This is a genomic window from Tardiphaga sp. OK245 (assembly GCF_900108575.1).
Classification (GTDB): domain Bacteria; phylum Pseudomonadota; class Alphaproteobacteria; order Rhizobiales; family Xanthobacteraceae; genus Tardiphaga; species Tardiphaga robiniae.
The window spans coordinates 1-57,671 of the sequence record NZ_FNWZ01000004.1 but is presented as its reverse complement, the minus strand read 5'-3'; the positions used below and the strand labels follow the sequence as shown (position 1 = coordinate 57,671).

Genomic DNA, 57,671 nt, shown 5'->3' with positions numbered 1-57,671 from the left:
TGGCGGTGGTTCGCGTCTTGTCCCAGGTCAGGATCATTGGCGTGATGCCGGCGGTCGCGAAATCGAGACCGCCGGAAATCAGTGCTTCGTTCATCGATGCGGCGCCCGAGAGCCGCAGCCATTCGATCTTCGGCGGCGTGATGCCAAGTGCCTTGGCCTCGTCCTCGATCAAACCTCGTTCGCTCGCGACGATGAGCGGGAGATAGGCGATCCCGAATTGCTGCGCGATACGGAGTTGGGCCGTCTCGGCGCGAACGCCTTGCATAGTCGCCGCGACAAAGCCCAATGCGAGCGCGCCGACGTGCAGAAATTTTGCTGTCTTCATGGTGTGTTTCTTCAATGCCGGCTCGTGCGAGCCAAGTGTCGCGGTTTCAACAATTCGCAATTACACTTCAGGAAATCAGCAAAATGGTCCAGCGTGCAGATGCGATGGCACCATGTTCGGAAGAAGCCTGCTGGCACGACGGTGAATGTAGGAGAGTTTTTCTCGGAATTGCTTGTCCGAGAGAACGTCGTTGACCTGTCGGTCAGCAGTTTCAGGGCAGGGTTGCTGATTGGGGGGCTCTCCCAAGCGAGACGTCTGGAAATTTCAGCACCCACGCGCTGCCTCCGGATGCCGATCGACTTCCTGACGGCATCCCTGAATGGTCGCAGCGCTCAATCAAACAGTCACGCTTTCGCCATGCGCGTCATTGCTGCTGCGACTTCCAGTCGCGCTTGATCTTCTTGGCGAGCGACCATTTGTGGACTTCGGTCGGGCCGTCATAGATGCGGAACGCGCGGATTTCCCGGAAGGCCTGTTCGACGATGGTTTCGCCTGACACACCGGTGCCGCCCATCACTTGCACGCAACGGTCGGCGATCCGCATCAGCGCTTCCGATACGGCGACCTTGGCCATCGAGCTTTCGGCCGTGCCGAGCGAGCCGGTGTCGAGCACGTCGGCGCACCAGTCGATCATCAATTCCGACTGTTTGATGTCGATCAGGTTTTCCGCCAGCATGAAGCCGACGCCTTCATGATCGATCAGGGCCTTTCCGAATGCATGGCGGCGACAGGCATAGTCGGTTGCGATCTCGTTGGCGCGGATCGCAAGACCCAGCCAACGCATGCAATGCGACAGGCGCGCGGGGCTAAGGCGGATTTGCGCGTATTTGAAACCGTCGCCTGACGCGCCAAGCATCTGGTCTGCAGGCACACGCAGGTTATCGATCTCGATCTCCGCATGGCCGCCGGGCATCGAATTGTCGATCGTATCCAGCACACGCAGGGTGCGGATCGCAGGATCGGGCAGGTCGACGAGAAACATGCAGGCGCCATCCTCGGACTTCGCCATGACGATCCCGACCTTGGCGCCTTCCGCGCCGGTGATGAACTTCTTCCGCCCGTTGATGACCCAGTGATTGCCATCGAGTTTGCAGGTGGTCTGCATCATCGACGGATCGGAGCCAGCGCCGCCTTCGTCTGCCGGCTCGGTCATGAAGAATGCCGAACGTGCTTTGCCCGACACCAGCGGTTCCAGAAAACGCGTCTTCTGTTCGGCTGTGCCGACCTTGCCGAGCAGGTACATATTGCCCTCATCGGGCGCCATCGTGTTGCAGGCAAGCGGACCCAGCGGCGAAAGACCGGATTTGATCAGGGCCTTTGCCGTTTCGCGCTGCGTCAGATGCGACCCATCCGCAAGAATGTGCGGGGTCAAAACGCCGGCCTTGCGGGCCTTGTCGCGCAGCTCTTGCACCAGTTCGTCGCTCGGGCCGTGAGCACCTGTCCGCGGATCTTTCTCATAGGGGATGACTTCGGCGCGAATGAAGGTCTCGATCCTGGCGGCAATGGCGTCGGCGCGATCAGTCATGGAAGCAGATACTCCGGTCGCCCCCTTGGGCGAAGTCCTGGGGCAGGATTGAGGCAGGCGGGGCCGATCACGGTACGGGTGGTGGCCGGCGACGAGGTGAGGGATAGCATTAACACGACCAGTATGCCTGATCGTATCGAACTCGGCTACGAGGCATCGATCACCCTGAAGAGGGTCGTGGCGTCACTGACCCTCGCATAGCGTGCTGATTGGCCGAATCTTGATCGGCTGGTCTTGACCGGTGGAAAACCGCTATTTCGGCGCGGGTTCGGCGGCATCGAGATTGATGCTCGGGAAACGCCGCTTCAGGTCCCGCTTCAGCGATCTGAAATGCTCGATATTGTTTTCGAGCGTCCGCAGCCGTGCTTCGCCGATGCGAATCTCGTCATCCGATTTCTGCAGGAGTTCCGCCCGTGGGTCCGACTGGCTGTTGACGTCCTCGATCTCGTTACCGCCGACAATTGCGGCGATGGAGATGACGTCTTCCAGCCGACGCTTCAGGCCGTCATGCTCGTATTCTGCGCTGCGCAGGCCGGAGTCGATGGTCGCCGCAATGGCAAGAACCAGCCGTTCATCGGTGATGCGATCGCGTTCCGGGGAGCGCGTCCGGAATGTCTCGGACGAGGAGCGAAAGATGCGCTTCAGCATGGCGGCATTTCCCTCTGGCTCAGGTGAGACCCTTGATCTTCTTACACGATGTTGCAGAGCCTGACGACATCTGCACAATGCCCGATGTCGATTTCGTTAGCACGAGCTCCTTGGCGGAGATGAAGCGTAGCGTGGCTCTGGGGTTGGCGTCGCAGAATCGCGACAGCGTCGCCGCGGTGGCGGCCACCGTGTCCTGTTTCGGAATCACCGCGATGCCCCCATCCTTCAGGATGTAGACATCTTTGACGTTCGGCATCGTCGCCGTCGCGGTGCAGACCTTGAACAGGCCTTCATAGGCCTGTGGCGGCATGGTGAGATCGCCTGCAAGGCCGCCGAGCAGATATTCCCGGCTCTTGTTGCAATTGTCGGCATGCGCGGTGCTTGCGGTGAGCACGAGCAATGTGACGATGGCAGCGAGCTGTTTCATGCCGATGCCCTCAGCTCCGATCCCGTCTGCAAGGCATCCTCCGACGGTGATGGCCGTTTCAAACCATAGGTTTCTGCGGCGCAGCGTTCCCACGACAGATCACGCGCATGTGCGGCGGCGCCAGCGCCGAGGCGCGCCCGCAGCTCATCGTCCTCGGCCAATTGCCGGATCACATGGGTGATCATGTCGACGCGGGGAGCGACCAGAAGGCCAGACTGGCCGGCGAGCACCGCATCGGGCACACCTCCGATATTGCTTGCGACGCTCGGCAGACCCGTGGCACCGGCCTCGAGATAGACGAGACCGAAGCCTTCGACGCGGCCGGATGAATCCGGCACACCGGTCAGGCAAAAGAAGTCCGCCGCACCGTAGATGTCGCGAATTTCCTCATTCGATAGCGCGCCGAGCAGCCTGACGTCGCAGTCGGACGCCGCGATCATGCCGCGAAGCTCATCGACATAGTCAGCCTCTCCCTGCGGACCGATGACCAGCCAGGTGACGCGCTGACGTAATTCGTCAGGAAGCTGCGCGAGTGCGGCGAGTGTGAGGTGGTGTCCCTTGCGCCGCGTGAGCCGCGCCACAGTGACCATGACGATCCGGTCGGGCGCAATGTCATAGATCGCACGCGTGGCAGCGCGGTCGCTACGCCGGCCCGACCAGAAATCGGAGACGCCAAGGCGAATGGCATGGATGCGGCGTTCGTCGATCGTGAATCTTTTGCGAAACAGCTCGCGTGTGAAGTTGCTATTGGCAGCGACCTCGGTGCGCGGCCCGAACACGCCACTGAAGCGGATCGCCAGTCGCTTCAGTGGCGTCTGAGTCTCATTGATCTCTGTACCGTGCACGGTCATCAGCATTCGGGCCGGCGTGCGGCCGCGCGCGAGTGCGACCGGAATGAAGAAGGGCCAGTCGGCGGCATGCACCACATCGAACGGGGCCGTACCGATCCGGCTGCGCGCCAGCATGATCTTGGCAGGCAGATCACGCGCCGAATGCAATCCGCCGCTGAAGCGGTGGATTGCGAAGGGCATGGCGCGATCGTCGGCTGACATATCCTGTGCGTAATCGGGAGCGACCAGCGTCACCCGCGCGCCGAGCTGCGTTGCGGCCAATGCGATCTCATGGGCGTAGGTGCCTATCCCGCCGCGTGCGGGAGCATATTCGCTCGATAGCAACAGGATATTCACAAATAACCTCAGTGTGCCGCGGAGGGCGTCATCGTCATGTTGCGCGCATTCTGGATGTCCTGGTGATAGGTAAAGACGCGCGCCAGCTGTGTTGCTGGTGTGAAATTATCGATCGCGCTGGCAACCTGCACCGGGTTGATTTCGCCTGTGCCGATCGCATTGCGGGTATCGAGGAAACGTTGGGCTAGGTTCTCGATCATCTCGTCGCGGGATGAGCTGCGGGAAATGAGATAGCCGCTCTCGCCATCATGAATTACTGACTCCAGTTGCGGCAGGTGCACGGCGACGACCGGGCGGCCGACCGCAAGCGTCTCGAGCACGCAGCGCGGCATGCCCTCGAACTCGGACGTCAGGATGCCTGCATGGGCATTGGCCAATGTTGCGGCCATGCCGACAGCGTCCTTGAAGCCGTGCCGGATCGTGATGTCTTCGATCGCGGCGAATTCGGCAAAGCGATGCGGATCGCTGGTCCCGATATAATGGAATTCGAGATGGCCATGCAGCCGCTCGCGCAGGCGGGCGATGGTGCTGAACATCAACGGCGGATCCTTGAACTCGTCAAGGCGTCCCGCGAAGATGATTCGGAACGGCTCGGTCATCGCCGGAAATGGTTGTGGCTTGAAGATGTCGGTGTTGACCCAGGTCCACAGCGTATCGATCTTGCCGCTCTGGCCGGGATAGGTCTTTTGCAGCCGTTCGGTGATGAACGGATTCACGCACAGAAATTTTGCGCTGGTCGTGACCGCGAAGCGCTCGCCTGCATTGTGCACGAACGAATATTTGCGCAGCAGCGAGTCCATCTGCAACTTCGGCGCGCCCTCGCCATGCAGCATCTGGATGAACGGACGGCGCAGCAGCGTCGGCAGCCAGGAGAATTCGACACGGCGGAGATCGATGGTGCAGTCGCGCTCGCGGATCAGCCGCGACACCGGGCCGAAGTGGCGGAGCAGTGCCATGAAGAACTGCCCGGTCAGCGACGAGCGGATGGTGCGCGCGGCCTCGCGGGCCTGCTGGTCGGAATAGTGCAGAATGGGGAGGAAGTCGAAGTCGCGTCCGCGGAAGGTCAGGCGTCGCACTTCGCCGAGCTTGAGGTCGCCGATCGAATCCACGCCAACGAACAGGATGTCCGTGTCTGTGGGATGGAACGTGATGAAGTCGCGGATATAGGTCTCCAGCCCGCCAACCTTCTGGCCGCGCGGATCGAACGGGTGGATGAGGCAGATCTGATAGCGGCGCTTGGCCGGGGCGGAATTTCGGGCGCGAAGCCCCAGAGTGAGTGTCGAGGTCATGCGGCTTTCCTCATGCGGGCATTCAGGATTTGTGGAAGCGTGCCGGCAATCAAACGTGGCACGGCGGCCGCGCAGCGAGCGTAACGAGGCGCAAGGCGGCGTGGATCTTTCAACATGCGCCAGACCCATTCGAGGCCGGCGCGCTGGGTGAACATCGGTGCGCGAACCTGTGTGCCCGCGATAAAATCGAGCGCCGCGCCGATGCACAGGCAGGCAGTGCCGTCGAGCTCATCGATACAACGCGAGGCGAACAATTCCTGTCGCGGTGCGCCGAGCGCGAGGAAGCACAACTTTGCACCGGATGCACGGATCTGTGCAATCGCTGCATCGGCCTCGGTCGAGTAAGCATCGAAACCACGACCAGGCGCGAAAGTGCCAGCGATCTGCAAGCCCTCATATCTCCTGCGCAATTCGGTCGCGGTCTTTTCGAGCGTCGGCGTATCCGAGCCGAACAGAAAGATCGGAAGGCCTCTCTTGCCGGCGGCTTCGCACAAGGGAGCCACGAGATCGGCGCCGGTTGTTCGCGTAATTGGTGTGCCCAAAAGATGGCTTAGGACCACAATCGGAAAACCATCAGCGGTTACAAAGCGTGCGCGACGATAGGCGGCGCGAAAATCAGGCTTTTGTTGCAGTTGGACAACATGATCGAGGTTGAGCGTACATACACTGAAGTTCTCGCCATGTTCGACGGCATCGACGATCGACGAAACGGCTTCATTGAGTGATGAAATATTGACGGTGACACCATCAACGGTGAGATTTCGGGCGTGTGGCGCCTGCGTCTGCAACATGTCGTTCCCCTGATGACGATGTGGCCGAGTTACGCTTGAACGAAGTGCACACTTGCTTGCTATCGATGCAGCGAAGAAAAGTGAGTCGAAAATCATCCCCTCGACGTGATGGACATCAAAACGAACTATTGCGACGCAACGATGGCGATGCTGTCGCGCAATATGGAAAAGATAGCAGTCACGATTTTGAATCGATGGAGAGTGGATATGTTCGAATGTTCAAGGAGAAAGTCGCTCGCAGTCATCGCCGGTGCGACAGTCGCTATGCAACAACATGCACTCGGCGCGACTCAAATGCAGAGCCTTGGTACAATTGCGGCAAAAAATGGTTTGATGTTTGGCGCGGCTGCAGGGCCGGTGATCGACAAGGATGTTGGATATCGTGAGCTTTACACAACACAGACGAAAATTATAACGACGGATATCGCTCTGAAAATGGGCACGCTTGCGCCGATGGCGGGTCCGAAGCGATTCGAGAGCGCCGATCGATTGCACCAATTTTGTGCGAGCAATCGCATTCCCATGCGCGGTCATTGTCTGATCTGGAACGAATGGGTGCCGCAATGGATCAAGTCGATGAGCAATCCCGAACGGCAGGCCTTCTTCGATAGTTATATTGATGAGGTGGTCGGTCGTTATGCGGGCCAGTTGCAGTCATGGGACATCGTCAACGAGCCGTTCTGGCCCGGCCATAAGGCCCCTGGCGGCTATCGTCTCGGACCGTGGTACGATGCGTTTGGAACCGATTATATCAAGCGTGCCTTCACGCGCGCCGGTGCGGTGGATAAGAAGACCAAGTTTGTGCTCAATGAGGCACAGGCGGAACGCGATGACGATGTCGGTCTCGCGGTGCGCGCGGGATTGTTGCGTCTGGTCGATGAATTGCAGCATGCCGGCGTCCGGCTCGATGTCGTCGGCCTGCAGGGCCACTTGCAGCCGCGCTATCCGCATGATCCCCAGCGGTTTCTGGAATTCGTCCACGCGCTCGCCGAACGCAAGGTCGACATTTATATCACCGAGTTCGATGTTCGTGACGACACGTTCCCGGATGATGTGGCCACGCGCGACAAGATGATCGCGGAGACCGGCGGGAAATTCCTCGAAACGGTGCTGCAAGTTCCGGCGGTCAAGGCCGTGATCGCGTGGCAGCTGTCCGATCACTATTCATTCTATACGGACGCCGCGAGAAAGAAGAATCCTCTCGCAGAACGACTGCCACGGCCGCTGCCGTTCGATGAGAACATGCAGAAAAAGCCGCTGTGGTACGCAATGGCCCGAGCGCTGGAGACCGCCAAACGGTCGTGACGATTTCACAACATTAGAGCTCCGAGAGTTGCGGCTGCCGGCGCAGCATCCGAAGCAACGTCGGCCCGTAAAGGATGGCAAGGACCAACACGTAGATCGCCGCGCCTGCGGCGACATGTGCTGCCAGCAGGACATGGTTGGGCGCTTCGGGCAGTTGCGTCAGCAGTGCCGCCATGGCCCCGGTTGCGAGGACGATGCGGGCGAGATGCGCCCAGGGCAGGGTCAGGCCGAATTTCGAAAAACCGATGATGAAACTGACCAGCGCTGCGGCAATGGCGGACAGCACTGTCGCGCCGGCCGCACCGACGAGTCCCCAATAGTGGATACAGATGAAGCTCGCCACGATCGTCACCAGCGCGTCGATGCTGGAGACCACGATCATCAGTTGTGTCTTGCTGTGCAGGAGAAACACCTGATCGCCGAAATGGGCACGGATGTTGCGGATCGAACCGGCCAGGGCCGAGAGAGGCAGAATTGCCAGCGTCACCTGTTGAAACGGCGTAGCGATCAGCAGGTGCACGATCTCGGCCCGTAGCAGGAAGATGCCCGCAATGCTTGGCGCGAGAATGCCGATGAGCAGTGCACTGTTGTCGGCGAGCTGGCGCATCGCAGCCTTGCTGCCGCCTTGCTCCATGCTCTTGACCGCCAGCGGAAACGCCGCGGCCGTCACCAGCATCGCAGCCACTGCCGCGGCGCGCTGGCCCAGACCATAACCAACGGCAAAGAGACCGGCGGCGGCGACGCCGAGCATGTCGTTGACGATGAAGCGCGAGGCATTGAGACCGACCCAGCCCAGCGCACCGCCGATGATCAGCGGAATGCCGTAGCTCACCGCATGGCGAATGATCTCGCGGTCGATCGGCCACAGGCGGTGGCTGTAGCCGATGTGGGGCAGGACGACCAAAGCGGCAAAGAGCTGCGCGGCGGCATAGCCCAGCAGCGGCCATTCCGGCGATGGGCCGATCAGCTTGATGAGTATCAGGCCAAGAATGAAGCCGATCGACGGCCCGACGATCTGCTGGATCGAATAGACGCCGATCTGGTGCCGGACCCGGGCGCGTTCAGCGATATAGAGATTGAGCGAGCGGCTGATGACATAAGCGACGGTAGCGCCGAGCAGCGCCGGGTTGGTGTCAGTCGCAATCACCGTATAGAGCACACCGATCACGGCGGCGCTCTGCAGCACCAGCGAAACAAGAATGACGACATTCTCGGTGCGATAGAAGCGTTCGGCCTGTTCGCCATCCTGATAGCGACCGAAGAAGCGCAGCGCATATTGCGACCACCAGGCCAGGAATGCGATCTGCAGCAGTTCGTGCGTCGCCGTGATCAGCGTGATCACACCCAGCGTATGCTCGTTGACCACATGGGTCCACACGATCATCGCGACCAGCTGGAACATTGGTCCGACGATCTGAGCGGGAAGATAAAGGATCGTGCGCTTCAGCAGCATGGTCAGGCTCCGAGCCAGCGGGCCGCGCGCGGGGGCGCCCATCGTTGCACGGCGAGCAGTGCGATAAGGCTCAGGGCGACAGTGATCGCATACATCAGAAATGTCCCCGCAACCGGGCCGAACTGGCGCAGTCCGCCATGATCGCGCAAGGCCATGACAATGAAAATATGCCAGAGATAGATGAAGTAGCTGCCGGATCCGAGCATGGCCAGGATCGGCGCGCGGACGCCGAGTGCGAGCAACAGGACGCAGAGCGCCGCCGCATAGCCGAAGAACGCCATCGAATCATAATCGGCGGCGTCGCCGATCTTGAGCAGTCTCGCTGCCACATAGATCACATAGGCCAGCAGTGCCGCCGCGGTCAGCGTCAGGCGCATCCGTGGAAGGGCCAGCCGCGCCGTCGATCCGGCGACCAGCATTCCCAGCGCCACGAAGCTGAACCAGAACGGGATATCACGCATGCGCACTTCCTCGATCAGCCCTTCGGACAGCCCGCGCTGTATCAGCAGGGGATCGACATAGCTGCCGATAATCAGTCCGAAGACGAGGGCGAGCATCAGGACGAGGCGCAGTCGCTCATTGGCTTGGGTCGGCACACGATGGGCAAACCATAGGGTGAGCCAGAGCATGAGCGTACAGCCGAGATAAACGAAGACATAATAATACACGAACACGTAAGCGAGCACGAAGCGGGCAGCCGTTGTCGTTGGGCGGTGATCCATCGCCGGGTTCTGCAGCGCCATGTAGAGATAGGCCGCAGCGAAAGCGATCGCATAGGGGATCAATGCGGCCATGACGCGCTTGCCGAGTGGAACGCGGCCCGACAGCGCGGTCAGATAGCCGGATGCGAACAGGAAGATCGGCACACAGGGGCGCAGAGCCGCATCGAGCATGGTCTTCCACGAAGCATCGAGCGGTTGCTGCAGCGAATGGATGCCGATCACCATCAGAATGGCGAGGCCGCGCATGCTGTCGATGGCCACATCCCGGCTGGCTGTCCTCGTTTGAGCCAGCGGCCGCGCCGCCCCGGACATTGTCTGCGTTGCATCCACCATCAGGTCACGTCTGCCTTGGCACCGTCGCCGCGGCAATTCGCGTGCTGAAATGGCGATCATAAGCCTCATTGAGAGCGCGTCGCATGGGCGTCTCGAAATAGCGCAGGGACAGAATACTGGCGGCCGCAAGAACGGCGATGGCCAGCGGCACCAGGGCGAGCTTGCCGCCGGGAATGACGGGGGCAAGGAAGCGTGCCGCCAGCGTGAGGACGACGGTCGCGACCGGAATATGCAGCATGTAGGAGGAATAGGTCAGCGACGACCAGCGCTCAAAGCCAAGGCGCGAGAACAGGGTGGTCTGGCCGGAGAGGTCGTGATTAATGGCGAGCACCGCGATGAGATAGATTACTGCCAGTGCTGCCATGATCGGAAGCTGCGCGCCGAAGATCAGGAACAGGACGAGGGCCGTGGTCAGCAGGCCCGGTATCGCTGGAAGCCGGGCAATCCGGTCGCGAAACAGCCAGCAGGCAATGCCGAGATTGAAGGCAGGCAAGGCGCGAAAGGCGCCCCCCTTGTTGATCCAGTCAGGCCAGGGCTCGGTGCCCATGGCAATGGCATAGATGCTGTTGGCCAGCAGCGGCAGCACGACCAGTGCGATGATCACCGTCCTGTTCCGCGCGATCGTCAGCACCATCAGCGGAAACAGCACGTAGCAGAAGAACTCGGCCGACAGCGACCAGCTCGGAAAATTGAAGGTCAGCCGGTCGCCATCGATGGCGTGCAGCAGCAGGAACTGCGCCGGCAGGTCCGAGAACGGATAACGTGCCGGGTTGTCGGTCTTGGCGATGCCCGCATGAAGCGCCAGTGCGATCACGATATAGAAAGCCAGCGTTGCCAGATGCAGTGGATAGATCCGCGCGAGGCGCCGCCACAGGAAGCGACCGACCGCGGCGGGTGAGCCGACTTTCGCCAGATACTGGCTGGCAATGACGAAGCCGGAGATAACGAAGAACAGATCGACGAACAGATTGAAGTGCCAGGTGTGGTCCACCATGAAGCGACCGATTGGTAGTTCCTTGATGTAATCCGAATAATGCAGGATCACGACGGCGCTGGCCGCAACGATGCGCAGCCCGTCCAGATGTCGTGTGCTGGTGTCGATATCCTGCAAGAAGCAATATCCCCTGTTGAACGGACCAAGCGTGGCCCCGATCCGGCATGGACGCTGGCGCCACGATCCTAATGCGCGACGTTGGGCTTCGCCGCCGAACGACTGCCGGCCAGCTGCCCGCCGGCGAGTTCGGCGATCAGGTCGATGACGATGTCGTGGTCGCTCGCTGCCAGCGCGTTCCAGCGCGCGAGGTTCTCGGTCGCTGCCGCAACATACTGCCTGCGCCACAGCGAAGCTGCGATAGCCCCGCCGATCTGCGACGCCGCGGTGCCGTGGTCCGACGGATCGATGAAGATGCCGGATGTGCCCAGTACTTCATGGAAGACGGGCGCATTCGGCGCCACGATCGGCAGGCCGGCATATTGGGCTTCGAGCAGTGGCAAGCCGAGACCTTCATCATGCGAGGTGCACAGGAAAATATCGGCCTCATTGAGAATGCGTGCCACGTTTTCGGACGACTGATAGCCATGCAAGGTCACACACGACATGCGTTCCAGCGTCTTCCAGTCATCGCCCCAGCCCTTGCGGCCAACGATGTCGAGGGTGGCGCCGGGAAAACCGTGCTGGCGCAATTCACGTACGATATTGGCCGCGGCGATGAAGTTCTTGCGTGGCTCCACGGTGCCGAGGGCCACGACGCGCAACGGCGACGTCTCGGGCTCGCGCTCGGCGCGCTCAGAGGATTCCAGCTTGAACACGTTGCGCACTGGTGGGCGATACAGCGTGATCTCGGCATCCGGGCGACAATGTTCGGCGAGCTTGCGCTGGGTGTCGCGCGAATTGGTCAGGAAACGCGGATAGTTCTTGAGCGCGATCTTGAAAGGCGTCGCCATATAGAGTCGTGCGCGAGCATTGAGATCGGCCTGTCGCGTCAGCAGGAAGTCGTCGTGCATATAGGGCAGCACGCGTGAGGAAAACATCCGCAGCAGCGGGCTCGGCGGAAAGCCGGGGCACAGCAGGAACGACGAGGGAGACGCCAGGCGCATTGGCAGACCGAAAGTCTGCGTCGCCACCATCTGGCCGGTGCCGCGCGAGGTGATGGGAACGACATCGAGCGGCGCCAGCGCCTGCTGCGAAAACAGCTCCAGTGTGATCCGTTCGAGCCCGGTCACATGGCGTCCGAGATGGGTGTGATCGACATAGATAGTCATGCAAACTCCTGATCCCGGGGGACGGCGCGGACATGCGGGGCGGCCATCGGCGGCCGCTGATGGACATAGCGGGGCGGCGCCACGGCCGGCGCGCGTTCGCGCGGCAACAGCAGCGCGATGAGTAGAACGAGCTGCGCCAGCTGGATGTTCTTCGACGAGAAGCTCACCGAGCTTGCAGCAATCATCAGGATCAGCAGCAAGATGGCGAAGGCTGCGCGGTCCGACCGGCGCAGCAGTTCGATGAAGAAGCAGGTCAGGCCCAGCGTGATCAGGATGGTGTGGATCAGACCAAATTGCACGATGCAGGACACCCAGAAGTTCTCAATGCCATAATTCAAACCGAGCTGCGACTGCAGCGCGTTCACGCGAACCGGATTGGGTCCGAGGATCAGTTCGCTCCACTGGAAATGATTGAGCATGTCGAAGGTCGCAAAGCGAGCCAGGGCGCTGCCTTTATCCGATGAGAAGCGCAGCAGCATCTTGTCGAAGATGCCGAGATAGAGCGCAGCAAACACGACGCCTGCCGCCGCAAAAAGAAAGCAGATTGCGCCGACAGCGAACAGCAGCGGCACGCGCTTGCCGCGGATCAGCCGGATCGTCTCAAGCAGACCGAGGCAAGCCAACACGAACAATACTGTCATCAGCGCGGTACGGCCGCCGAAGGCCATCAGTGAGCCCAGACTGAAGGCGATCAGTGGCACGCGGATCATGATCGGCGGGCAGATGGCCGGTCGCAGCACCAGCGCCATGATATAGGCGCCGACAATGCCCGAGGCCGTCAGCGGATGGCCGAGGAGCGCAGCCGAGCGCCATTCACCGACCACCAGCACGCTGCCGAGCGTCAGCGGAATGATGCGATGGCCGGAGAAATATTCGTAATAGCCAATCAGGATGTTGAGCAGCAGTGTCGCATGGATGGCCCAGACCAGCGGCCGTCGTTGCGCCGGCGTCAGCCGCCAGATCAGCAGGCACAGCAGCACCGGCAGCAGGAACGTGTCGATGATGACCGTGAACGGGCGTTCCAGCACGAACATCTGGATCAGCAGGACGAACCAGCAGAACAGGTGCACCAGCAAAAGCTTGGCGTCCGTGAAGGCACGGTTGATCTCACCGATCGGGTCACCGTCGCGCATCAGCAGCAAAAGCGTCGCGATGAATGTCGCATAGGTGCCGGGATGCAATTTCTCAAGAAAATTGCCGCCGGGTGTCAGATAGTGAATCTTGAGATTAGTCAGAACGCCGCCGGACAGTGTGAAAATCGCGACGATGGCGCCCAGCAGCACACTGACGATCATTAAATTAATGAGTTGGGCAGTGTTAACGATCTGCCGTCGTTGCGGAACGCGTGCACGCGAGCCCGCCGCGGCGAGGGCGCCGTTGCGATGCAGCCTGAGCGGCGCGGTCCGGGCCAATGTCAACGCGCAGCTCCCGCACTGGCGGCGGCGACGCCATAGGGTTTCAGATAGGCCGAGCTGCGGTAGTAGTCATAGAAGCGGATCTTGCTGAGATCGACCTGGGTCAGCACGGTGCCGAGAATGCGATCATGCACCGGCGCCAGCAGCTCCATCGTGTGGGCGACGACCTCGCGCGGTGTCTGATTCCAGGCCATGGCCAGCAAAATTCGGTCGGCGAGTTCGGCCAGCGCGCGGCCGTCGACCAGCGGAATCAGCGGCGGCGAGTCGATGATGATCAGTTCATAATGCGACTTCAGGCGGTCGAGGATTTCGACGATCTGCTCGGAGAACATCAGCTCGGTGATGGCATCGACGTCCTTGATAGCGGGGGAAGGCAGGATCGAGAGGCCGGTGCTGCGATCGAGCAGGATGGCGCGCTCCAGCGTCACTTCGCCAGTTGCCACCTGCAGGAGGCCGGCATCGGCATTGGGGCTGACGGCGCGGGTCAGGCCGGGATTGCGCAGATCGCCGTCGATCAGCAGCGTCTTGATGCCCAGCGTGGCAAAGGACAGTGCGAGATTGCCGGCGAAGGTCGTCTTGCCTTCACTTTCGAGGCCCGACGTTACCAGCACGACCTTGACCGTGTCGATCTTGCGCGCGCGCTGGATCGCCAGACGAACGGCGCGGATCGCTTCGGCGAAGAATGTGCCGGGCTCCTCGATGGCATAGCGCATCAGCGGAGGCTGCAATGCAGCCGGCAGCAGCCGCATGGTGCGTGGATCGTAATTGCCGAGTTCGGTGCGGCCGCGTTTGGCACGCCCGGCGAGTTCGCGACTGCTGATCGAGGGTAGAGCGGCCAGCGCGGGAACGCCCGATATCTCTTCGGCCTGTTCCAACGTCTTGATCCGCCCGTCGAGATAGTCGGTCAGGAATGCCAGCACCGTGCCGCCGCCGAGGCCGAGCAGGATGGCAAAGCCTAGAATAAGCATGGTCTTCGGCGCGGAAGGCTTGAGCGGGATGCTGGCAAAGCTGACGATGCGGGAGTCCGGCATCTCCAGGCTTTCCTGCGCCGTCGTCTCCTTCGAGCGCGCCAGATATGACTCATAGAGCGTGCGGTTGGCCTCGGCCTCGCGCTGCAGCTCGTGCAGCCGGACCACGGCCTGACCGGACGTGCTGGAGACGCCCTGCAGCTTGTCGAAGCTGTCCTGCAGCGACGCCTCGCGCGATTTCGCAACGTCATAATCATGCGCCGTGCCCTGCACGATGCGCGCTATTTCCTCGTTGATCAGCCGCTGCGTGTCCTTGAGCTGCGCCCGCACATTGGCGACCTGCGGATGCCGCGGACCATATTTGCTGGTCAGGTCGGCTTCGTTCTTGGCGATATCGGCATATTGCGCGCGCAGCTTGGTCACCATCTCCGAGGAGACGGCGGCATTGAGCCCGCCGGCATCGCCGCCGGTTTTCGCCAATTGTTGCACCTGATCGAACTTGGCACGCGCTTCGGCGGTCTGCACCCGGGCAGCAATCAGCTTGCTGTTGAGATCGGTGATCTGCTGGTCGTTGACCGTCACGCCCTGCGAGACCGCGAGGTTATTGGCGGAACGATAGTCCGCGACGGCCTGTTCGGAGGTGACGACGCGGTTCTTCAGCGCATCTATCTGGCCGCCGAGCCATTTGGCTGCGATGCGCGTCGCATCGAATTTGGCGCGGACCTGTTCCTCGAAATAGGCGTCAGCCACCGCATTGGCGATGGTCGCGGCTTTCTGCGGCGATTCCGAGCTGACGGCGATATCGACCAGGAATGTCGTGCCTTGTCGTGTCACCTTCATGCGGCGCTGGAGCAGATATATAGAGTATGCACGCGCGGCGTCTTCGGGGCTCACGCCATCGACCGGGCTGCTGCTGCGGAACAGATTGCGGATCGGATCGAGCAGGCCGGGCTTTGGCATGAACTCGAGATCCTGCGTCAGCTTCAACTTGTCGACCACGCGCTGCAGGATCGAGAGCGACTGGATCAGCAGCGTCTGGCTCTCGATGGTCGCATCGTCCGTGCCGAAATTGGTCAGCACCGATTGATTGGTTTCGACCACATTGGCGCGCCGGGGATCGACCAGTACGGTGGAGTTCGCAGTATAGAGTGTGGTCGCCGTCGCCACATAAGCGAGGGCGATACCACCGAGCACGGCGGCGGGCAGCACGACCGCGCGCCAGCGCCGGCGCAGGATGCGCGCCATTTCCCGGAGATCGACGGTCGGCGCCTGCCAACCGGCAACGGCGGTCGGAACCGGTTCCGGTGCCGCCGGATAAGGCTGATCAAAATTGCGCTGTAACATTGAGCCCTACCTGATGTTTGTCGTAACTGAAGGTGGGTATATCGCTGTCGCGCGATGTGTAGCGGTGATAGGCCGAGATCGCGCTGAAGCGGTTCATCAAATACTTCACGCTGGCATTGGTCGTGGTCACGCGGTCCTTGCGGGCCTGGCCGAAGAAGCGATCGATCTCATAGGCGCCCGCCAGCGACAGGATGACGTTGCGACGCAGCTCGTAGTCGACACCGACCTGCACGGCATTGGCCAGCACGCCGGTCGAGCTGGTATCGGATGTCTGCGTGACCAGCTGTTCGGCCTTGACGTGGATGTCCATCAATCGCGTCGGGCTCCATGTGAGCTTGGCGCGATAGGACGGTCCGTCGACGGTGCCGATCAGAGGATTGTCAAAGCGCTGCTCGACATAGCCGCCGCCGAATTCGCCGCGGAGCAGATTGCCGAAACCGACGGTCAAGCCCGACAACGCGCGATAGCCGGTGGAGTCCAGCGTCTGGCCGGGCACGCCGCGGATGTTGCGCTGGTTGCCTTCGACGCCGCCGAACCAGCCGAGCACAGGCGAGAACGCATAATCGACGCGGCCGTGAAGCGCATAGATCTGGCCGTCGCGGCTGCTCTGGTCGATCAGACTGCCATCCTGCGCGCGCGCCGTGCCGTAATCGTACGAGTCGACGCGTGCGCCGATCGATGTCGCCAGCCGGTTGAATTCCTTGCGGACGGTCAGGTCGCCGGACATCAGATTATAAGGCGTCGGTGTCACGGCATTGGAAGGCGAGCTCAGCGAACCCACACCCTCATTGAGATGCGCGATCTGGAAACTGCCCAGCACGACCATGTCGTTGGCGATATCGATCCAGCCGGCGCCCTTCAGGCTCACATCGGTCTGGTCGAGGCTCGAATTTTCATTATAGGCCGTGGTTCGTGAATTGAGCTTGATGTCGATGCCGTGTCGCTCCCACAGCGTGTGCGCACGCAGGCTGGGTTCGATCACCGCTGCGACGTCGCCGCGCTTCTGAGTGTTCGAGGCAAACACATTGCTGTCATAGAGCGCGCCCGTCATCAGCGACGGGTTGAACATCCAGGATCCCTGGCGGATGCCGACGGGTTCATAACCAGGTTGCTGTCGCTTTTTTACTGGCATGTCCTCTGGCGCTATTGCTTCGCGGTTATCCCGGTCGACCAGATCGGGCAGCGCGGACGGTTCGAAAATCCGTTGCGCATTCCAGGGTGGCGCGAGCTCGTCGCTGGTTGCCGGGATCGCCTGAGCATTGGCGGGTGATGCAATACCAAGCAGAATCGCCGTGACCGGCCATGGCGCGATACGGAGAGCGCGGCGCGTGACGGGAATCGGCCGCAGCCCCTCCGGTCCTTCGCCGATCGCATCCGATCCTGCTGATACAAACGTACATTTCATCACTCATCCCTTGCGAAGGACATGCATTCCTCCGCTATCGAATTGTCGTCGAGACTTGATTGCCGCTTAGAAATTCATCCCGGCGCTTACAAACTCAGCAAGCCCGTGATGAATGTCGCGCCCCCACTAGCGCACTCAACACTCGTCTGATGAAACGCCCTTCTCTTTGCTGCCCACAATGCGAAGTACGAAGTAAAGTTCGTCGCACTGCACAAGAATACGCACCGCAAAAAGTCGAGACTATGGCGACGCGCGACATGAAGGCGCGCATCGGTCACTACACATCAGACAAAATCAAAAATGATGAGTTCAGAAGTATCGTTCTGGGACACGCACATTGTCGCCGGGAAATACCAGGACTGGCGAATCGAGCGCATAGATCTCTTCGACCGTTGAGCCCGATCGCCGCAAATACACTTTGTTCTCATTGGCGCGATAGGTGAATCCACCGGCTGTTGCGACGGCGTCCATCACGGTCAGGCCCATGCGATAAGGGTATTCGCCGCTCTTCTTCACTTCGCCAAGGATATAGAAGGGGCGATACAGTGCGATTTCCACATTCACGCGTGGGTCTCGCACGATTCCCTTGGCCAACGCGGAGGAGATGCCCTTCTCTAATTGCCGTGTGGTCAGGCCTGCGGCCTTCACGTGGCCCGCAAGGGGAATCGATACAAATCCGTTGCTGTCGACTTCATATTCACCGGTGATATCAGCTTCGCCATAGACCTTCAGACGGATCCGGTCAGTTGGTCCAAGAAGATAGGTGCCTGACGGCGAAGCCGCAGAAACCCGCTGGTCCTGCGCGAGCGCGATCGACGGAGCGACGCCAGCAAGGAAAAATGAAAGCACCGGTACTATCAAAATGCCGGCGCATCGGTTCGTTCGCAACATGGTAGACCCCCAACACAACATCAATGTGATCATCTGCATCAATTCGATGACAATTGATGCAGACGACAATTGCGCGAGAGTGTCCGGCAAAAAACGGCGAAAGAATGTGGCGTACTCAGAGAGTGCGCAGATTGCGTACTAATGTCTTCTTAGAGAACCAGAATCTCTGTGCCTTCGATGGCAATGCACGTGAGGATGCCGCTGCGCCACGCACCTGTGTCAATATTCACACGGTTATCTCTAATATCTGCATGGGGAACCGGTGTGTGTCCGTGCACCACATAGACGCCATGATCGCGCTTGGAATCCAGAAACTCGTCCCTGATCCACATCAGATCATGCGGATCTTGAGACGAGAGCGGTACATTGGGACGAATGCCCGCGTGAACGAACAGAAAGTCGCCGCATCTGATATTGTTCCGCAGGCAACGCAAGAAAGCGTCATGCGCCGGAGGGAATGCGGCGCGAAAGGCGTTCTGTACATCGCGCGCCGTTGCCGTGCGCGATGGAGAAACGCCATAGGATGCGAGAGTCTGAAGTCCGCCCAGTTGGCGCCAGTGCTCAAGCACGCTGGCATCCTCCAGGAAGTCTTCCATGATGGCTTCGTGATTGCCGCGTAGGCAGATTGCATGGTTGTGCACCATGCGGACTGCCAGCAAATCGATCACACCTTTCGAATCCGCGCCACGATCGATGTAATCGCCGATATAGACTTCCGCCGCATAGGTGATCGGGCGACGTCGGATGTCCTCATCGATGCGCGCGATGGTTTCCTGCAGCAGGTCGGCGCGTCCGTGAATGTCACCGATGGCATAGATGCGCGTATCGGGCGGCAGTGCCGCCTTGTTCGAATCTGACCTGGAGAGGGAGCGCGGCATTTCGCGCAAGCTACGATCAGGGAACCGTCGCGGTCAAATTCAATCGGCCGCGCAACGCTTTGGGACTCATAAAGCTTTGGGGATAGCGAAGAGCTCAGAAGAAAATGATGCGAACGGCGACGATCACAGCGACCCAGACGGCCGCATTGATAAGAAGAAGTCTGTTTCGCAGTTTGCGGCCAGATACGTTACGCACATCGTTGGCAGAACTATCCACAGGGCTGGAGATAGTGGCCTTATCCACGGCAATCGCGCGCGGGGGAAATGAAATGTCCCCTGTAGTCATCTGAGGTGTTCGTCGAGCGACCATGGCGATGCCGAAATATCTGGCGGAGTGAGTAGTCTCAGTGCGCAACATAATGGGCGCGCTTTAGTATCGAGTGAAAAATCAAGCTCGAATCGATTGCCGCTTGGTGGCGATTTGTTAATTGCGAAGATCATGCACCCGATCTCGCAGCGACGCGATGCAATTCATCGATCTGCGTCGTGTAATTATTTTGCATGGCTGCTGTGAGCGTGATGCAGCGCAATAGACGGACAAAACGATCTAAGCGCTTCCGTGCACAACGAATTTTGCGCGCCGCACAATTATATCAATATTGCGACTGCGTAATGTTACACGCCAATACCGTTTTGCCGCCCTAATTCGTTCGCACAGTTAAGAAATCTTCAGTGATGAAGGTTCTTGCTGATCGACGAAGATGGTTTCGCAATTGCGAATGTTCGTCGAAGGGAAGGGTTCTGAATTCGCATGCCTGCCACATAGGCATGTTTCTGTTCGATTATCGCGCACCAAAGTTCCAGCAGGGAGCGAGAGCATGGCCTCTACAGTTTCAGTTGGTTTTGATCGCAACAAGGTGACACCGCTCTGGAAGGAGCGGCAGTTCATTTCTGTGCGGCCGGTCGAGTTTGCCGGCCACGGGTCGTATCGCAACAGCGCCTATCGCAGCCGCCGGACAAACCAGGTTGCCCGGTGCGAGCCGTCGGAGTCGATTGCCAAGCGATTGTTCGACATTGCGGCCGCAGGCTCGGCCCTGCTGTTTCTCGCGCCACTGCTGATCACGATCGCAATCATCATCAAGGCGACCTCGCCGGGGCCGGTGTTCTTCACCCAGTATCGCTATGGCTACCGCAACCGGTTCTTCAAGATCTACAAGTTCCGCTCAATGCGCACCGATGCCGGCGACAAGCGCGGCATTCAGCAGACGGTCGAAGGCGACGCCCGGGTGACGCGGATTGGCAAGCTGCTGCGCAAGACCAGCCTCGACGAAATTCCGCAGCTGATCAACGTGCTCAAGGGCGATATGTCTCTGGTTGGGCCGCGGCCCCATGTCCCGGGCATGCTGGCCGCCAACGTGCTCTATGAAGATCTTGTGCCGTATTACTTTACGCGTCACAGCGCACGGCCCGGCATCACCGGTCTGGCCCAGGTGAGCGGCTGCCGCGGCAGCACTGTCGAGGCGCCCCGGGCGATCTCGCGCATCGATTACGACCTCGAATATATCGAGAAATGGTCGATGCGTATGGACATCATGATCATCGTGCAGACGGTCCGGCGCGAATTCCTCTCCGGTAATGCCTTCTGATGCCCACGACCGATTGAGCGGCGGCATCGATCACACCACACATTGCAGACATTGCGCTGGCGGGCCTCCGTCCGGCGCCCGGCATTGTTTTGCCTTGAAACCAGCCTCGAACGAAGGGTGACAGCCATGACGGCGACGCAACGGACCAAGCAGCTTCTGAAAGACGCTTTCCCGTCGATGTATCTGCGCTGGCGCTTCCTGAAGCGTCCCAAATCGGCGGAGCGTGAACTGGCCTATCTCGACAAGATCGTGCCGCAGGGTGCCGTCACGGTGGATGTCGGCGCCAATTGCGGTCTCTATACCCAGCAACTGGCGCGACTGTCCGGTCAGGTCCATGCGTTCGAGCCATCGCATGAGATGGCCGATCTGCTTCGGCGCACCTCCGCGTCCAATGTCCGCATCCATGAAGTGGCTCTTTCGGATCATGAAGGCGATGCCGAGCTCTACACACCGCAAGGCGAGGATGGCCTGGTTTACGGGAGGGCATCGCTCGAGCAGCAGTATGAGCCGTCGGTAAAGCAACTGATCACGACGCATGTTCCATTGGCGCGTCTCGATGGTGTCGTGCGCGAGGACGTGTCCTTCGTGAAGGTGGACGTCGAGGGGCACGAGTTGAGCGTCTTGCATGGAGCCGTCGGCCTGATCGACCGGTGCCAGCCGGTCTTCCTTGTCGAGGCAGAGGATCGCCACCGTGCCGAGGCGACGCGCTCGGTGTTCGATTTCTTTCGCGACAAATCCTATCGCGGCTTTTTCCTCCAGGACGACGAGGTGATCTCCATCGATCATTTCAACGCTGGGGAAATGCAGGACGCCGATGCGCTGTTGCCCAATGGTGGCCGTAAACCCGGGCAAGCTTACGTCAACAACTTCTTTTTCTTTCCGCAGCATCTCGACGGCGAGTTGATCCTCAACAGCTGAGGCGCATGCGGAATTCTCGGGGGATGTCCGGGTCGTTCTGACCGCGGACTGTTTACAAGACAGGACATGCAATGCGAATTGCCATGATTGGCGCTGGCTATGTGGGGCTCGTGTCGGGGGCGTGCTTTTCGGACTTCGGCCATCACGTCACCTGCGTCGATACGGATCAGGGAAAGATCGATGCGCTGAACAACGGTGAGATTCCGATCCATGAGCCTGGTCTCGATGCGCTGGTCGCGAGCAATGCCAAGCAGGGACGTCTCAAATTCGTTACCGATGTCACATCTGCTGTCGGTGCGGCCGAGGTGGTGTTCATCGCCGTCGGCACGCCATCGCGGCGTGGTGACGGTCATGCGGACCTGTCCTATGTCTATGCAGCGGCGCGCGAGATCGCGAAGGCCATCAAGAAGTTCACCGTGGTGGTCAACAAGTCGACGGTGCCGGTCGGTTCCGGCGACGAGGTCGAGCGCATCATTCGCGAGGAGAACCCGGAGGCGGAATTCGCCGTGGTCTCGAATCCGGAGTTCCTGCGCGAAGGCGCGGCTATCAGAGACTTCAAACATCCCGACCGTATCGTCATCGGTTCCAGCGACCAGCGTGCCAAGGACGTGATGGCCGAAGTCTACCGGCCGCTGCATCTTAACTCGTCGCCGATCATGTATACGGATCGCCGCACGGCCGAACTGACCAAATACGCCGCCAATTCATTCCTGGCCACGAAAGTCGCCTTCATCAACGAGATCGCCGATCTCGCCGAGAAGGTCGGTGCCAATGTGCAGGAAGTCGCGCGGGGCATCGGCCTCGACAACCGGATCGGCCTGAAATTCCTGCACGCCGGACCGGGCTATGGCGGCTCGTGTTTTCCGAAGGACACGCTGGCACTGATCAAGACGGGCCAGGATTACGAAGCGCCGCTGCGCATCGTCGAGACCGTGGTTGCCGTCAACGACCAGCGCAAGCGCGCGATGGCACGCAAGGTGGCGCATGCCTTCGGCGGCAATCTGCGCGGCAAGTCCATCGCCATTCTCGGTGTGACCTTCAAGCCGAATACCGACGACATGCGCGACGCGCCGTCGATCCCGTTGATCACGGCGCTGCAGGATATGGGCGCCGAGGTGCGGGTCTATGATCCCGTGGGCATGGAGCAGGCGAAGAAGGTGTTCGAAAATGTCACCTTTTGCGAGGGGCCCTATGAATGCGCCCGCGGGTGTCACGCCATGGTCATCGTCACCGAATGGGAGCAGTTCCGCGCGCTCGATCTGAAGGAGATGGCGGCGATCATGGCCTGTCCGGTGATCATCGATCTCCGCAACATCTATTCGCCGGATGAAGTGACGCGGAACGGATTTCTCTATAGCGGCGTCGGGCGGCCGCAAGCAGTGGCTTACTAGCTCGCGCATCTGCGCAGATAAGGGGAGGCGCGCAGTGTCTTACTGCGTCGCTTCCTCCGTCGTGCCGGGCGCAGTCGCATGCTCGCTTCGCGGCGTCGTGGAGGCGTCGTTATAGCTTTCAGTCTGGTAGATCGATTCCAGGTCGCTGCCGCCGAGATACCAGCTTCCAAGGAAATATGTGGCGCCGATGATGGCTGCGGCCATCACGAGGCCGCGGCCGACGGAGAAGACGATATCGGCCTTCGTGACTTTATGCGGAGCGATCTTGTCCATGAAGGCGTCCCTATGGGGCATGCCGCTATCCTGCAACGGCGTGGTCCAGTTGGTGCTCAGGAATTCGAGCGCAAGCAACAGCGCAATCAATCCCGGACAGTGTAGCGTTATCGACCTGACATGTCTGCTGGAAATGCCGAGATCGTCGCGTAGCAGAGAACCCATTGAATAAGCGAATAATGCGGCGCTCAGACCGCAGATCGCAGAATCACATCACTTTCGGCATCCGCCCCATCCGCGAACATCGCCAATGCGGCTCATTTGTTCAACCGTCACAATTGCAACAATTCAACCCCGAATGTCGGAATACCGAACACAGGCGCGTGAGCACGAGCTTTCTCCCGTGGAACCTGAGGATGACGACAGAGTGACGATGCGTTGCTGGAGTACCGAGGTTATGATCGCACTATGAGACAAACTACATTTATACTGGCACTTGCCGCCGTGATCGCGTCCCCGATCTATGCGAACGAAATTGATCAGATGGCGAACAATCTGGAAACAAGCTGTTCGAACCACTTTCGCAAGCGGCCGAACAAACCTTCGAGCGATTCCAAAAAGTTCTGCAGCTGTTTTGCCGGAACCTTCACATCGACCATCTCGCTGCGGGAACTCGATGCCGCAAATGGGGTGGTAACATCGGAAATTCAGGAACAATTCGAACGCGCTGCGGAGTTCTGCGGCCGCGATGTTGCGCCGTCCGTCGCGCAAGCGGGCAGGGCATGGATCATGGAATCCAACTGACCGACGAATCCCGGCGATCATTGTCGGCTGTTACCCTGACTCACTGTCGCCTCATTTGACCGCAAGTCTTTGCTCGTCGGCAAAGTGGGACACATCTTGCGCCGGCATTTGGGGACTGCTCATTGACTGACTCTCGTTTCAAGGCGCAAGTGGCGTCTCGCATGCCTATGCTCCGATTCAAGGAGTCGAAGCTCAGGCAGAAAGTCGGTTCCGCCCTTGAGGCGGTTTCGATCGCATGCGCCCATGTTCTTGCTATCGCGGCCCTGGTGATCATCGGCGGTCTTGTCATCTATGTGAGATAATCGTCGTGCGTACTATTCTACTTGGACTGTTCCTGACGGCCGTCGCCCAGCCGTGTTTCGCGCAAAAATTTCTCTCCTTCGAACCTTTGATGATGGATCCGTATGCGACCGTGTTCGTCGACAACGGTTCGTGTTCGGCGGGCAAGGTGCTGAAGGTGCAAGGTGCGCCGAACAACCAGCGTCGCAAGAAGAGCTGTGTGCCGATCAGCGACGTTCGCGGCGCCGGCGCCGTCAGAGGCAAATAGCCAAGACCAGAGCAACGGCGCTTACGCCGTCGCCTGCTGTATCGTCGGTCGGCCCACGCCATAGGCGTTGACGGCGCCCGGCGCATCGATGCCGCGCATATGCGATGGATGTGGCTTCCGTGGCATCCATGCCCAAATGGGCAGCAAAGGCAGAAAATACGGGCTTAATTCGTCGAAAATGCCCGCATCCGCGCGGACGCCCTGACAAGCGGGAACAGCATTGCTATGGTCGCGCGTACCGGCCGCGACGTGCCGGGTTCCGAATCGAGATGGATCAGTTCAGGTGACATTTGAGCCTTCCGCGCGTCCGGGTGCAATGCAGGGCGGACTCGCGGCATCGTATATAAATATGACGGATGATGAGGCCGTCGATCTCGCCCGCGAGCGTTTTAGCATCGAAGGCCGTCCCACGCGCTTTGCCACCGAGAAGGACGACACCTTCCGAATCGCGCCGGCAAGCGGGCCGCGCTTTATCCTGAAGGTTGCGAACCCCATCGAGGACATTCCCGAGATTGATCTGCAGGTGCAGGTGCTCGATCACGTCGCGGCGCGTGCGCCCGATCTGCCGGTGCCGCGCGTCATTCCCAACGACAAGGGCGAGCGGCATTTCAATTATCTGGATCGTGCCGGCCAGCGCCGGCAGGTGCGGATGATGTCCTATCTCGAAGGCCAGCCTCTCAGCGAGGTGCCGTCCACGGCGTCGGGTCGGGCCGAGATCGGCAAATTGCTGGCGCGGCTCCGCCTCGCGCTGGCCGATTTCAGCCATCCGTCGGATTCAAGGGTTGTCGCATGGGACGTCAAGAACCTGCTGACGCTGCGCGATCTGCTGGCGGAAATCACCGATGCCGCACAGCGCCGCAAGGTCGAGGCTGCACTGGAGCGCTTCGCCGCCATCGAAACCCGACTCAAGCAGTGCCGCATGCAGGTGCTGCATAATGATTTTACCCGCTCCAATGTCGTCGTCGATGCGTCGCTGCCGGGTTTTGTCAGCGGCATCATCGATTTCGGCGACACGGTCCGCACCGCGATCGCCATCGATGCATCGACGGCGATGCTCAATCAGTTGCCCGTCGCGATGGACGGCGATGTCTTTGCCGATGGCCGCGATCTGCTGAAAGGCTATCTCTCCATCGCCGATCTGACGGCGGAAGAACTGAGCCTCATTCCGCATCTGATCTTCTCGCGTCTGGCGACGCGCCTGCTGCTGTCCACGGCCATGGCCAACCGGGTGCCGTCCGTCGCCGCCTATGTTCTGCGCAACAATGAGCAGACCTGGGTGCAGATGGACTGGTTCATCGCCCGCTCGATGGACGAGATCTCCGATCAGTTGATGGACTTCGCCAGATAATCTCCGCCACATCCGACCCTGCTTCCAGAGGAAACAACAACATGACCGCAGTCACCAGCGCCCCGCGCGGCAAGATGGTCAACGGCTTCGACCCCGCCACGGCAACCGGCCTCACTGAGGAGAGCCGCGAGCTCGTGAAGCGCCGCAGCGATCTGCTCGGTCCAGCCTACCGGCTGTTCTACAGCAACCCGGTCGAGGTCGCGCGCGCCAAGGGCGTGCTGCTCTATGATTCAGAGGGCAACGAATATCTCGACGCCTACAACAACGTGGTGTCGGTCGGTCACTGCCACCCGCGCGTGGTCGATGCGATCACGCAGCAGGCGCAGACCATCTGCACCCATACGCGTTACATCCAGAAGGGTATTCTCGATTACGCCGAAGACCTGCTCGGCACATTCGACGGGCCCAAGCGTCATGCGATGTTCACCTGCACCGGCTCGGAAGCCAATGATCTCGCCGTTCGCATGGCCAAGCATCACACCGGCAATCTGGGCATCATCATCACCGAAGAGGCCTATCACGGCAATTCGGAGCTGACCGCGGGCTTCTCGCCGTCGCTCGGGCCGTATTCGCCGCTCGGCACTTTCGTGCGTCGCGTGCCCGCACCGGATTCCTATCGCATTGCGCCGGAGAAGATCGGTGCCTGGATGGCGGAGAAAGTGTCCGAGCAGATCGTCGACCTGCAGCGCCGCGGTGCCGGCGTTGCCGCCTTTATTGCGGATTCGATGTTCTCGTCCGATGGCATCTTCTCGCATCCGACCGACGTGCTGAAGCCGGTGATCGATGTCGTGCACAAGGCTGGCGGCGTGTTCATCGCCGATGAAGTGCAGTCCGGTTTCGGCCGCAGCGGCGAGAAACTGTGGGGCTATCAGCGCCACGGCATCACGCCTGATATCATCACCATGGGCAAGCCGATGGGCAATGGCTACCCCGTTGCTGCTGCTGTGATGCTGCCGGAGATCGTCGAGAAATTCGGCCGCGACAATCGCTACTTCAACACGTTCGGCGGCAATACGGTGGCGATGGCGGCCGCACAGGCCGTGCTGAACGTCATTCGCGACGAGAAGCTGGTCGAGAATTCGCTCCGCGTCGGCAAAATCCTGCGTGACGGCTTCCATGCGCTGGCGAAGAAATATGAGCAGATCGGCGACGTCCGTGGCTCCGGCCTCTATGTCGGCGTCGAACTCGTGAAGGATCGCAGCACCAAAGAGCCGGATGCCGCCGCTGCATCTGCCGTGGTCAATGGTCTGCGCGCACGTCGCGTGCTGATCTCGGCGACGGGCCCTCATGCCAATGTTCTGAAGGTTCGCCCGCCGCTGGTCTTCACCGAGGCAAATGCCGACCGGCTGCTGACCGAGGCCGAAGCCGTGATGGCGTCGCTCTGAGATGACACGGATCGATGCCATCGCGCGGGTCAACGCGCAGTTCGCGTCGGGTGATTTCCTCGCCACGCTCGATCGCATGGTGGGCTACAAGACCGAGAGCCAGAGCGACAAGCGCGCCGACGATCTGCGCGCCTATCTTGAGCAGGAACTGACGCCGACCTTCACGGCGCTCGGCTTTACGACTGACATCATCCCGTCGCCGTCGGGGCGCGGGCCACATCTGCTCGCGACCTATCATGAGAGCGACGACCTGCCGACCGTGCTGATGTATGGCCATGGCGATGTGGTCCCCGGCATGGAAGGCGAGTGGCGCGACGGGCTCGATCCGTGGCGCTGCACCACCGTCGGCGAGCGCGTCTATGGCCGCGGCACCGCCGACAATAAAGGCCAGCACGCCATCAACATCGCGGCCCTCCGCGCCGTGCATGAAGCGCGCGGCGGCAAACTGGGCTTCAATGCCAAGTTCATCATCGAGATGGGCGAGGAGATCGGCTCACCCGATCTGCCGAAGGTCTGCGAAGCCCATCGCGATGCGCTGAAGGCCGACCTGTTTCTGGCCTCCGATGGCCCGCGTCTCTCCGCCGAGCGTCCGACAATCTTTCTCGGCTGCCGTGGTGGCCGCCGCATCCATCTCGACATCGAGCTGCGCGACGGCGCACATCATTCTGGCAACTGGGGTGGGCTACTCGCGAATCCAGCAACGATCCTCGCTTCGGCGATAGCGACGTTGATCGACAAGAACGGTCGTATCCTGCTGGACGCATTGAAGCCACCGCGCATTTCCAATCAGGTTCGCGCGGCGCTGGCCGATGTCATCGTCGCGCCATCAGCCGATGAACCCGCTCTGTCCGAGAATTGGGGCGAAGACGGATTGTCGCCGGCGGAGCGGCTCTATGCCTGGAACACGCTGGAAGTGCTGGCGATCAATGCCGGCAATATCAACAATCCCGCCAATGCCATTCCGGGCAAGGCCAGCGCGGTGCTGCAACTTCGCTTTGTCGTCGGCACCGATATCGAGAATGTCATGCCGGCGATTCAGAAGCATCTCGCTGAAAACGGCTTCGCTGATATCAAGGTGGGCCAGTCGCAATATTTTTCGGCCTCGCGCACCGATATCGATAATCCATGGGTGGGTTGGGCCGTCGAATCCGTTCGCAAGACCACGGGTAGCGCGCCGGCGCTGCTGCCGAATTTCGGCGGCTCGCTGCCGAATGACGTGTTCACGGATACTCTCGGCCTGCCCACCGTGTGGGTGCCGCATTCCTATCCCGGCTGCTCGCAGCACGCGCCGGATGAACACATTCTTCTTCCGGTGACGGAACAGGCGCTGAACATCATGGCGGGGTTGTTCTGGGATTTGGGTGAAGTGAAGAGCCGGGCGCCGTAGGTCCCTCTCCCCGCCCGGCGAAGCGAAGCTTCGCTAGGCGGAGAGAGGGTGGCGCGGACGAAGTCCGCGACGGGTGAGGGGGAGCCAGCGAGTGAAACACTGGCTCCCCCTCACCCGACTTCCACTTGCTCGCGCAAGTGAAAGTCGACCTCTCCCCGCAAGCGGGGCGAGGTAAGCAAGATCAATCCTTTACAAACGCCAGCAACACGCCATTGCCCTTGCTCGGCGGCACGACGACGCCGACATCGCTGCGGGCGCCCGCTGTACCAACCGCCTTCTCGGCCGCTGCAATATCAGCCACGCCGAACACCAGCGAAATGCCGCCACGCTCGGGAATGCCGGCCAGCGATGTGCCGGGGAAGTGCTTCGCCAATACATCCTTGGTGACGAACACAAAGTCCGCGCGGTCGCCGCCTGACGGCACGGTCACGGCGCCGTCGGCTTCCGTCTTTGCAGTGCCGTCGATCAGCTTCGCCATATGCTGCGCGTCCTTCTCCGGCTCCGGCGTGACGATGAACACCTTCTTCAGGCGCTTCGCCGTATTGGCATGCACCTGCAGCTCGGGAATCCAGACGGTCTCGCGTGTCTTGTGCTGGCAGGCGAAGATGCGGAGGCCACCGGGAGCTTCCTCATAGGGCCACTGATAGGTGGCAAATTTCGCCGCGCTCAGGCTGCCGTCCGGCATCGTCACCGGCCGTTCGAAATCGGTCGGGCCGATCGGCGTGTAGCCGCGTGCGCGGATTTCCTCGGCGCCGACGGTTGCGTCGGTGGTTGTGAAGGCGATGCGCTCGATGCCGTCGCCGCGCTTGGCGAGAAATGCCCGCGTTGGCGCATTGTGCTCGGTCTCGTTGAGCACGCCGAGCAGCTCCACATAGTCCGGGCCGAGCATCATGGTGTAATTGCCGGAGCCCATCTTGGCGCTGTGGGTGCCGCGCGGCGAAACCGTAAAGCCGAGGCTCTTCCAGTTCGCAGCGGCCGCGTCGAGGTCTTTTACGACGACCACGGCGTGGTCGATTCCAACGATGTTTTTCAGCGTCACGTGCTCATTACCTTGCAATGGATCAGGTGCGTAAACTATGCAGAATGCAGGGGTGCCGCAAGAGAACGGTTATATTCGGTCGCGCGGCGCAATGCATGATTGATGCTGCAGAAAGGCGTGATGATGGATACCGCAAATGTGCCCTGGCCGAAGTCGCTCTGGGCCGGCGTCACGCCTCCGGGTCCGGACTTGCCCGAGCTGAAGGGCGCTGTTGACGCCGATGTGGTCGTCATCGGCGGCGGCTTCACGGGGCTCTCGACGGCGCTGCATCTGCGCGAAGCCGGTGTCGATGTCGCCGTGGTCGAGGCGATGGAGCCGGGCTGGGGTGCGTCGGGGCGCAATAACGGCCAGGTCATCCCGACGCTGTCGCGGCCCGATCCCGAGGACATCATCAAGCGCTATGGCACGGCCGGCGAGCGCCTCGTCGGGCTGATCCGCGACAGCGCCTCGATCCTGTTCGACCTCACGCGCCGTTATCAGATCCAGGCCGAGGCCGAACAAAATGGCTGGATCCAGCCGGTGCATTCGCCGGGCCGCATCAAGATTGCCGAGCGCCGCGTCCGGCAATGGGCCAAGCACGGCGCGCCGGTGGAGCTGCTGTCACGCGAGCAGATGCGCACGCTGCTCGGTTCCGATGCGTGGTTCGGCGGCTTCTGGAACAAGACCGGCGGCCATATCAATCCGCTGGCGCTGGCGCGCGGCCTTGCGCGCGTGGTGCTGGAGCAGGGTGGTCGCATCTATGCGCGCTCGCCGGTGGAGAGCTACGAGCGCAAGGGTGACCGCTGGATCGTGAAGACGAAAGCCGGCGAGATCAGCGCGCGCAGCCTGGTCGTCGCCACCAATGCCTATACCGGGGAATTCTCCAAGCAGCTCTCACCAGGCATCGCCAGTGAAGTCATGCCGGTGCTGTCCTGGCAGATGGCGACGCAGCCGTTGTCGGACGAGGCACGCAAGACCATCATCCCCCGCCGTCAGTCCATGTCGGATACGCATGGCGAGCTGTATTTCGCGCGTTACGATGCGCGCAACCGTCTGGTCACCGGCGGCAATGTCGTTGGGCTCGGCGACAAGACGGAGCGGCTGAAAGTTATGGTCGCGGAACGTCTGAAGCGGCTGTGGCCACAGATCGGCGATGTCCAGTTCGACTATGTCTGGAACGGCTATGTCGGCATGACCACCGACTTCCTGCCGCGCATGCACAAGCTCGGGCCGAATGCCTATGGCTGGACCGGCTGCAACGGCCGCGGCGTGGCGCTGTCGGTGGCGCTCGGCGATGAATTCTCGAAGGTGGTGCGCGGTGTGCCGGAGAGCGAACTGGCGCTGCCATTCTCCGAGCCAGTCCCGATTGCAGCCCACGGCCTGATGCGCCTGCTCGCGCCGTTCATGCTGCTGGTGTACCGGCGAAGGGACGCGAAGGAGATGGCTTAGCGTACGCCACACACTCAGCCCTCATTCTGAGGAGCCGCGCAGCGGCGTCTCGAAGGATGGGCGCGAGCTCGGAACCTAGCCACCTCATGGTTCGAGACGCGCGCAAGTGCGCGCTCCTCACCATGAGGGATGGAGCTACACCGTCACCGGCTTCCGGCTGCGCGCGAAATCGCCGCCGGGGATCGAGGCCAGCAGCGCCTGCGTATAGGCATGCTGCGGATTGCCGAACACCTCGCCGGCCAATCCATGTTCGACGACTTCGCCGTCCTTCATGACCGCGACGAGATCGCAGATCTGCGCGGCGACGCGCAGGTCGTGCGTGATGAAGACGATCGAGAGCCCAAGCCGCTCGCGCAGTTCGTGCAGCATCTTCAGCACCTGCGCCTGCACCGAGACGTCGAGCGCCGAGACTGCCTCGTCGGCCACCAGCACGTCGGGCTTCAGCGCGAGCGCACGTGCGAGGCCGATGCGCTGGCGTTGGCCGCCGGAGAATTCGTGCGGGAAGCGATCGATGGCCGAGGGATCGAGGCCGACCAGTCGGAACAGCTCCTTCGCCTGTGCCACTGCCTGCGCACGCGGCGTACCGTGTACGATCGGACCCTGCGCCACGAGATCGCCGGCCTTGCGGCGCGGGTTCAGCGAGGCGAACGGGTCCTGAAACACCATTTGGATGTGCTTGGTCTCGCGGCGCACCTCGTCGCGCGTGAGCTTCGCCCAGTCCTTGCCTTCCAGCACGATCGCGCCGCCATCGGGATCGATCAGCCTGATAATGCAGCGGGCCAGCGTCGATTTGCCCGAACCTGACTCGCCGACAATGCCGAGCGTCGCGCCGCGCGGCAGTTTCAGCGAGACCGATTTCACCGCATGGGTCACGCGCACGCCACGGCCGAGAAAGCCGCCATTGCGATAGGTCTTCGACACGTTGTCGAGCGTCAGGATGATGTCGTCGGACAGTGCGCGCGGCGGCGGCGCCGTCAGTGGCGGCACCGCGGCGATCAGTTGCTGCGTATAGGGATGCTGCGGATTCGTCAGCACGTCCTTGACGTCGCCTTGTTCGACCACATTGCCATGCTGCATCACCACGACACGGTCGGCGATCTCGGCGACCACGCCGAAATCGTGGGTGATGAACAGCACCGCGGTATTCCTGCGGCTCTGCAATTCCTTGATCAGTTTCAGGATTTGCGCCTGTGTGGTGACGTCAAGCGCGGTGGTCGGCTCGTCGGCGATCAGGAGGCGCGGATCGAGCGCCAGCGCCATGGCGATCATCGCGCGCTGGCGCTGGCCGCCGGAGAGTTCGTGCGGATAGGCGCGTGCGGCCTGGGCAGGATCGGGAATGTGCACGTCTTGCAGCAAAGCCAGCACGCGCGCCTTGATGTCGGCCTTCGAGAGATCGGTATGGATCTCGAACATCTCGCCGATCTGGTCGCCGATGGTGCGCAGCGGATTAAGCGCCGTCATCGGCTCCTGGAAGATCATCGCGATCCCGGCGCCGCGCACCTTGCGCATCTCGGCATTGCTGGCGCTGGCGAGGTCCTTGCCCTCGAACAGCACGCGGCCGCCATCGATCGCGACTTCGCCGGGCAGCAGCCGCATGATGGCGTTGGCCATGACAGACTTGCCGGAGCCGGACTCGCCGACCACGCAGACGATCTCATTGGCGGCAATCGCCATCGAGACGCCGCCCAGCGCGTGGGAGCGGTCGGCGCCTTTCGGCAGCTTCACGCTGAGGCCATCGACGGTGAGGATCGGATTGTCCACGGCGCTCATCGGCTTTTCAGTCTCGGATTAAGCGCATCATTGAGGCCCTGGCCGACCAGCGACACCGCGAGCACGGTGAGCAGGATCGCGATGCCGGGGATCGCGGAGACGTACCACTGCACGCGCAGCACGTCGCGGCCGAGACCGATGAGGTTGCCCCATGACGCCACATTGGGATCGGACAGCCGCAGGAACGCCAGCGCGCTTTCCAGCAGGATCGAAAGGGCCATCACCACGCTGGCATAGACGATGACCGGCGGTAGCGCATTGGGCAGGATCTCACCCAGAATGAGCTGAATGTCTTTCATGCCCAGCGTGCGCCCGGCCTGGACGAATTCGCGGCTGCGCAGCGACATGAACTCTGCGCGCGTCAGCCGCGCCGGTGCCGGCCATGACACGATGCCGACGGCGATGGTGACGGTGGTGATGGTCGAGCCGAACACGGCGACGAGCACCAGCAGCAGCACGAAATTCGGCAGGGTCTGGAACGCCTCCGTGATGCGCATCAAGACGGTATCGACCCAGCCGCCATAATAGCCGGCAAAGGCGCCGATCAGCACGCCGATGACCACGGCGATGACAGTCGCCACGCCTCCGATCAGCAGCGAGATGCGCGCGCCGTAGAAAATCTGCGCGGCGATATCGCGGCCGGAATTATCGGTGCCCAATAGGAAGCGCGGATTGGAGAACGGCCAGATCAGCGGCCGACCAGCCAGCGCCAGCGGATCGCGCGGATAGATCCAGCTCGCGGTGATCGCCATCACAATGACCACCAGCAGGAGCAGCAGGCCCACGACGGCGGCCGGGCTGCGGAAATAGCGTTTCACGGCATCCATCGCTTACGCCTCCGCCTGGATGCGCGGATCGAGCCGCGCATAGAGAAGGTCGACGAGGAAGTTAACGAGGATGACGAGAAGCGCCGAGACGAAGACGATGCCGAGCAGGGTGTTGAGATCGCGCTGCACGACAGACTCATAAGCCAGCCGTCCGAGGCCCGGCAGGGAGAACACGCTCTCCACCACGACCGAGCCGCCGAGCATGGTGCCGGCCTGCAGGCCGATCAGCGTTACCATCGGCAGCAGGGCGTTGCGTAGCACGTGTTTCACCACCACGCGGGTCTCGTCGAGACCCTTGGCGCGCGCGGTGCGGACGAAATCGAGATTGAGCACTTCCAGCATCGAGGCACGCATGATGCGCAGATAGATGGCGAGGAAGATCAGCCCCAGCGTCAAGGTCGGCAGGATCAGATGCAGCGCGATGTCGACAGTGCGGCCAAATCCGGTCTGTACGGCGCCGATATCCTCGAAGCCGCCGGCCGGCAGCCACTGCAGATAGATCGAGAACACCACGATGGCCATCAGGCCGAACCAGAATGACGGCGTCGCGTAGAAGACGAGGCCGAGGGTGGAGATCAGCGTGTCCGGCCACTTGTTGACGCCGCGTGCGGCGATGACGCCGAGCAGCAGGCCGAAGAAAAACGCAAAGGACAGCGACGCGGTCATCAGCAGGATCGTCGGCGGCAGCCGCTCGAGGATGACGGTGGCGACCGGCTTGCCGTAGATCGAGGAGAAACCGAGATCGAGCCGGATCAGCCGCCACAGATAGTTGCCGAGTTGCATCGGGATCGAAAGGTCGAGCCCATAGAACTTGCGCAGCTCGCGCGCGGTCGCGGCATCGCCGCCGCCCATCTGCGCCATCATGGCATCGACGGTGTCTCCCGGTGCGAATTGCAGCAGCAGGAACACGCCGATCAGGATCAGGAATAATGTGGGTATCGAGGCGGCGAGCCGCCGCCCCGCAAGGCTCAGGATGCGCATCTGGCTATTGTGGCGAAGTTTGGCTCAGGCGGAAAGCCAAAGATCGTGCCAGCTCGACGATCCCCAGCGCGGCGTGTTGGAATGGTTACGCGCCTTGGCCGTGATCACCGTGACGAAGATCTGTTCGATCGGCATCCACACCGGCAGTTCGGTGTTGGCTTCCTTGACGAAGGTCGCATAGAGCGCCTTGCGCTTGACCGGATCGATCTCGGTGGCCGCGTCGTCGATCACCTTGTCGATGGCGTCGTTCTTCCAGTCCCACTGGTTGGTCCAGGGCGCGCCCTTCGGCTGGCCGGAGCGGTACCAGACCGTGGTCGAGACGGCGGGATCGTTGCGATACTGGTGCCAACCGGTTGAGAGGTCGAAGGCGTGATCGTCATAGACCTGCTTCAGGAAGCCGCCGCCATCGTTGCGGACGATCTCGACGGGAATGCCGACTTCGCCGAGCGATTGCTGAATGAAGGTCGCCCATAGCGAGATGTCCTCGCCCCATGGCGCGGGCAGGAGACGCAGCGAGAAGCGGGTGCCGCCGGCGCCGGGCTTGAAGCCGGCCTCGTCGAGCAGCGCGATCGCCTTCTTCTTGTCATAGGCATATTGCGGCGTGTCCGGACCCGGATAGAAGTCGGTGGAGACCGAGGGGATCGGGCCGGTGCCGAGCTTGGCGAAGTCGCCGAGGAAATTCTCGATGAAGAACGGCACATTGATCGCATGCGCGATGGCGCGGCGAACGCGGATATCGGCCAGCTCCTTGCGGCGGAAATTGAACTCGATGGTGTTGGTGCGCGCGTTGCCTTCATTGCCTTTGGTGGAGACGATGAAGCGCTTGTCCTTGGAGAGCCTTGCCGTGTCGGAAATCGTGAGACCCGTGAACGGGCTGTACTGGATGTCGCCGGCTTCCATCTGGGCGGCGGCCGCGGCGCGGTCGGTGACGACCTTCCAGACGATGCGATCGAGATAGGGGGCGTTCGGGCGCCAGTAGTTCTCGTTGCGCTCGGCGATGATGTATTGGCCGCGCTCGTATTTGACGAATTTGAACGGGCCGGTGCCGACCGGGGCGAGGTTGGTCGGGTTCTGGCGGATGTCGCTGCTGCCCTCATAGAGGTGCTTGGCGGAGATGTAGCCGAGGTCCGGCAGCGCGCGCAGCAGCAGGCCGAGCGGCATCGGGCGCTCATATTTGAAGATCGCGGTCTGCGCGTCGGGCGTTTCGACGGCGGTGAGGAACAGCTGCAGGGTCGATCCGTAATTGAGGATCTTCTTCCACATGTTCATGGCGGTGAATGCGACGTCGGCCGAAGTGAACGGCTTGCCGTCGTGCCAGGTCACGCCCTTGCGCAACTTGAAGGTGATGGTCTTGCCGTCCGGTGTGGATTCCCAGCTCTCCGCGAGCACGCCGACCGGCTGGCCATTGGCGTCGAGATCGACCAGTGCTTCCTGGATCTTGCCGCCGATAATGTAGACGCCGGTGGAGGCCTGAATGCTGGGGTTGAGCTGACGCTGTTCTGCACCGTAATGGACATTGAACACGCCGCCCTTGCGGGGCGTTTCCTGCGCGAAGGCGCGCAGCGGGTTCGCGACATTGGCCGCAATGGCGGCGGAGGTCAGCAGCGCCGTGCGGCGGGTCATTTCCAGGCGGGTCATGGTGTCGAAGTCTCCTGCGTCGTGCCTGCGCAGATGGAACCAGCGCATAGCCCGCGCAACCTAGGGCATAACCGGCGGCCAAGTCATTCCCTAATGCTGCGGCGGCTCAGAGAATTCTTGCAAGACATGGCAATCGCGCAGCATAAAATGCCGCGCCATTGCTTCGATCTGAAAGCTTTGCTCAAAAGTTATGCCGGCCCGCACACAGGGCGGGCAACTGCACGTTTCAGCGCATCTTGACGCTCGGTTCGCGGCTCCAGAGCCGCAGCTTGGCCAGCTTGTCCATGAAGCCCGCCACGTCGTCGGCGCTGCCCAGCGCAACGACGCCTTCATCGAGGTCGTCCGCGATTCCCACCTTGGCGAACAACCGCTCGGCGGCCTCGGAATGTCCGATAAACTTGCAGTGGGCAAAGGCGTCGGTGACGAAGTCGCGGGCGGTTGATTCCTGCAAGAGGTCGTCGATTCCGGCTTCCGCCGGGAGCACGGCGACTGCGTCATAGAGAACGGACGGGCCACCATCGATCATCTGGTCGGCGGCGACCAGGCTGCCATCGCTGGCTTCAACCCCGTTCACCTTTGGCGCAATGATCTCGTATGTTGCGCCGGCCTCCGTCACCGCGCCTTGCAGGGCGGCAAGCAGCTTGGTATCGACCCCGTCGGTGACGAGGATGCCGAGCTTGCGGCCCTCGAAACGCTGCGGGCCATTTGCGACAATGCTGAGCGCTGGCGACTCCGCCAGATCCTGCCGCGTGGGCATCGCCGCGTCAGCAGGCTTCGGCATCGTCGGAAGACCCAGCATGGTGCCGACCCTGTTGGCCAGTCCTTCATCGATGTTCAAGAGATGCGCGACCATGCGCTCGCGGATCACCGGCGTCTTCACTTTGCTTAATTCGAAAGTCAGCGCTGCGGCAATATGGTGTTGCTCGCCCCTGGTCTGGCTGATGAAGAACTGCCGTGCCTGGCTGTAGTGATCCGCAAAGCTCTCCGCGCGCAGCCGACGCTTCGCGCCTTGCTCTATGTCAGCAAATGTCTTGAAGCCTTTGGCGGTTGACTCGCGCGGGCCTACACCGAACGAATTTGGCTGATAGTTGACGCGACCGACCGGGTTGCGCATGGCCATGTGTCCATCCTGCTGGAAATGTCCGAACGGACATTTCGGAGCATTGATCGGGATATGGGTGAAGTTCGGACTGCCGAGTCGCTTCAGCTGTGTATCCAGATAGGAGAAGTTGCGGCCTTGCAGCAGCGGGTCATTGGTGAAGTCGATGCCGGGCGGAACATTCTGCGTCATGAACGCGACCTGCTCAGTCTCAGCAAAGAAATTGTCCGGCATGCGGTCCAGCACCAGACGGCCGATAGCGATCGGGGGCACGAGTTCTTCGGGGATGATCTTGGTGGGGTCGAGCACGTCGAAATCGAATTTGTCAGCAAACTCGTTGTTGAACAGCTGCACCCGCAGCTCCCATTCGGGATAGTCGCCGGACTGGATAGCGCTCCACAAGTCGCGGCGATGAAAATCCGGATCGGCGCCGTTGATCTTGACGGCCTCGTTCCACAGCACCGATTGCAGACCGAGCTTCGGCTTCCAGTGGAATTTGACGAAGGTCGATTCGTCCTTGGCGTTTACGAAGCGGAACGTATGGACGCCGAACCCCTCCATGAAGCGGAAAGAGCGGGGAATCGTTCGGTCCGACATCTGCCACATGACCATGTGCATGCTTTCGGGCGTCAGCGAAATGAAATCCCAGAAGTTGTCATGCGCCGACTGCGCCTGAGGGAAGGCGCTGTCGGGCTCTTCCTTCACTGCATGAACCAGATCGGGAAACTTGATTGCATCCTGGATGAAGAACACCGGGATGTTGTTGCCGACCAGGTCCCAGTTGCCCTCTTGGGTATAGAGTTTGACGGCAAAGCCGCGCACGTCGCGTGCGAGGTCGAACGAGCCCTTGCTGCCCGCGACCGTCGAGAATCGAACGAAGGCGGGGGTTCGCTCGCCTGCGCGCTGAAACAGATCTGCGCGGGTATGCTTGGCCAGTGAACCGTAATTTTCGAAGAAGCCATGCGCGGCATAACCGCGTGCATGGACCACGCGTTCGGGAATCCGTTCGTGATCGAAATGGAAGATCTTTTCACGAAAGTGAAAATCCTCGAGCAATGTCGGTCCGCGCGATCCGGCCTTGAGCGAGTTTTGATCGTCGAAAACCGGGCCGCCCTGGGCCGTCGTCAGCAACGCGTCATCTGGTCCGGCGATCTGATGGAGTTCGCCGCCTTCACCGCGAATGAGCGTCTGATCGTGAATCGTTGCATTGGTGGTGCCGCTTTTGGGCATCGATGATTTGGCCATGGGATGTCTCGCAGAAGTTACCGGGAGAAGGGCCCGCGATTGCGTTCACGGGCCTCAGGGAGTTCGGCATTGGGCAGGCGCTACTTGCCGAGGTTCTGCGCCATTTCGAGGTGATGCTTCAGCGCCGGCAGCGTCTTTTCGGCCCAGTCCTTCAATTCGGCATTGTCGCCGCTTTTGGCGTAGCGCTCGAACAGATCAACCGCGTCCTTGTGGGCGTCGACCTGGACCGAATTGAAGTTCTTGCTGAAGTCAGCGCCGCTTTGTTCCTTCAACTTGTCGAGCTTACTCTGATGCGCGCTGTCGAGCGCTGCCGGAAGTTCGGCCTTAACCTTGCCGCTGCTGACCATCGCCTTCAGCTCGGTGCTGGTCTTGGTGTGATCTTTCACCATCATGGCTGCAAAGGATTTCTCGGCGGCATTTCCCTTGCTTTCCGCCAGCGTGTTGGACTGGATCTCGAACATGTCGCTGATCGCGACCTGCTTGACGAAATCAGGGGTGCTCGGGCTGACACCGAGAACGGAATTGACGCCCGTCTTTTCGCCGACGGACTGTGCGTAAACGGCTGGGGCGAGGGCGGAGGACACGAGCAACAGGCTCGCGGCAATGAGGGTGCGGCGTTTCATGATTTTTCCACTGTTTGGACGAGGGCATCAGGTGTCAGCACAACCGGATCAATCGTGTTGTGTTCCGGACCAAATGAGTCATGGGGGCGAAGGCCCGGATCAGGCCTGTCTGGGCCGCCCGGTCCCAACCGTGCCGGAAGGGCCTCGTGTTGGCTCGATCATTGCTTTCGGTTCTGGTACAAACCGCACGCAACTCGAACCCGGATAATTTTATGCGTAAGCTTACCGTCGCCGCTGCCCAACTGGGCCCAATTCAGAAAGCCGAAAGCCGCGAGGCCGTGGTCAAGCGCATGCTGGCGCTGCTGGACGAAGCCAAAGGGAAGGGCGCCGATCTGATCGTCTATCCGGAGTTGGCGCTGACCACCTTCTTCCCGCGCTGGTACATGACCGACCAGAAGGAGGTCGACACCTGGTTCGAGTCGGAAATGCCGAACGCTGCGACGCAGCCGCTGTTCGACGCCGCCGCCAAGGCCGGTATCGCGCTGTCAATCGGCTACGCCGAACTGACGCCCGACGGCCATCACTTCAACACCCAGATCCTCACCGACAAGACCGGCAAGATCGTCGGCAAATATCGCAAGGTGCATCTGCCCGGACATGTCGAATTCGACACCGAGCGTGCGTTCCAGCATCTGGAAAAGCGTTATTTCGAACCGGGCGACCTTGGCTTTCCCGTGTTCCGCGCGCTGGGCGGCATCTTCGGCATGATGGTGTGCAACGACCGCCGCTGGCCGGAATCCTATCGCGTGATGGGCCTGCAGGGAGTCGAGATGATCGTGCTCGGCTACAACACGCCGTCGGTGAATTCGCAGAAGTCGGTCGAGGGCCCGGAGCAGCGCCTGTTTCACAATCGCCTGTCGGTGCAGGCCGGCGCCTATCAGAACTCGACCTTCGTCGTCGCGGTCGCCAAGGCCGGCGATGAAGACGGTCATCCCCTGATCGGCGGCTCGCTGATCGTCGATCCCAATGGCGTCATTCTCGCCGAAGCCAAGACCGAAGGCGATGAGCTGCTGGTCTGCACCGTCGATCTCGACGACACGAAATTCGGCAAGGACACGATCTTCGACTTCAAGCGTCACCGCCGCATCGAGCACTATGGCCGGATCACCAGCCAGACCGGCGTGGTCCTGCCGCCGGAGTAAGTGACGCTCTTAAATCGACGAGAAGCGCTGACCTAACCTCTCCCCGCTCCCGGGCGAAGCGAAGCTTCGCTAGGCGGGGAGAGGTCGCCGCGTCTTCGCGGCGGGTGAGGGGCGGTTCACCGCAATCGCGTTAGTGTCGGATTCTCGTGTCGCTCACTGAGCAGTGCATTGCTGCCGAGTTTCGGCCGAGGTCGTGCCTCGCCCCTCACCCCACCCCTCTCCCCGCGCAAGAGCGGGGAGAGGGAGCTCACTGCCGGAGCTCAAACTTACTGAAACATCACCGTGCCGATGGCCATGCTCACCGCAGCCTGGGTCGGATCGATCACCGGAATGCCGAGCGCATCCTCGAGCGCGCTGCGATGACGCGACATGCCCGCGCAGCCCATCACCACGGCATTGGCGCCGTCCTCGTCCTTCAACTGGCGGCCGACCTTGATCATACGCGCCAGCGTGTCGTCGCCGGAAGCCGCTTCCGCCACACTCATGTTGAGCGGACGTTCGCCGGCGAAGCGATCCATCAGGCACATCTGGCGGAGATAACGCATGTGCCGGCCGATCGAGCCCTGCGCCACCGCGATGACGCCGAAGCGGTCGCCGCGTGACAGCGCGGTCAGCACGCCGGATTCGGCGATGCCGAACACCGGACGCTGCGTCGCCTCGCGGCACACATGCAGGCCGGGATCGGAATAGCAGGCGATGACGAAGGCATCGGCCGAATTGTCCGCGGCGACCAGCCGGCTCAGCGGTATCGTGACGCTTTCGAGATCGGCCTGCGTCTGCACGCCCAATGGTCCTTCCGCCAGCGTGACGCATTCGATCTCGGGCCCGGCCTCGAACATCACCGGTTGCAACGCCTCCGCGAGGTTGCGCGTCACCTGCGGATTGCTGTTCGGATTGACCACCAGAATCTTCTTGCGGGGCTGCATATTCGGCTCCTTGTCAGGACAGCAGTATTACCGGAAAGTGCCGACCGTCAAAGCCTGTAAAATGTTCGCATATCTGATCTCATCCCTGGAGTTCTGCCCTTGTCCGATCCCGTCTACGACCTCGTAATCCGCGGTGGCACCGTCGCCACATCGAGCGATGTATTTGCCGCCGATGTCGGTATTACCGGCGAGACCGTCGTGGCACTGGGCTGCGGGCTTGCAGCCGGCAAGACGGAGATCGATGCAACAGGCAAGCTGGTGCTGCCTGGCGGCGTTGATGCCCATGCCCATATCGAACAGCTCTCCGCCGCGGGCATCATGAATGCCGACACCTTCGAGAGCGCAACGCGCTCTGCAGCTTTTGGCGGCACCACCAGCGTGATCTCCTTTGCCGCCCAGCATGTCGGCATGGATGTCCGCGAGGTCGTGACCGACTACACGGCGCTGGCGAAGAAAGGCGCGATGATCGATTACGCCTTCCACATCATCGTGTCGGATGTGACCGACAAGGTGATTGCCGAGGACATCCCGTCGCTGGTCAAGGAAGGCCATTCCTCGATCAAGATCTTCATGACCTATGACCGGCTCAAGGTCGACGACGAGAAGCTGCTGGATATCCTCGCCGCAGCGCGGGAAGCGAAGGCGCTGGTCTGCGTTCACGCCGAAAATCATGGCGTCATCGCCTGGATGGTGAAGCGCCTGATCGACAAGGGCTATACCGCGCCGAAATATCACGCTGTCAGCCATGCGCGCGTGTCGGAATCCGAAGCCTTCACGCGGCTGATTGCGTTCAGCGAATTGCTCGATCAGCCGGTGATGATCTTCCACGTCTCGACGCGCGAAGGCGCCGCCGTGATCCGCGAGGCGCGCGGCCGCGGCGTCAAGATTTTCGCCGAGACCTGCCCGCAATATCTGTTCCTCACCGCCGAGGACATGGACAAGCCCGGCGCCGAAGGCGCGAAGTGGATGTGCAGCCCGCCGGCGCGCACGTCAGACGATCAGGAGGCGCTGTGGCACGCGCTGGCCCTCGGCGATCTGCAACTGATCTCGTCGGATCACGCGCCCTATCGCTATGACGAGACCGGCAAGCTCCGCGCCGGGCCGAATCCGACCTTCAAGCAGGTCGCCAACGGTCTGCCGGGCCTCGAAGTTCGCCTGCCGCTGTTGTTCGACGCCATGGTGTCGAAAGGTCGTCTCGGCCTGTCGAAATTCGTCGAGCTGACATCGACCGCGCCGGCGCAGATCTACAACCTGCCGAAGAAGGGCTCGATCGCCATCGGCAACGATGCCGACATCGCGATCTGGGATCCCGCCCGCAAGGTCACGCTCTCGGACGAGATGATGCACGATCTCACCGGCTTCTCGCCGTTCTCCGGCCGCACCGTCACCGGCTGGCCCGAAAAGGTTCTGCTACGCGGCCGCGTGCTGGTCGATGGCGATACGTTCACCAGCAAGCTGGGCGAGGGACGCCTGATGCTGCGCGAGGGCGGCAAGGCCGCGACGCCGTCAGGCAGACTCGCTGCGGAAATGGACCCGGCGAAGAACTTTGGCGCGAAGCTGCTGTGATGCCAAACATGCTCGATCCCAATCTGCCGGCCTTCGCGGATATCCAGACGCCTGCGCTGGTGCTGGATGCGTCTGCTCTTCAGCGCAACATCACGGCCATGGCCGACTTCGCCAAAGCGAACGGCGTTGCGCTTCGCCCACATGCCAAGACTCACAAATCGACGCGTATCGCGCAGATGCAGATCGAGGCTGGCGCTGTCGGCATTTCCTGCGCGACGGTCGCCGAGATCGAGGCCTTTGCGCAGGCCGGTATCACAGGGCTGTTGCTGACCACGCCGGTGGCCGACCGACCGAAGCTCGCGCGTCTCGCCGCTGTCGCCGACCAATCCGATATCAGCATCGTCGTCGATTACGCCGACCAGATTCACGTGCTGCATGAATTGCTCGATGCCGGCAGCCGTCCTCTGCAGGTGCTGATCGATATCGATGTCGGCCAGCGCCGCACCGGTGTGGTCGATACGGCATCGACGCTCGCGCTGGCGCGACTGATCGAAGCCACGCCGGGCATGACATTCGGCGGCATTCAGGGCTTTGCCGGTCATGTGCAGCACATGATCGACTCGCAGGAGCGCAGGGCAGGTGCTGCGCGCGTGCGGGCCATGCTCGACGAGCATCTGCATGTGCTGACGGAAGCTGGCATCAAGGCGGAGATCGTGACCGGCAGCGGCACGGGCGCCTGCGCCTATGATGCAACGGGCACTTTCACCGAGTTGCAGGTCGGTTCCTATGTCTTCATGGATTCCGACTACGGCAAGTTGGAGCACGAGGGTGGTGCGCTGCCTTACGATCCAAGTCTGTTCATTCTCGCGACGATCACGTCGGTCAATCGTGCCGGCGAATTCACCGTGGATGCCGGCGTCAAGGCGATGGCCTTCAATGGCCCGGTGCCGTCGCTGATGTTGGGTGTGCCGGAAGGTTCGACCTATCGCTTCGGCGGCGACGAACATGGCATGATCACGATGCCATCAGGCGCGGAAGCGCCGAAACTCGGCAGTCGCGTATTGCTGCTGACCACGCATTGCGATCCCACGGTGAATTTGCACGCGGCGTATCAGGTGGTTGGGCATAATAATGGCGTGGAGACCTGGCCGGTGATGGCGCGGTATGGGGCGTAGCCACGCGTGCTGCCCTACACTCGTCATTCCGGGGCGGCTCGGCGCCGCAGGCGACGTGCCGAACCCGGAAGCTCGGAGTGTTTGGCTCCCGGGCGTTTCAACTATCTCGGGATTCCGGGTTCGCGTCCGACAAGAGTCGGCCGCGCCCCGGAATGACAGAGTGTGGCTAAGACAAGTACTGCGTTAGTGCGCCCCACCCAGAAACGCTTCCGACAATGTCGGATCATTGATCAGCGCCTGCGCCGTGCCTGAGGTCACCACGCGGCCAGTTTCCAGCAGATAGGCTCTGTCCACGATCTTCAGCGTCTGCCGCGCCTTCTGCTCCACCAGCAGCACCGTGAGGCCTTCGTCACGAAACTGCGCAATCATCTTGAACAGCGTATCGGTCATCAGCGGCGCGAGGCCGAGCGAGGGCTCGTCGAGCAGCAGCAGCTTTGGCTTCGACAGCAGTGCACGCCCGATCGCCAGCATCTGCTGTTCGCCGCCCGACAAGAGACTAGCGAGACCGTCGCGGCGCTTGCCGAGAATCGGGAAGCGTTCCAGCATCCGGCCGACATCGGCCATCGCCTCGCTCTTGTCCGGACGGGTGTAGATGCCCATCAGCAGATTTTCATAGACCGTCATGCGCGCGAGAATGCCGCGGCCTTCCGGCACCAGCGCGATGCCGCGGCGCAGATTCTTCTCGGCGGCATTCGGCACGAGCTTCTCCCCCTGATAGGTGATGTCGCCCTGGAATGGGAGAAGCCCGGCGATGGAACGCGCAATCGTGCTCTTGCCGGCGCCATTGGCGCCGAGCAAAGCCACGATTTCGCCCTGCTTGATGTCGAGATCGACGCCGCGCACCGCGGTGATGGCGCCGTAGCGGACCTGCAAGCCCCGGATGGTGAGCATCAGTCGTCCTTTCCGAGATAGGCGTCGAGGACAACCGGGTTGGTGCGCACTTCCTCCGGCTTGCCTTCGGCGATCAGCACGCCGAAATCGAGCACATAGAGATAGTCGCAGAGCCGCATCACGAAATTCATGTCGTGTTCAATCAGCAGAATGGTGAGGCCGGTGTCGCGCAGACGGATCATCAGCGCGCGGATTTCCTCGGCCTCGTCGTGGTTCATGCCGGCGACGGGTTCATCCAACAGCAGCAGCTTCGGCCTGGCGGTGACGGCGCGCGCCATCTCCACCTTGCGCTGGATGCCGTAGGGCAGGGATTTCGCCGGGCGGTCGCGCAGTTCGGTGAGGCCGAAGAACGCCATCACTTCCTCGGCGCGTTCCTGCGCCGCCGGATTGGCCCAGGCGATCGGCAGCAGACGCCGCCACGCGCTTTCGCTATGCGGCTGCGCCACCAGCAGATGTTCCCAGACCGTCATGCTGCCGAACAGACGGATGTTCTGGAACGTGCGCGCGATGCCCTCGCGCACGATGCGATAGGACGGCCACTGCGTGACATCGACGCCCTTGAGTTTCACTTCGCCGGCATCGGCGCGATAGGCGCCGGTGATCGTGTTGAACAGCGTCGTCTTGCCGGCGCCGTTCGGGCCGATCACGCCGACGATCTTGCCTTCCGGCACTTCGCAGACCATGCCGGACAGCGCGTGGATGCCGCCGAACGTCTTGGTGACACCGGTGAGTTGAAGCAGGGGCGTGCTCATGCCGCGGCCCTCCGGAAGGTCAGTGTGCGGATCAGCGAACGATCGAGAATGCCTTGACGCCGTACCAGCAGCACGACGATCAGCAGCGTGCCGAAGGCGGCGAGGCGCCAGTCGGCGATCGGACGCAGGAATTCCGGCAGGAACACCAGCAGCAGCGAACCGACCAGCGAGCCCGGTCCGACGGTGGAGCCGCCGAGGATCACGGCCAGCACGAATTCGATCGAGCGATCGAAGCCGAAATTGGCCGGCTCGATATAGACATTGTGATGCGCGAACAATCCGCCGGAGATGGCGGCCACGGCGGCGCCGACACCGAAGGCGCCGATCTTGGTCACGGTGGTGTTGAGGCCGATCAGGCCCGCGGCGGTCTCGTCGTCATGCACCGCCTGCATTTCCAGCCAGACGCGCGAGCGCTCCAGCAGCATCACGGCGATCAGGATGCCGCCGGCCCACAGCCAGACATAGCCGACCGAGATGTGCTGCATGCCGCGATAGCCGCCGGAGCCGCCCATGGCGTCGAAATTGAGGAAGAAGCTGCGCACCATTTCGCCAAAGCCGACGGTGGCCATGGCGAGATAAATGCCTTTCAAGCGCAGCGCGGGGAAGGCGACGATGGCGCCGATGATGCCGGCGGCGATGGCCGAGATCAGCAGGGCCAGCGTCAGCGGTACGTTCAGCGCGACGGTGAGATACGACGACAGATACGCGCCGATTCCCATGAAGGCGCCATTGCCGAGCGAGAGCTGGCCGGTGGCGAGGATGATATAGACGCTGAGTGCGCCGAGCAGGAGAATGCCGGACTCGGCGAGCAGGCTTGCGTAATAGGTCGACATCAGACGCGCTGCCCCTGATCGGATCGCGCGCCGCCAAGCAGGCCCTGTGGACGCAGCAACAAAATCAAAATCATGAAGCCGTAGACGACGAAGTCGCGCACCTGCGAGCCGCCGTAGGCGACGGTCAGCACTTCGGCGATGCCGATCAAGGGACCCGCGACCAGCGCTCCCCAGATCTGGCGGGTGCCGCCGATCACCATCACGGCGATGGCCTTGAGGCCGATCTCGACGCCGAGATAGGGCGTGATGGTGCCGTAATGCAGCGCGATCAATACGCCGGCGACGCCGGCGAGCGAGCCCGACAGGATGAAGGCCAGCATGGTCAGGCGGTCAGCGGAGACGCCCAGGATTCGTGCGACCTCGCGGTTCTCGGCCACGGCGCGCAGCGCGCGGCCCATCGGGGTCTTCTGCACGATATAGGCAACCAGCGCGACCAGCACGACGGTGGCGACGAGAACGATCAGCTGCATCTCGCCGATATTGACCGGGCCGAGCGTATATTGCTTGCCGAAATACTCGTCGGGGAGCTGGGCAGGATCGGAGCCCCAGATGTTGGTGGCGACGTTCTGCAGGATGATCGAGAAACCCAGCGTCGACAGCATCGGCGTCACCAGCGGCGCGTCGCGCAGCGGCTGGTAGCCGATCTTCTCAATGGCGATGGCGATCACGGCTGCGCCGAGCATGCCGCCGAGCACGGCGACCGGAAGCGGGAAGCCTGCGGTAATCAGCGTGAAGCCGAGATAGCCGCCGATCATGAAGAGTTCGGCAATCGCGAGATTGAGAATGCCGAGAATGCCCATCACGAGCGAGAACGACAGCGCCAGCAGCGTATAGACCGCTCCGAGCGTCAGGCCGTTGACGAGTTGCTGTATCAGCATGGGGATTGCAATCGTTAAATCAGGTGGTCGTCATCATGACTGCGGCCGGGAGGACTTCCCGGCCGCAGCGGCGTGGATAATGTGAGAGATCAGCAGGCCGGGTGGCCGGGCGCCGAGCTGCAACCCTTGACCTTGGTGTCCCAGGCGCCGTTCTGGCCCTGCAGCACGTAGAAGGCCTTGATCGCGTCGCCGTCGTCGTTGAAGCCGATCGGGCCGCCGAGACCGGCGAAGCCTTCGAGCTTGGCAAGGTGATCGCGGATCTTGGTGCGGTCGGCTTCAAGATCGGCCGGCTTGCCGGTGACGCCAGTCTTCTTGATCGCGTCGATATACATCGAGACGATCTCGTAGATGTTGGCGTCATACATCGAGGGCTCGATGTCCTTTGGCAGGCCCGATTCCTTGCGGAGCAGCGGCGTCAGGGTGGCCGTGAATTTCTCGGGTGCCGGGCCTGTCATGGTGGCATAGAAGGTCGCGGGCGCGATCACCGGGATTTCCGGCGCAGCCTTGAGAATCGCCGACGAGATCAACTGGGTGGCGCCGACCACCGGCTTGATCAGACCCTGGCGCTTCATTTCGCGCAGCACGGTGATGGCCTGGCTGTAATCGGCGCTGACAACGACGCCGTCAGGGTTGAGGGCCTTCAGCTTGGTGACCTGTGCGGAGACGTCGAGGTCGCCGGTGTTGAACGACAGCAGATCGTTCTCGTTGGCGACGATGATGTCATTGGCCTTCAGCACGGCCGGCATGATCACCTTGCCGACGGTGGACGCCGTGGCGTCCTTGGCGTCGAAGATCACGGCGACGGTCTTGATGTTGAAGGCCTTCTTGTAGAACGGCACGGTGGTCTTGGCGAGAACGCCTTCGTCGATGGTGTTGCGGAAAGCCCACGGACGGTTGAGCTTCGCCACGCCCGGCTTCGAGGAGGCCTGCGAGGTGGAGACCACCTTCATTTCATTGGCGACCGGGAAGGTCACTTCGGCAGCGCTCGAGGTCAGCGGACCGGCCACGGCGAGAACCTTTTCGTCGCCCGCCAGCTTGCGCAGCGAGCTTGCGGCCTGCGCCGGCTTGGCGGCGTCGTCGAGAATGGTGATCTTCAGCTTCGCGCCATTGATGCCGCCGGCATCGTTGGTCTGCTGTTCCAGCATCTTCAGCGTCACGGTGTTGCTGCGGCCCCACTCGGCGAACGGACCGGAGCTCGGCACCACCGCGCCGATGGCGATTTCCTGCGCCCATGCCTGACCGCCAACCATGGCGGAGAGCGTGACGGCGGCAACTGTGCCTAATACGCGCGGCAAATTCGATTTGATCCGTGACATCGACGATCGTCCTCTTCTGCTGATGCTTTTGCTGCAGTGATCCGCAGCATAATCCAGATAAAGATTTCTATGCACGCCATGTGCCATCGCCAGCTGTGACAGCGGAATGACAGCGTTGGTCGGATCGTCCAATAAATTTCAGGCTTTGACAATCGTCATTCTGAGTATCTTTATAAAATAGTTCTCTTAAGAAGCTAATTTATGCGGCAGTGCGGCCCGGAAATGCAGCAATTCGAAGCTGGCGGGAATGCGCGCAATTGCCTGTTTCACGGGTGTTTGGTGTTGCGGGCGCGTCGCGGCTGATTCCCGCGTCGCCCTTGGGCGGGAAGGGGCTACGCTCCCCCGGTGCCGTTTTGTCGCAGCAATGGCGGCGCGGGCAGTGGCTATCCCCGGGGCCTTGGCCGGGTGCAACCGCCGGTCCTGACGCGGGTCAGATTGCAGACCGGATTCAGCCCTTGCGCGGCTTGCCGCGCTTGGCGACGGCGATCGATTGCGCCTCGGGCGAGAGCTGCTTCACATTGGTGTCGGCCAGATAACGCTGCAACGCAATGGCGCGGTCGCTGGAATCGACGAGCCGCTGCACCATGTCCAGCAACTGGTGGAATTCGCGGGTGCCGAGGCAGCCGAACTGCACGTCGTTGACCTGTGCCTGAGTCGGCGCGAGCCGCTCCAGCAGTTCGGCGCCATGCGGTGTCACCACGAGGCTGATGCGGCGGCGGTCGCCGGTGTGCGAGGTCTTGGTGATCAGCCCTTTGGTTTCGAGCTTGTTGGTCACGGTGGTGACGAAGGCGCCGCTCAGATGCAGGTGATCGGCGACGGCGCGCACATGGACGTCGCCTTGCGCCGACAGGTGCCGGATCGAAATCAAGGTCGTGTATTCGATGCCGGCGAGGCCGATGACGGCGGCATGGCCTTCGCGCAAGGTCTGGTGGCGGACAAGGAAGCCGAACAGGCTGTGGACCAGGCGGCGGAACTGGGCGTCCGAACCGTCCACCAGCAGCTCCGGACGGGAGACCGTCAATGCAGCGCGGGACGCCGGCCGGCCTGTGGCAGGCTTCTTGCTGATCTCCTTGCCAACTGATTTGCCGATCGAAGTGGAGCGCGCTGCGGATTTGGCCACGTGATGATCCCATGTATCAAAACTTGCCCGAGCTTGGCGGCTTCGCGCGGTAATTGCAATCGCGACGAATGATGCAAGTGTGCGAATGCCACAGGTCCGCTTGACAACGGATTTAAAATAGCTTCGGATGATAGCTATTAATAGTGATGACCGGCACGCGGCCGGCAGCAGGTGACGGAGAAGAGTGATGAACAAGGCATTTGGATCCGGGGCGGCAGTTGCCGGCGTCAAGACTGGCGCCCAGCATGTCGCCGCTGTGCGCGACGGCCGTGCGGTCTATCTCGACGGCAAGAAGGTCGACGACGTCTCGACCCATCCGGCCTATCGCCATGCGGTCGCCTCGGCCGGCGCGCTGTACGACTATCAGGCCGACCCCGCCAATATCGAACGCATGACCTTCGATGTCGGTGGTGGCCGCCGCGTCAATCGCGCCTGGCAACTGCCGACGAGCTACGCGGAACTGGTCGAGCGTCGCAAGGCGCTGGTGGAATGGGCCGAACTGTCCGGCGGCTTCCTCGGCCGCTCGCCCGATCACGTGGCCTCATCCATGTCCGGCATGATGATGGGCATCGAGGTGTTCGACAATTACGATCCGAAACGCGCGCAGGCGTTCCGCGACTGGTACGACTACGCCCGCAAGAGCGACCTGTTCCTGACCTATGTGATCAACAACGTGCAGGGCGATCGCTCCAAGGCGTTCGGCGATCAGGGTAAGAATGCGCAGGACATGGTCGCGCACATTGTCGACGAGGATGCGTCGGGCATCACCATCCGCGGCGCCAAACTGTTCGCCACGTCAGCCATCATGGCCAACGAGATCTTCGTCGGCTCCGGCCAGCCGCTGCGGCCGGGCGAGGAGCATCTGGCGTTTTCCTGCGCGCTGCCGATGGGCACCAAGGGCCTCAAGATGCTGTCGCGGAAATCGTTCGAGGCCCATGCGCCAAACGAATACGACAATCCGCTGGCCTATCGCTATGACGAGAACGACGCACTGGTGTTCTTCGACGACGTGAAAGTGCCGTGGGAGCGCGTGTTCCTGCTGCGCAACACCGATATGTGCCGCGCCCAGCTCCATGACACGCCGGCCCATGTCTATCAGAACTATCAGGCGCAGATCCGCCTGTCGGTGAAGCTGCGTTTCCTGGTCGGCCTCGCGCGCGGCATCGCCAAGACCATCGGCACCATCAATTTCCCGCCGGTGGTGGATGTGCTCGGCAAGCTGGCCTCGCAGGCAGCTTTGATCGAGGGCATGGTGCTCGGCATGGAAGCCGGCGGCGCGATGCGCGGCGACTATTTCCTCCCCAACAAGCATCTGCTCTATGCGGCGCAGGTGCAGTCGCAGGAGATGTATCCGCAGATCATCAGCGCCATCCGCGAACTTGCCGGTGGCGCGCTGTTGATGTTGCCGTCCTCGGTGGATGATTTCAGCAATCCGGAGATCGCTGATATTATCGGGCTGACGCAAATCTCGCCGGCGATGTCGGGCCAGGACCGCGTCAAGCTGCTGAAGCTGACCTGGGACGCCGTCGGCTCCGAATTCGCCTCGCGCCATCTGCAGTATGAGATGTTCTATGCCGGTGCCCAGTTCGTCACCCGCGGCCACAGCTACCGCACCTATGACTGGGAGCGCGCGGCGGGCATGGCGGAGAAGATGACGGCGAAATATGATCTGCCGGAATTCAAGGGCAGCAACTAAAGCGCAGCTGCTTGCCTAACCTCTCCCCGCTCTTTGCGGGGAGAGGTCGCCGCGTCTTCGCGGCGGGTGAGGGGCCATTCTCGGTGTTCAACGCAAGCGCAGTATGTGCAGTTCGGAGAACGTGCCGATCTGTGGGGGATTAAATGCGGCGGGTCTTGTGCCTCGCCCCTCACCCCACCCCTCTCCCCGCGCAAGATGCGGGGAGAGGGAGCCTACCGTGCGTGCCGCTGCTTCCCTGCAATCCCAATCAATGCGCCGCAGCGCCCGAGAAATCCCGCGGCAATCTCGTCTCCGCCACGCGCACATTACGCATCCCCGCCGGCGTGTTCCGGCTGCGACCGACGAAGCGCGGCACGCCGTCGGTGATCACGGCGCTCACCGCCGGCACGTCACCATTCACGAGCGCCGACAGCGCATCGTCCTGCGAGCCGCCGGCGCAGGCGTCGATCAGCACCACGTCGGCATCCTTGCCGGGTTTCAGGAACCCACTGTTGAGCCGGTAGACCGTCGCATTGTTCCCCGTCGCCGCGGCGATCGCCTGTTCGGGCGGCATGCCGCCCAGGCTGGCGAGATGGCTGATGGTGTAGAACATGCCGAGCGGCATGATCCCGCTGCCGGTCGGCGTATCCGTCGCGATCAGCAGGCGCTCCGGCTGTTTGGCCTCGTCGAGCAGCTTCGCCGTCAGAAGGGCGGTGCGCAGATTGCCGGCGGTGCAGAGCTGTAGCGCGATGTCGCTCTCATTGACGAGCCGCGCGAAGCCGGCTTCCGGCATCGCCACCGGTCCGCCATTGACGTGGAACGAGACGCTTGGATTGGACTTCAGTACATGTTCGGCCCAGATGCCCGATGAGCCGGGGATCGATGAGCCGCCGGTATGCATGGTGGTGACCATGCCGAGCTTGCGTGCGGCGAGCATCAAGGGCGCGTAGTCGAACGGTGTCTCGAATGCGCCGAAGCCGGCCTTGGCGAGCCACAGACCCGCTTTGACCAGTTCTTCCAGATCAGCCTCTGTGAGTCCCGGCTCAAGGATGATCGAGCCGGCATGGACGCGCATGCCGCCGGGGCGATAGTCGAGGAAACAGGCGCGGGCGGCCAGCGCCAGTGCCTTCACGCCGGCGGGATCCTTGGGACGTCCGGGCACGTGCACTTCCGACGCCGTGATGGACGTCGTCGTGCCGCCATGCACGTAGCTTTCGAGATAACCGACCACGCGCTGCCGCGGCGTGTAATCGCCGAAGGTGATATGCACATGGCTGTCGATCAGGCCGGGAATCGCCGTGGTGCCGGCGGCGTCGATCACCACATCGGCCGATGACACCTGGTCCGATGACAGCGTGCCGATCGCGCTGATGCGGCCGTCCTGCATCAGGATGCCGTCGCCGTCGGCGAACGGCGCCTTGAGATCACCGGTGACGATGGTGCCGATATTGACGATGGCCGTTTTCATATTCGTCTCCGCAATCTCAAGGCCGTCCAAGGCCGCACAAAGCCGCAGCCTAGCGCAAGCCGTCCTTGCCGCCGATATCCCTGGCATTCAACCCGCCGACCCGCGCATTGAGCCGCCCGCGATTGGCGAGGCAGACGATCAGCGCAACTTCGTCAACGGCCGGCGCGTCGGGCGGCAGCGTCACCGAGACGCCGTCGTAATGCGAGCGGACATAGAGCGCGTCCTTGTGCGCCAGGGGAACGTCGATCAGGCAGCCGGGAGCGGCGAGCTTGGTGAAAGAGGGGATCCACGCTTCGGCGCCGCCGACGGCCTCGCGCAGCGGCGTGGCGAAAGTCGTGGTCAGCATCGCATTGGCATGTTCGAGTTCGCCGCCGAGGCCAACGACGCCGCCCTTGCCGTAGCTCTCGACCTTGTACGATCCCATCGCCTCGACGGCGAGCTTGGCCAGCACGGCGCCGACCTCGACACTGGCGGCAATTGCCTCGGAGAGGTCTTCGACATAGCGTCCGGCATAGGGATTGGCGACGATGGCCACGGCGGCGACGCGGCGCAGCGGCTGGTCGTGCCGGTGGCCGGCCTCGACCTCCTTGTGGTCGGTGAAGCAGAGCAGGCGCCTGATATCGAGTTTCATGATGTTCTCCCGTCAGATTTGGCGCCGATCCTGACCCAGTAAATGCATTTGATCAATAGCTTCGTTAAGAAGGTATGCAGAATCGCTTGACGAAGCAGGGGGCGCCAGCCAATCCTGTAGCGGATCGTTCACTGGGAAGCGGTATGTCTCGTTCCAAGGTTGCGCCGCTCTCCAAGACGCCGGCGCTGCGTAAATCCGAAAAGGCCGCGGCCAAGCCCGCAGTGAAGACGGGAGCCAAAACCGCGCTCAAGGCAAAACTTCCGGCTCCGGCGCTGACCACGTCGCGCAAGGCGCTGCTGGTCGATGGCTCCGATCATGCATTCCGGCAACTCGTGCACACATTGCTGGCGTTCCTCGCGCGTCACGAGACCGTGCGTGAGGGGCATGCCGCCGCGATCGGCCTGGCCGGGATCGAATACACCGTGCTGATCTCGGTCAAATATCTGGCCGCTGAAGGCGATGTCAGCGTGCGCGAACTCGCAGCGCATCTGCATCTCAGCGGCGCTTTCGTCACCACGGTGTCCAACAAGCTGCAGCAGATGGGATTGCTCGACAAGCTCGTCGATCCCGCCGATCGCAGGCGCCTGCGTCTCATGGTGACGCAGGCCGGCGATGCGCTGCTCGTAAGCCTCAATCCCACGCAGCGTCAGGTCAATGACGTGCAGTTCGATTGTCTCAACGCGGACGAATTTCATCAATTGCTAGGGAGCGTCGAGCGACTCGTCGAATCCAGCGAGCGCGCCATTGCGCTGCAACGCTATCTGCAGCCGCGTGGTCCGGATACTCCGGCGCCATCTGATGGCGGCGACAAACCGGCACGCCGCAAAAAGATATAAATCTGCGGTCTTTGGTACGAATCGAACCCGAATGCTGCGGCACCGGTATGGATTGCCGATATCGGGCGATTGAATCGGGTGCGACGACATGAGACATAATGTCACTCAGGTCGCTGCGAGGAAGACATGTCCCAGCTTGATGCATCCCCAACGCCGCAACCGGCGCCGTCACAACCTCCTGCGCCGACACCGGCGCAACCGGCTGCGCAACCGCCCGCACAGCCTGCAGCGCTGACACCCGCGCAGCAGGCGTGGCGTCGTCTTGCGATTCCGCTGCTGGCCGTTGCTGCCGCGGTTGTCTTCATCATTCTGGCCACCACCCGCTGGGACATCTGGATGGGCAACCGCGCGGTGCAAACCACCAACGATGCCTATATCCGCGCGCAGACAACGCGGCTGTCGAGCCGCGTGGCCGGTGCGGTGAAAGCCGTTGCCGTCAGCGACTTCCAGCACGTCAAAGCCGGCGATCTCCTGATCCAGATCGATCCCGCGGATTACGAGGCGCAGGTGGCACAGGCCGAGGCCGGCGTCGCCGGTGCGCAGGCGGCGCTGGACAATCTCGCCAACCAGGTCGAGCTGCAATACGCCACCATCGCGCAGGCCGAGGCGCAGCGTGTGTCTGCGCAGGCGATGGAAGTGCAGGCGCAGCAGGAGCGGGAACGTCAGGCTTCGCTGACGCAGACCGAGGCCGGCACGCGGCAGCGCTTCGAACAGGCGACCGCCGCCTATGCCAAGGCGCAGGCCGACGTGAAGGCAAGCGGCGCGGTGATCGCCGCGCAGAAGCATCAGCTCGAAGTGCTTGCCGGCACGCGCAAGCAGCGCGCCGCCGATCTGCTCGGCGCCAAGGCGACGCTCGATGCCGCCAGACTACGCCTCGGTTATACGAAGATCGTGGCGCCCTTCGATGGCGTGGTCAGCGAGCGTCAGGTGCAGCCGGGCGATTATGTCAATATCGGTTCGAGCCTGATCAGCATCGTGCCGCTGCCGGACGTCTATGTGATCGCCAATTTCAAGGAAACGCAGCTCACGCGCGTGAAGCCCGGCCAACCCGTCGACATCGTGGTCGATACATTCTCCGCGGAGACGCTGCGCGGGCGTGTCGAGCGCGTCTCGCCGGCGTCGGGATCGCAATTCGCTTTGCTGCCGCCGGATAACGCCACCGGCAATTTCACCAAGGTCGTGCAGCGCGTGCCGGTCCGCATCACGCTCGACAAGGGACAGCCGCTGCTCGACCGGTTGCTGCCGGGCATGTCGGTAACCGCGAGCATCAACACCGACGCGCCGGCGGCCGGCAATGGCGGAAAGTAAGGTCATCGAAAGCGGCCCGGTCTCGACCGGGGGCGTTTCGCATCATCCGATCTTTGCGGTCGGCGCGGTGCTGCTCGGCGCATTCCTCGCCAATTTCGATACGCGTATCTTCTCCATCGGCCTCGCCGATCTGCGCGGGGCGTTGGGGCTGAGTTTCGATGAAGGCGCGTGGCTCTCCACCGCCGGAACAGCGTCGCAGATCTTCATCGCGCCTGCGGTGGCCTGGATGGCCACCGTGTTCGGGCTCCGCCGCGTGCTCGGCATTCCCGCTCTGGTCTATGCGGCGATCTCGCTGGTGATCCCGCTGGTGCGCGACTACAATCTGCTGCTGGTGCTGAACATCGTGCACGGCATGCTGCTTGGCACCTTCGTGCCGGCAACGCTGCTGATCATCTTCCGCAATCTGCCGATGAAGTGGTGGCTACCGGCCATTGCGATCTATTCCATTCGCGTCGGCTTCTCGCTCAATTCCGGCACCGCGCTGGTCGGCTTCTATGTCAGCCACATCGGCTGGCAATGGATGTTCTGGCAGGATGTCATCATCGCGCCGCTGCTGGCGCTGTTCGTCTGGCTCGGCACACCGCGCGAGCCGATCAACCGCTTCGTGTTGTGCGAGGCGGATTGGGGCGGCATGCTCTTGCTCGGCACCGGCATGGCGATGATCTATGCCGGGCTCGATCAGGGCAACCGGCTGGACTGGCTGGGTTCGGGTACCGTGGTGGCGCTGCTTGGCGGCGGCACGGTCCTGACCGTCGGCTTCTTCATCAATGAGTCGGTGGTCAAACGGCCATGGGCGCATGCCGAGGTGCTGCTGTCGCGCAATATCGGTCTCGCGCTGCTGACGATCATTCTCTACACCATGACCAGCCTGTCCAATTCATCGTTGGCGCCGAATTTTCTCACCAACATCGCGCTGTTGCGGCCGGAACAGTCCGGCATGTTGTTTCTGCTCTATGCCGTCGTGCCGATGATCGTACTCGTGCCGCTGTCGATCTGGCTCATTCGCTACTACGACGTGAAGCTGACGCTGATCATTGGCCTTGCGGCATTCGCCGCCGCCGCCCTCCTGGGCACGCAGCTCACCCATGAATGGGCGCTTGGCGATTTCATCCCGATGGTGATGTTGCAGTCGCTTGGGCAGAGCTTCACGCTGCTGCCCATCGTGATCATCGCACTGTCGAATTCCGATCCGTCGCGCGCCACCGCCTTTGCGGCCTATATCCAGGTCTTCCGACTCGGCGGCGCCGAGATCGGTATTGCGCTGATGGGCACCTGGCTGCGCGTGCGCGAGCAGATCCATTCGAATCTGCTCGGCCAGCATGTCGCCAGCGGCGATGCCGATGTCGTCGGCATTCTTGCCAAACTCACCGGCCGCTTCGCCAGCCATGGCGAGGGTCTCGCACAAGCGCGCGGCATCGGCACGCTCGCAAGCCTCGTGCAGCGCGAAGCCAATACGCTGGCCTATATCGACGGCTTCTGGCTCACCTTCTGGTTCGCGATGGCAGCGCTGATCGTCGTGTCGCTGATCGGCAATGCGCCGAAGGGCCCGTTCACGCCGAAGCCGCGGGGGTGAGGGGACGAGGCGACCTGACTCGTCATTCCGGGGCGTGCGTCGCCGGCGAAGCCGGCAGAGCGCGAACCCGGAATCTCGGACTGTTTTGCGCTGAACATGCTGGGATTCCGGGTTCGCGTGCGCGAAGGTGCGCCCGCGCCCTCAGGCAAACCAATTGGTTTGCCGGGGAATGACAGTGTGGGGCGGCAAGACAGCGCCTAAACATTTATTCCTATATCCCGTTGACAATATCTCCATCAGGTTT

The 57,671-nt window shown here is 61.9% G+C and carries 50 protein-coding genes (1 of these 50 running past the window's edge); 17 read left to right on the top strand and 33 right to left on the bottom strand.

All coding sequences use genetic code 11. From position 1 onward, the window contains the following. The 7 genes from BLW80_RS18850 to BLW80_RS18820 form a co-directional block, all read right to left on the bottom strand. A protein-coding gene (locus BLW80_RS18850) for an ABC transporter substrate-binding protein (RefSeq protein WP_244528339.1) crosses the window boundary here: on the bottom strand, positions 1-325 show its 5' end (the start). It extends 683 nt beyond the left edge of the window; the window shows 325 of its 1,008 coding nt (coding positions 1-325); the start codon lies at positions 323-325; its stop codon lies beyond the left edge, outside the window. Positions 326-689: 364 nt separating this feature from the next. Beyond that, entirely contained in the window at positions 690-1,850 is a 1,161-nt protein-coding gene (locus BLW80_RS18845) for an acyl-CoA dehydrogenase family protein (RefSeq protein WP_093759191.1), read from the bottom strand. Between the two features lie 252 nt (positions 1,851-2,102). Continuing rightward, a complete protein-coding gene (locus tag BLW80_RS18840) occupies positions 2,103-2,498 on the bottom strand; it encodes a hypothetical protein (protein ID WP_093759190.1) in 396 nt (131 codons plus the stop codon). 19 nt (positions 2,499-2,517) lie between these two features. Next, on the bottom strand, positions 2,518-2,925 hold the full coding sequence (locus BLW80_RS18835) for a hypothetical protein (protein WP_170849731.1): 408 nt from the start codon (positions 2,923-2,925) through the stop codon (positions 2,518-2,520). Next, positions 2,922-4,112, bottom strand: a complete 1,191-nt coding sequence (locus tag BLW80_RS18830; RefSeq protein WP_093759189.1) for a glycosyltransferase family 4 protein — start codon at positions 4,110-4,112, stop codon at positions 2,922-2,924. Before BLW80_RS18830 ends, BLW80_RS18835 begins: the two co-directional genes overlap by 4 nt. A gap of 8 nt (positions 4,113-4,120) precedes the next feature. Then, positions 4,121-5,401 carry a glycosyltransferase gene (locus BLW80_RS18825; RefSeq protein WP_093759188.1) on the bottom strand — a complete coding sequence of 427 codons (1,281 nt, stop codon included), beginning with the start codon at positions 5,399-5,401 and terminating at the stop codon, positions 4,121-4,123. Then, a complete protein-coding gene (locus tag BLW80_RS18820; RefSeq protein WP_093759187.1) occupies positions 5,398-6,192 on the bottom strand; it encodes a WecB/TagA/CpsF family glycosyltransferase in 795 nt (264 codons plus the stop codon). The genes BLW80_RS18825 and BLW80_RS18820 overlap by 4 nt, the downstream gene beginning before the upstream one ends. A 108-nt stretch (positions 6,193-6,300) precedes the next feature. Between BLW80_RS18820 and BLW80_RS18815 the strand changes: the two genes are divergently transcribed. Further along, positions 6,301-7,497 (top strand): endo-1,4-beta-xylanase, encoded by a 1,197-nt coding sequence (locus BLW80_RS18815; RefSeq protein WP_244528398.1) that lies wholly within the window; start codon positions 6,301-6,303, stop codon positions 7,495-7,497. A 13-nt stretch (positions 7,498-7,510) separates the two neighbouring features. Here BLW80_RS18815 and BLW80_RS18810 read toward each other — a convergent pair whose 3' ends face one another. The 9 genes from BLW80_RS18810 to BLW80_RS18770 all read right to left on the bottom strand — a co-directional run bounded on the left by BLW80_RS18810 (position 7,511) and on the right by BLW80_RS18770 (position 19,168). Continuing rightward, positions 7,511-8,950: an oligosaccharide flippase family protein gene (locus BLW80_RS18810; RefSeq protein ID WP_093759934.1), complete on the bottom strand. Its 1,440-nt coding sequence runs from the start codon at positions 8,948-8,950 to the stop codon at positions 7,511-7,513. A gap of 2 nt (positions 8,951-8,952) precedes the next feature. After that, a complete protein-coding gene (locus BLW80_RS18805; protein ID WP_244528338.1) occupies positions 8,953-9,933 on the bottom strand; it encodes an acyltransferase family protein in 981 nt (326 codons plus the stop codon). Positions 9,934-10,009: 76 nt separating this feature from the next. Then, on the bottom strand, positions 10,010-11,116 hold the full coding sequence (locus BLW80_RS18800; RefSeq protein ID WP_170849730.1) for an acyltransferase family protein: 1,107 nt from the start codon (positions 11,114-11,116) through the stop codon (positions 10,010-10,012). A gap of 68 nt (positions 11,117-11,184) precedes the next feature. Then, positions 11,185-12,267 carry a glycosyltransferase family 4 protein gene (locus BLW80_RS18795; protein ID WP_093759930.1) on the bottom strand — a complete coding sequence of 361 codons (1,083 nt, stop codon included), beginning with the start codon at positions 12,265-12,267 and terminating at the stop codon, positions 11,185-11,187. Continuing rightward, complete coding sequence (locus tag BLW80_RS18790) at positions 12,264-13,685, bottom strand: VpsF family polysaccharide biosynthesis protein (RefSeq protein ID WP_244528337.1); 1,422 nt, start codon at positions 13,683-13,685, stop codon at positions 12,264-12,266. The genes BLW80_RS18795 and BLW80_RS18790 overlap by 4 nt, the downstream gene beginning before the upstream one ends. Next, on the bottom strand, positions 13,682-15,994 hold the full coding sequence (locus BLW80_RS18785; protein ID WP_093759185.1) for a GumC family protein: 2,313 nt from the start codon (positions 15,992-15,994) through the stop codon (positions 13,682-13,684). The genes BLW80_RS18790 and BLW80_RS18785 overlap by 4 nt, the downstream gene beginning before the upstream one ends. Continuing rightward, positions 15,975-17,399 carry an outer membrane beta-barrel protein gene (locus tag BLW80_RS18780; RefSeq protein WP_089268061.1) on the bottom strand — a complete coding sequence of 475 codons (1,425 nt, stop codon included), beginning with the start codon at positions 17,397-17,399 and terminating at the stop codon, positions 15,975-15,977. Before BLW80_RS18780 ends, BLW80_RS18785 begins: the two co-directional genes overlap by 20 nt. Positions 17,400-17,708: 309 nt before the next feature. Continuing rightward, a complete protein-coding gene (locus tag BLW80_RS18775; RefSeq protein ID WP_244528336.1) occupies positions 17,709-18,323 on the bottom strand; it encodes a polysaccharide biosynthesis/export family protein in 615 nt (204 codons plus the stop codon). 116 nt (positions 18,324-18,439) lie between these two features. Continuing rightward, complete coding sequence (locus BLW80_RS18770) at positions 18,440-19,168, bottom strand: metallophosphoesterase (protein WP_089268102.1); 729 nt, start codon at positions 19,166-19,168, stop codon at positions 18,440-18,442. A gap of 818 nt (positions 19,169-19,986) precedes the next feature. Between BLW80_RS18770 and BLW80_RS18760 the strand changes: the two genes are divergently transcribed. The 3 genes from BLW80_RS18760 (at position 19,987) to BLW80_RS18750 (ending at position 23,063) form a co-directional block, all read left to right on the top strand. Beyond that, positions 19,987-20,754, top strand: coding sequence for a sugar transferase (locus tag BLW80_RS18760; RefSeq protein WP_068738572.1), 768 nt, complete (start codon positions 19,987-19,989; stop codon positions 20,752-20,754). A 126-nt stretch (positions 20,755-20,880) separates the two neighbouring features. Further along, complete coding sequence (locus BLW80_RS18755) at positions 20,881-21,672, top strand: FkbM family methyltransferase (protein ID WP_089268058.1); 792 nt, start codon at positions 20,881-20,883, stop codon at positions 21,670-21,672. A 71-nt stretch (positions 21,673-21,743) separates the two neighbouring features. Beyond that, positions 21,744-23,063, top strand: a complete 1,320-nt coding sequence (locus BLW80_RS18750) for a UDP-glucose dehydrogenase family protein (protein ID WP_093759182.1) — start codon at positions 21,744-21,746, stop codon at positions 23,061-23,063. Positions 23,064-23,102: 39 nt separating this feature from the next. Here BLW80_RS18750 and BLW80_RS18745 read toward each other — a convergent pair whose 3' ends face one another. Further along, a complete protein-coding gene (locus BLW80_RS18745) occupies positions 23,103-23,357 on the bottom strand; it encodes a hypothetical protein (RefSeq protein ID WP_139285856.1) in 255 nt (84 codons plus the stop codon). Between the two features lie 387 nt (positions 23,358-23,744). On the opposite strand from BLW80_RS18745, the gene BLW80_RS18740 reads away from it, so the two are divergent. The 5 genes from BLW80_RS18740 (at position 23,745) to BLW80_RS18715 (ending at position 28,747) form a co-directional block, all read left to right on the top strand. Then, complete coding sequence (locus tag BLW80_RS18740; RefSeq protein ID WP_139285855.1) at positions 23,745-24,080, top strand: hypothetical protein; 336 nt, start codon at positions 23,745-23,747, stop codon at positions 24,078-24,080. A 307-nt stretch (positions 24,081-24,387) separates the two neighbouring features. Continuing rightward, on the top strand, positions 24,388-24,627 hold the full coding sequence (locus BLW80_RS18730; RefSeq protein ID WP_093759180.1) for a DUF6719 family protein: 240 nt from the start codon (positions 24,388-24,390) through the stop codon (positions 24,625-24,627). 349 nt (positions 24,628-24,976) lie between these two features. Then, the gene (locus BLW80_RS18725) at positions 24,977-25,975 is read left to right on the top strand and encodes a phosphotransferase (protein WP_210185340.1); all 999 of its coding nucleotides are present in this window, start codon (positions 24,977-24,979) and stop codon (positions 25,973-25,975) included. Positions 25,976-26,016: 41 nt separating this feature from the next. Next, positions 26,017-27,360, top strand: coding sequence for an aspartate aminotransferase family protein (locus BLW80_RS18720; protein ID WP_502688619.1), 1,344 nt, complete (start codon positions 26,017-26,019; stop codon positions 27,358-27,360). Position 27,361: 1 nt separating this feature from the next. Further along, positions 27,362-28,747 (top strand): M20 family metallopeptidase, encoded by a 1,386-nt coding sequence (locus BLW80_RS18715; RefSeq protein WP_093759178.1) that lies wholly within the window; start codon positions 27,362-27,364, stop codon positions 28,745-28,747. A 181-nt stretch (positions 28,748-28,928) separates the two neighbouring features. Here the strand turns inward: BLW80_RS18715 and BLW80_RS18710 are convergent, their stop codons facing one another. Beyond that, positions 28,929-29,786 (bottom strand): VOC family protein, encoded by an 858-nt coding sequence (locus BLW80_RS18710; protein ID WP_093759177.1) that lies wholly within the window; start codon positions 29,784-29,786, stop codon positions 28,929-28,931. Between the two features lie 123 nt (positions 29,787-29,909). On the opposite strand from BLW80_RS18710, the gene BLW80_RS18705 reads away from it, so the two are divergent. Beyond that, positions 29,910-31,214: an NAD(P)/FAD-dependent oxidoreductase gene (locus tag BLW80_RS18705; protein ID WP_093759926.1), complete on the top strand. Its 1,305-nt coding sequence runs from the start codon at positions 29,910-29,912 to the stop codon at positions 31,212-31,214. A 135-nt stretch (positions 31,215-31,349) separates the two neighbouring features. Here the strand turns inward: BLW80_RS18705 and BLW80_RS18700 are convergent, their stop codons facing one another. From BLW80_RS18700 to BLW80_RS18675, 6 genes are all read right to left on the bottom strand, one after another. Next, complete coding sequence (locus tag BLW80_RS18700; protein WP_093759176.1) at positions 31,350-32,984, bottom strand: ABC transporter ATP-binding protein; 1,635 nt, start codon at positions 32,982-32,984, stop codon at positions 31,350-31,352. Next, positions 32,981-33,811 carry an ABC transporter permease gene (locus BLW80_RS18695; protein WP_068738869.1) on the bottom strand — a complete coding sequence of 277 codons (831 nt, stop codon included), beginning with the start codon at positions 33,809-33,811 and terminating at the stop codon, positions 32,981-32,983. Before BLW80_RS18695 ends, BLW80_RS18700 begins: the two co-directional genes overlap by 4 nt. Positions 33,812-33,814: 3 nt before the next feature. Continuing rightward, entirely contained in the window at positions 33,815-34,792 is a 978-nt protein-coding gene (locus BLW80_RS18690) for an ABC transporter permease (protein ID WP_093759175.1), read from the bottom strand. A gap of 24 nt (positions 34,793-34,816) precedes the next feature. Further along, a complete protein-coding gene (locus tag BLW80_RS18685; protein WP_093759924.1) occupies positions 34,817-36,430 on the bottom strand; it encodes an ABC transporter substrate-binding protein in 1,614 nt (537 codons plus the stop codon). Positions 36,431-36,656: 226 nt separating this feature from the next. Next, positions 36,657-38,774: a catalase gene (katE, locus tag BLW80_RS18680; RefSeq protein ID WP_093759174.1), complete on the bottom strand. Its 2,118-nt coding sequence runs from the start codon at positions 38,772-38,774 to the stop codon at positions 36,657-36,659. An 80-nt stretch (positions 38,775-38,854) separates the two neighbouring features. After that, positions 38,855-39,397 (bottom strand): DUF4142 domain-containing protein, encoded by a 543-nt coding sequence (locus BLW80_RS18675; RefSeq protein ID WP_089268047.1) that lies wholly within the window; start codon positions 39,395-39,397, stop codon positions 38,855-38,857. A gap of 212 nt (positions 39,398-39,609) precedes the next feature. On the opposite strand from BLW80_RS18675, the gene BLW80_RS18670 reads away from it, so the two are divergent. After that, positions 39,610-40,539, top strand: coding sequence for an N-carbamoyl-D-amino-acid hydrolase (locus tag BLW80_RS18670; RefSeq protein WP_093759173.1), 930 nt, complete (start codon positions 39,610-39,612; stop codon positions 40,537-40,539). A gap of 266 nt (positions 40,540-40,805) precedes the next feature. Here the strand turns inward: BLW80_RS18670 and BLW80_RS18665 are convergent, their stop codons facing one another. Continuing rightward, entirely contained in the window at positions 40,806-41,465 is a 660-nt protein-coding gene (locus BLW80_RS18665; protein WP_170849729.1) for an aspartate/glutamate racemase family protein, read from the bottom strand. Between the two features lie 99 nt (positions 41,466-41,564). Here BLW80_RS18665 and hydA point away from each other — a divergent pair, with 99 nt between their 5' ends. Further along, positions 41,565-43,031: a dihydropyrimidinase gene (hydA, locus tag BLW80_RS18660; RefSeq protein WP_093759172.1), complete on the top strand. Its 1,467-nt coding sequence runs from the start codon at positions 41,565-41,567 to the stop codon at positions 43,029-43,031. 8 nt (positions 43,032-43,039) lie between these two features. Next, positions 43,040-44,146, top strand: a complete 1,107-nt coding sequence (locus tag BLW80_RS18655; RefSeq protein ID WP_170849728.1) for a DSD1 family PLP-dependent enzyme — start codon at positions 43,040-43,042, stop codon at positions 44,144-44,146. 183 nt (positions 44,147-44,329) lie between these two features. Here BLW80_RS18655 and BLW80_RS18650 read toward each other — a convergent pair whose 3' ends face one another. The 6 genes from BLW80_RS18650 to BLW80_RS18625 all read right to left on the bottom strand — a co-directional run bounded on the left by BLW80_RS18650 (position 44,330) and on the right by BLW80_RS18625 (position 49,936). Further along, positions 44,330-45,037, bottom strand: a complete 708-nt coding sequence (locus BLW80_RS18650; RefSeq protein ID WP_093759170.1) for an ABC transporter ATP-binding protein — start codon at positions 45,035-45,037, stop codon at positions 44,330-44,332. Further along, entirely contained in the window at positions 45,037-45,789 is a 753-nt protein-coding gene (locus BLW80_RS18645; protein ID WP_093759169.1) for an ABC transporter ATP-binding protein, read from the bottom strand. Before BLW80_RS18645 ends, BLW80_RS18650 begins: the two co-directional genes overlap by 1 nt. Then, the gene (locus BLW80_RS18640; RefSeq protein ID WP_068738541.1) at positions 45,786-46,622 is read right to left on the bottom strand and encodes a branched-chain amino acid ABC transporter permease; all 837 of its coding nucleotides are present in this window, start codon (positions 46,620-46,622) and stop codon (positions 45,786-45,788) included. The genes BLW80_RS18645 and BLW80_RS18640 overlap by 4 nt, the downstream gene beginning before the upstream one ends. After that, positions 46,622-47,500 (bottom strand): branched-chain amino acid ABC transporter permease, encoded by an 879-nt coding sequence (locus BLW80_RS18635; RefSeq protein WP_093759168.1) that lies wholly within the window; start codon positions 47,498-47,500, stop codon positions 46,622-46,624. Before BLW80_RS18635 ends, BLW80_RS18640 begins: the two co-directional genes overlap by 1 nt. 89 nt (positions 47,501-47,589) lie before the next feature. After that, on the bottom strand, positions 47,590-48,816 hold the full coding sequence (locus BLW80_RS18630) for an ABC transporter substrate-binding protein (protein WP_170849727.1): 1,227 nt from the start codon (positions 48,814-48,816) through the stop codon (positions 47,590-47,592). A gap of 448 nt (positions 48,817-49,264) precedes the next feature. Then, positions 49,265-49,936, bottom strand: a complete 672-nt coding sequence (locus BLW80_RS18625; RefSeq protein ID WP_158596773.1) for a MarR family winged helix-turn-helix transcriptional regulator — start codon at positions 49,934-49,936, stop codon at positions 49,265-49,267. 187 nt (positions 49,937-50,123) lie between these two features. Between BLW80_RS18625 and BLW80_RS18620 the strand changes: the two genes are divergently transcribed. After that, positions 50,124-51,632 (top strand): 4-hydroxyphenylacetate 3-hydroxylase family protein, encoded by a 1,509-nt coding sequence (locus BLW80_RS18620; protein WP_093759166.1) that lies wholly within the window; start codon positions 50,124-50,126, stop codon positions 51,630-51,632. Positions 51,633-51,879: 247 nt separating this feature from the next. Here BLW80_RS18620 and BLW80_RS18615 read toward each other — a convergent pair whose 3' ends face one another. Continuing rightward, on the bottom strand, positions 51,880-53,079 hold the full coding sequence (locus BLW80_RS18615) for an amidohydrolase family protein (protein ID WP_093759165.1): 1,200 nt from the start codon (positions 53,077-53,079) through the stop codon (positions 51,880-51,882). Between the two features lie 49 nt (positions 53,080-53,128). After that, positions 53,129-53,710: an amino acid synthesis family protein gene (locus BLW80_RS18610; protein ID WP_093759164.1), complete on the bottom strand. Its 582-nt coding sequence runs from the start codon at positions 53,708-53,710 to the stop codon at positions 53,129-53,131. Positions 53,711-53,853: 143 nt separating this feature from the next. Here BLW80_RS18610 and BLW80_RS18605 point away from each other — a divergent pair, with 143 nt between their 5' ends. The 3 genes from BLW80_RS18605 (at position 53,854) to BLW80_RS18595 (ending at position 57,427) form a co-directional block, all read left to right on the top strand. After that, positions 53,854-54,546, top strand: coding sequence for a MarR family winged helix-turn-helix transcriptional regulator (locus tag BLW80_RS18605; RefSeq protein WP_170849726.1), 693 nt, complete (start codon positions 53,854-53,856; stop codon positions 54,544-54,546). Positions 54,547-54,672: 126 nt separating this feature from the next. Then, a complete protein-coding gene (locus BLW80_RS18600; protein ID WP_093759162.1) occupies positions 54,673-55,854 on the top strand; it encodes an HlyD family secretion protein in 1,182 nt (393 codons plus the stop codon). Beyond that, the gene (locus tag BLW80_RS18595; RefSeq protein ID WP_089268035.1) at positions 55,841-57,427 is read left to right on the top strand and encodes an MFS transporter; all 1,587 of its coding nucleotides are present in this window, start codon (positions 55,841-55,843) and stop codon (positions 57,425-57,427) included. The genes BLW80_RS18600 and BLW80_RS18595 overlap by 14 nt, the downstream gene beginning before the upstream one ends. Positions 57,428-57,671: the final 244 nt, after the last annotated feature.

What these genes read in the sequence shown, in the direction of transcription:
- BLW80_RS18845 (WP_093759191.1), bottom strand. Translation starts at nt 1,850, where the DNA reads ATGACTGATCGCGCCGACGCCATTGCCGCCAGGATCGAGACCTTCATT.
- BLW80_RS18840 (WP_093759190.1), bottom strand. Translation starts at nt 2,498, where the DNA reads ATGCTGAAGCGCATCTTTCGCTCCTCGTCCGAGACATTCCGGACGCGC.
- BLW80_RS18835 (WP_170849731.1), bottom strand. Translation starts at nt 2,925, where the DNA reads ATGAAACAGCTCGCTGCCATCGTCACATTGCTCGTGCTCACCGCAAGC.
- BLW80_RS18825 (WP_093759188.1), bottom strand. Translation starts at nt 5,401, where the DNA reads ATGACCTCGACACTCACTCTGGGGCTTCGCGCCCGAAATTCCGCCCCG.
- BLW80_RS18820 (WP_093759187.1), bottom strand. Translation starts at nt 6,192, where the DNA reads ATGTTGCAGACGCAGGCGCCACACGCCCGAAATCTCACCGTTGATGGT.
- BLW80_RS18815 (WP_244528398.1), top strand. Translation starts at nt 6,301, where the DNA reads ATGGACATCAAAACGAACTATTGCGACGCAACGATGGCGATGCTGTCG.
- BLW80_RS18810 (WP_093759934.1), bottom strand. Translation starts at nt 8,950, where the DNA reads ATGCTGCTGAAGCGCACGATCCTTTATCTTCCCGCTCAGATCGTCGGA.
- BLW80_RS18795 (WP_093759930.1), bottom strand. Translation starts at nt 12,267, where the DNA reads ATGACTATCTATGTCGATCACACCCATCTCGGACGCCATGTGACCGGG.
- BLW80_RS18785 (WP_093759185.1), bottom strand. Translation starts at nt 15,994, where the DNA reads ATGTTACAGCGCAATTTTGATCAGCCTTATCCGGCGGCACCGGAACCG.
- BLW80_RS18780 (WP_089268061.1), bottom strand. Translation starts at nt 17,399, where the DNA reads ATGAAATGTACGTTTGTATCAGCAGGATCGGATGCGATCGGCGAAGGA.
- BLW80_RS18775 (WP_244528336.1), bottom strand. Translation starts at nt 18,323, where the DNA reads ATGATCACATTGATGTTGTGTTGGGGGTCTACCATGTTGCGAACGAAC.
- BLW80_RS18770 (WP_089268102.1), bottom strand. Translation starts at nt 19,168, where the DNA reads ATGCCGCGCTCCCTCTCCAGGTCAGATTCGAACAAGGCGGCACTGCCG.
- BLW80_RS18760 (WP_068738572.1), top strand. Translation starts at nt 19,987, where the DNA reads ATGGCCTCTACAGTTTCAGTTGGTTTTGATCGCAACAAGGTGACACCG.
- BLW80_RS18755 (WP_089268058.1), top strand. Translation starts at nt 20,881, where the DNA reads ATGACGGCGACGCAACGGACCAAGCAGCTTCTGAAAGACGCTTTCCCG.
- BLW80_RS18750 (WP_093759182.1), top strand. Translation starts at nt 21,744, where the DNA reads ATGCGAATTGCCATGATTGGCGCTGGCTATGTGGGGCTCGTGTCGGGG.
- BLW80_RS18745 (WP_139285856.1), bottom strand. Translation starts at nt 23,357, where the DNA reads ATGCCCCATAGGGACGCCTTCATGGACAAGATCGCTCCGCATAAAGTC.
- BLW80_RS18740 (WP_139285855.1), top strand. Translation starts at nt 23,745, where the DNA reads ATGAGACAAACTACATTTATACTGGCACTTGCCGCCGTGATCGCGTCC.
- BLW80_RS18725 (WP_210185340.1), top strand. Translation starts at nt 24,977, where the DNA reads ATGACGGATGATGAGGCCGTCGATCTCGCCCGCGAGCGTTTTAGCATC.
- BLW80_RS18720 (WP_502688619.1), top strand. Translation starts at nt 26,017, where the DNA reads ATGACCGCAGTCACCAGCGCCCCGCGCGGCAAGATGGTCAACGGCTTC.
- BLW80_RS18715 (WP_093759178.1), top strand. Translation starts at nt 27,362, where the DNA reads ATGACACGGATCGATGCCATCGCGCGGGTCAACGCGCAGTTCGCGTCG.
- BLW80_RS18705 (WP_093759926.1), top strand. Translation starts at nt 29,910, where the DNA reads ATGGATACCGCAAATGTGCCCTGGCCGAAGTCGCTCTGGGCCGGCGTC.
- BLW80_RS18700 (WP_093759176.1), bottom strand. Translation starts at nt 32,984, where the DNA reads ATGAGCGCCGTGGACAATCCGATCCTCACCGTCGATGGCCTCAGCGTG.
- BLW80_RS18695 (WP_068738869.1), bottom strand. Translation starts at nt 33,811, where the DNA reads ATGGATGCCGTGAAACGCTATTTCCGCAGCCCGGCCGCCGTCGTGGGC.
- BLW80_RS18690 (WP_093759175.1), bottom strand. Translation starts at nt 34,792, where the DNA reads ATGCGCATCCTGAGCCTTGCGGGGCGGCGGCTCGCCGCCTCGATACCC.
- BLW80_RS18685 (WP_093759924.1), bottom strand. Translation starts at nt 36,430, where the DNA reads ATGACCCGCCTGGAAATGACCCGCCGCACGGCGCTGCTGACCTCCGCC.
- katE (WP_093759174.1), bottom strand. Translation starts at nt 38,774, where the DNA reads ATGGCCAAATCATCGATGCCCAAAAGCGGCACCACCAATGCAACGATT.
- BLW80_RS18675 (WP_089268047.1), bottom strand. Translation starts at nt 39,397, where the DNA reads ATGAAACGCCGCACCCTCATTGCCGCGAGCCTGTTGCTCGTGTCCTCC.
- BLW80_RS18670 (WP_093759173.1), top strand. Translation starts at nt 39,610, where the DNA reads ATGCGTAAGCTTACCGTCGCCGCTGCCCAACTGGGCCCAATTCAGAAA.
- BLW80_RS18665 (WP_170849729.1), bottom strand. Translation starts at nt 41,465, where the DNA reads ATGCAGCCCCGCAAGAAGATTCTGGTGGTCAATCCGAACAGCAATCCG.
- BLW80_RS18655 (WP_170849728.1), top strand. Translation starts at nt 43,040, where the DNA reads ATGCTCGATCCCAATCTGCCGGCCTTCGCGGATATCCAGACGCCTGCG.
- BLW80_RS18650 (WP_093759170.1), bottom strand. Translation starts at nt 45,037, where the DNA reads ATGCTCACCATCCGGGGCTTGCAGGTCCGCTACGGCGCCATCACCGCG.
- BLW80_RS18645 (WP_093759169.1), bottom strand. Translation starts at nt 45,789, where the DNA reads ATGAGCACGCCCCTGCTTCAACTCACCGGTGTCACCAAGACGTTCGGC.
- BLW80_RS18640 (WP_068738541.1), bottom strand. Translation starts at nt 46,622, where the DNA reads ATGTCGACCTATTACGCAAGCCTGCTCGCCGAGTCCGGCATTCTCCTG.
- BLW80_RS18635 (WP_093759168.1), bottom strand. Translation starts at nt 47,500, where the DNA reads ATGCTGATACAGCAACTCGTCAACGGCCTGACGCTCGGAGCGGTCTAT.
- BLW80_RS18630 (WP_170849727.1), bottom strand. Translation starts at nt 48,816, where the DNA reads ATGTCACGGATCAAATCGAATTTGCCGCGCGTATTAGGCACAGTTGCC.
- BLW80_RS18620 (WP_093759166.1), top strand. Translation starts at nt 50,124, where the DNA reads ATGAACAAGGCATTTGGATCCGGGGCGGCAGTTGCCGGCGTCAAGACT.
- BLW80_RS18615 (WP_093759165.1), bottom strand. Translation starts at nt 53,079, where the DNA reads ATGAAAACGGCCATCGTCAATATCGGCACCATCGTCACCGGTGATCTC.
- BLW80_RS18610 (WP_093759164.1), bottom strand. Translation starts at nt 53,710, where the DNA reads ATGAAACTCGATATCAGGCGCCTGCTCTGCTTCACCGACCACAAGGAG.
- BLW80_RS18605 (WP_170849726.1), top strand. Translation starts at nt 53,854, where the DNA reads ATGTCTCGTTCCAAGGTTGCGCCGCTCTCCAAGACGCCGGCGCTGCGT.
- BLW80_RS18600 (WP_093759162.1), top strand. Translation starts at nt 54,673, where the DNA reads ATGTCCCAGCTTGATGCATCCCCAACGCCGCAACCGGCGCCGTCACAA.
- BLW80_RS18595 (WP_089268035.1), top strand. Translation starts at nt 55,841, where the DNA reads ATGGCGGAAAGTAAGGTCATCGAAAGCGGCCCGGTCTCGACCGGGGGC.